Consider the following 55,801-nt stretch of genomic DNA (forward strand, 5'->3'; position numbering starts at 1 on the left):
TCCTGCCAGTCGCCTTCGACGCGCTCGATCGACTTCGCGCCGGTCGCGCGCAGCACGTCTTCCGCGGTCGTCGCGGTATCGGGCGTCACGCGCGCGGCGAGGATCACGCCGGTTTCGCTCTGCGCGAGCGTGCCCTTGCCTTCGGCCTGCTCGCCGCGCATCCGGCCGAGCGCGCCGCCGAACGCGCCGAGATACGCGCCGGCCAGCGCGCCCGCGGCCGGCACGAACCAGTAGCGCACGCCGAGCGCATACACGATCAATCCGACGACGACGCCGATCAGCAAGCCGCGAATCGCGCCGACCATCGCGCCGCGGCCGCCCGGTTTCGCCGCCGTATCGGCATACACGTCGCCGCCGATCGGGAAGCGCGCGTGCTGGCCGCCGGGGTTCAGGAAGAAGATCGACACGTCGTCGCGCCCGAACGCGCGCTCGTAAAGGTGACGCGCCCCACCTTCCGCTTCATCGAACGTCGTGAAACGGCCTGCGACGATCATCGCCATGGTCGTGCTCCTCGTGATGGGTGCGCCGCGCGCTCGCGCACGCGGCGCGACGGGGCGGCGCCTACATCAGCCGCCCGAGTTCCTTCGATACCGACGCCGGCGTGTCGTACTCGCGCTCGGGAATCTTGCGCAGCATGTCGAGCACCTCGCGGTCGGCATGCGCGCGTTCCGCGCACTGCACGACGTCCGACTTGCTGGCCGGATAATCCATCCCCTTCAGCGCCTTCTGCACGTCGACCGGGCTCGGCGGTTTGCCGTGCCCCGTCTGGTGTCCGCCCTTGTCGTGGTCCTGCTGCGTGCGCTCGCCTTCGTGCGCGCGCGAGTGGCTGTATTCGTGGCCCGTATGTTGTCGGGATGTCATGAAAGCCTCCTTGGAAAATCGATGAAATCACGCGGACGAGCGGCGCGAGCGCGCGTACGCGGCAAACACCACCGCCGCCGCGCCCAGCGCGACCGCGCCGGCCACCTTCGGCCGCTGCACCACCGTGTTGTACGCACAGCTGCGCAGCACCGGCCCTTCCATGCCCTCGCGCTCGTGCAGCGCGTGGCGCGAGTCGTACAGCGCGTTGTCGTCGCGCGGCCGCGCGGGGCGCACCGTGCGCTGGCCGCGCGAGAACAGCGTGGCCGCGACGCGATCGAACAGGCGCGGCGCGTGGTACGCGCTCGCCGACGTGAACTTCGCGGCGCCGCCGACGAACAGCGTGCGGCGCGCGTGCGCGGCCGCGAACAGGATCGCGTCGGCCACCAGGTCGGGGTCGTAGATCGGCGGCGGCAGTTTCGCCTCGACGTTCATGTAGTTCTTCGCGTGCATCACGAACATCGTGTCGATCGCGGCCGGCTTGATCAGCGTGACGGACACCGGCAGGTGGTCCGCTTCCATCTCGAGCCGCAGCGAATCGGTGAAGCCTTTCACCGCGTGCTTCGACGCGACGTATGCGCTTTGCAGCGGCACGGGCGCGTCGGACGCCTCGCTGCCCATGTTGATGATCGCGCCGCCGTGGAAATCGCTTTTGCGCCGGAAATGGTCGGCCGCGACGAGCGAGCCGTGCACGACGCCCCAGTAGTTGGTGTCGAACAGCCGGCGCTGATCCTCGAGCGGTACCGCGGCCGCCGTGCCGAAGATCGACACGCCCGCGTTGTTGACCCAGGTGTCGAAGCCACCGTACGTGTCGGCCGCCGCCGCGGCCGCGCGCTGCAGATCCTCGATATTGCCGACGTCGCCGGCGACCGGCACCGCGAGGCCGCCGTGCTGGCGGATTTCCTCGCACAGCGTGTTCAGCGCTTCCTCGTTGCGCGCGAACAGCACGAGCTTCGCGCCGCGCCGTGCCGCCTTGCGCGCGGTGACGAGACCGATGCCGCTGGTCGCACCGGTGATGACGATCGTCTGTTCGCCGACGGGTTTGAGCATGCAGTTCATCGCTGGACTCCTTTGCGGCCGCGCGGTTATTTGGGCCGGATGGTCAACTGGTCGCGCACGCTCTGCACGCCGTCCACCTGCTTCACGACGCCGACGGCCTGCGTGCGCTGCTGCTCGTCGGGCACGCTGCCGGTCAGCGTCACGGTGCCGTGCCGCGTCTTCACGTGGATGTCGCCGGCCGACAGGCCGCTCGTGCCGACGAGTTCCGCTTTCGCCTTGGTCGTGATCGTCGCGTCGCGGATCTTCGTGCCGGTACTCGAATGCGACGACGACGACGACGTCGACGACGATGCGGCGCCGTCGTCGCCGGCGGCGACCGCGTTCGGCGCGACGACCATGCACGCGGCGACCGCGGCGGCCGCGACCGCCATGCCGGTGCGCATCGCGCGCTGACGACGGATGCGCGGGGAGCGGGCTTGCAGCTGGAATACCTTCATCGTGACCTCCTTTTCATCGGGCCGGGCGAGCCGGCAGGTGAACAGAGGTCGCGCAAATCGCGTGCCGCGGCGTGCGCGCCGCATGCCGGCGGGAAACCGCGATCAGACGCCCTTTCATCCAACGCGTTGTAATTTTTTCGGCACAGCGGGAAGCGGTTTTCCCCGCAATCCGGCGGGCATGCCGATTGCCGATGTACCGACGACGGCGGCCCGTGAGCGCGGCCCCGATATCGGGAGCAAGACCATGCAAAGAATCGCGTTGATCAGTGAACATGCATCGCCGCTGGGCGTGATCGGCGGCGTCGACGCCGGCGGTCAGAACATCTATGTCGCGAACGTCGCGAAGCAGCTCGCGGAGCGCGGCCTCGACGTCGACGTCTACACGCGCTGCGACAATCCGCATTTGCCGGAAGTCGTGCCGATCGGCTCGCACATGCGCGTGATCCACGTGCCGGCCGGGCCGCCGACCGACGTGCCCAAGGAGCGGCTGTTGCCGTACATGGGCGCGTTCGCGCAATACATGATCGCGCGCATGCGGCGCGAGCCCGACCCGGTCGACGTGATGCACGCGAACTTCTTCATGTCGGGCGACGCGGCGCTGCGCGTGAAAAAAGCGCTCGGCATCCCGCTCGTCACGACGTTCCATGCGCTCGGCCGCGTGCGGCGGCTGCACCAGGGCACGGCCGACGGCTTCCCCGATGCGCGCTTCGCGATCGAGGACACGCTCGCCCGCCGCTCGGACCGCCTGATCGCCGAATGCCCTCAGGATGCGCTCGATCTGACCACGCACTATCGCGCCGACACCGCGCGCATCGAGATCGTGCCGTGCGGCTTCGACGAGCGGGAATTCCGGCCGGTGCCGCGCGTCGATGCGCGCGCGCGGCTGGGCTGGCCGCAGGACGCGTTCGTCGTGCTGCAACTGGGCCGCCTGGTGCCGCGCAAGGGCATCGATACCGTGATCGACGCGCTCGCGCGCATGCCGCGCGATCCGCGGCGGCCGACGCACCTGTACGTCGTCGGCGGCAGCCAGGCGACGCCCGACCCCGCCCGCGACCCGGAACTCGCGCGGCTCGCCGCATTCGCGCACGAACTCGGGATTGCCAACCGCGTGACCTTCGTCGGCCGGCGCGATCGCGACGCGCTGCACCTGTACTACAGCGCGGCCGACGTGTTCGTGACGACGCCGTGGTACGAGCCGTTCGGCATCACGCCGGTCGAGGCGATGGCGTGCGCGGCGGCGGTGATCGGCAGCGACGTCGGCGGCATCCGCACGACGGTCGACGACGGCACGACCGGCTATCTCGTGCCGCCGCGCGACCCGGCCGCGCTGGCCGCGCGCCTCCTGCAACTGCGTGCGAAGCCCGAGCTGTGCGCGGCGCTCGGCCGCGCCGGCTACCTGCGCGCGCATCGCTTCTACACCTGGCAAGGCGTAGCCGACCGGCTCGTCGACATCTACCGCGACGTCGCGCACGCGCAGCGCGCCGGCACGTCGGCCGGCACCGGCCGGCGCACGCCCGTCGGCACCGCGACGGCCATGCTCGCACACCGCAAGGAGAATACGTAATGAAGGGCTACGATCGAAAACGCGTCCTCGTCACCGGCGGCGCCGGCTTCCTGGGTTCGCATTTGTGCGAACGGCTCGTGACGGCCGGCCACGACGTGCTGTGCGTCGACAATTTCTACACGGGCACGAAGGACAACATCGCGCACCTGCTCGATGCGCCGAACTTCGAGCTGATGCGCCACGACGTGACGTTTCCGCTCTACGTCGAAGTCGACGAGATCTACAACCTCGCGTGCCCGGCGTCGCCCGTTCACTATCAACGCGACCCCGTGCAGACGACGAAGACCAGCGTGCACGGCGCGATCAACCTGCTCGGCCTCGCGAAACGCGTGAAGGCGCGCATCCTGCAGGCATCGACGAGCGAGGTGTACGGCGACCCCGACGTCCATCCGCAGGACGAGCACTATTGCGGCCGCGTCAATCCGACCGGCGTCCGCGCGTGCTACGACGAAGGCAAGCGCTGCGCGGAAACGCTGTTCGCGGACTATCACCGCCAGTACGGCGTCGACGTGCGGATCGCGCGGATCTTCAATACGTACGGCCCGCGCATGCACCCGGCCGACGGGCGCGTGGTGTCGAACTTCGTCACGCAGGCGCTCGCGGAGCAGCCGTTGACCGTCTACGGCGACGGCAAGCAGACGCGCTCGTTCTGCTACGTGGACGACATGGTCGATGCGCTGATCCGGCTGATGGACGAACCGGGCGATGCGAGCGAGCCGGTCAATCTCGGCAGCGACGTCGAGATCGCGATGATCGACGTCGCGCGGGAGGTCGTGCGCATCGTCGGCGCGACCGTGCCGATCGAATTCCGGCCGCTGCCGTCCGACGATCCGCGCCAGCGGCGGCCGAATCTGGCCGCCGCGCAGAAGCGGCTCGGCTGGCGCGCGACGACGACGCTCGCGAACGGGCTCGCGCACACCGCGCGCTACTTCATTCAACGCCAGGTCACGCACCACACGCCCGGCGACCTCGTGCGCAGCACGCGCATCGCGTCGCATCTGCTCGCGCAGGTCCACACGCAGAACCGGCCGGCGCCGACCACCTGACGCGGCCGGTGCGCAAAGCGCGTCAGCCGTCGCGCTTCGTCACGTGCACGATCTTGTGCGCCAGTTCGCGCACGTCGACCGGCTTGCACAAGTAGCCGTCGAAGCCGGCCTCCAGCGCGCGGCGTTCGTCGGCGAGGCCCGCGTGCGCGGTGACGGCCAGCACGCGCACGTCGGGCGGGCCGCTGTCGCCGTTCGTCGTGCCGCGCCGCAATGCGTCCAGCAGCCAGAAGCCGTCGCCGTCGGGCATCGCGAGATCGGACAGCACGACCGTCGGCCGCATGTCGGCCGCCATCGCGAGCGCCTCGCGCCCCGACGACGCGATCGCGACGGCCGCGCCGAACGTGGTCAGCGCGGCCGTGAGGCTGGCACGCGTGGTCGGATCGTCGTCGACGATCAGGATGCGCTGCGTATCGAGCACGAGCGCGTCGCGACGGCTGCCCGCCTGCACGATTCCCCACGCTATCGCGCCGCCCGGCTGCCACCCGGCCGGCAGCGTCACCGTGAACGTCGTGCCGCGATCGCGGCCCGCGCTCGCGACGGTCACCCGGCCGCCGTGCAGCTGCGCGATGTGCCGCACGATCGACAGGCCGAGACCGAGCCCCCGCCGCGGCGACGCGGGCGAATCGTCCGCACGGCGGAACATGTCGAACACGTACGGCACGAACTCCGGCGCGACGCCCTGCCCCGTATCGGCGACGGTCAGCACCGCATGCGCGTCGTCACGCGCAAGCCCGACCCTCACGCTGCCGCCGGCCGGCGTGAATTTCAGCGCATTCGAAATGAGGTTCGACAGCATCTGCCGCAACCGCTCGGCGTCGCCCGACACGATGCACGCCGACGCGTCGCAGTCGAATTCGAGCATGATGCCGGCCGACGATGCGGCGGTCTGGAACGTGCCGACCTGGTCGGAGAACAGCCGGACGATGTCGACCGGCGTCGTGTCGAGCCGCAGCTTGCCGGTCGCGAGCGACGACGCATCGAGGATGTCGCCGACCATCCGCGTGAGCGAACGCGCGCTGCGGTCGATCGCATCGATCGCCTGATGCTGCAGCGCGTGGTCGCCGGTATTGCGCAGCACCTCGATCCACCCGTAGATCACGTTCAGCGGCGTGCGCAATTCGTGCGACACCGTGGCCAGCAGCTCGTCCTTCAGCCGGTTCGACGTGTCGGCCTGCTCGCGCGCATGGCGCGCGCCCTGCAACGAGCGCTGCGCCCCGAGGTCGTGCCGGCGCTGCGCGCCGGTTTCGCGCAGCGTCAGCGACAGCGCGACGCAGGCCCGCGCGTCGCCCTGCACAGGGCACGCCGATACCGTCGCCCGAAACCGCCGGCCGTCGCGCCGCACGCACAGCAGTTCGAGCGGCCCGACAGGCTCGCGCATCGCGTCGAACGATTGGGCGAGCGGATGGCGCCGCAACCAGCGCGGCGCGATCAGCGTGTCGAACCGGCGGCCGCGCGCATCGGCGTCGTCGTACCCGAAGATCCGCTGCGCGGTCGGGTTCCAGCTCGCGATGCGGCCGTCGGCGTCGATCCCGACGATCGCATCCGGCGATGCATCGACGACCGCATGCAGCAGCCGCGACGCGTCGACGCGCGCACGATCCGCGCCGGCATCGCGCAGCAACAGCACCGCGCCGTCGAGATTGCCGTCCGTATCGCCCATCGGCGACGCGACCGCGACGATCGGCACCGGATCGCCGTTGCCGGCCTGCAGCCAGTGCCGGTCGGACGTCGCGTCGGCGCCGCCGAGCGCGCGATCGAGCGGCGTGGTCGGCACGCGGCGGCCTTCGTGATCGACGATCCGCAGCACGTCGCGCACCGGCCGCCCCATCGCGTCGTCCGGCCGGCAGCCGACGAGTTCGGCCGCGGCCGCGTTGAGATAGGTGAGCCGGCCTGTCGCATCGGTCGCGATCACGCCGTGCGGCAGCGCGCCCAGCACGGCTTCGAGCTGCCGGCGCGCGGCCGCCTCGCGCCGGCCGGCGCGATCGTTCGTGACGCGCGTGTGATGCAGCATCGACGCGATCGCGCACACCAGCGCGCCGATCAGCATGAACGTGCCGAGCTGCACGAGCCGCTCGGGCAGCGGCGCCGTATAAGCGGCCGGGTCGGACAGGAACAGCGTCCACACGAGCAGCCCGCTGACCACGGTCGACACGATGCCGAACAGGAAAGATGTCACCCACGCGGCGCCGGCGAGCAGCGGGTAATACAGCACCAACGGCAAATTCACGCCGCCGAACCGGATCGCGAGCGTCTGCAGCACGGTCGCGATCGCGACCAGCATCACGGCCGTTGCGTAATTTCCGGCCTGCGGCCGTGCAATTTCGGTCATTGAACACGCTCCTGCGGGAACAGTCGACAGCGGGCGCCGGGGGCGCCGCCGGCGGGCACGGCGCATGCTGGCCGATCGGCACCGGCGGCCCGGCCGCTCACGATGGAGATCCTCACGCCATGCCCGACCCGACACGCTGGCTCGTCGTCTCGCCGCATCTCGACGATGCAGTCTTCAGTTGCGGACAACTGCTCGCGCAGGCGCCCGGCTCGATCGTCGTCACCGTATTCGCGGGGATCCCGCCGCACGGCACGCCCGCGCCGCCGTGGGATCGCCGCGCAGGGTTTCGCGACGCCGACGAAGCGGTGCGCGCGCGCCGCGACGAAGACCGCCGCGCGCTCGCGCTGCTCGACGCACGCCCCGTGTGGCTCGACTTCCTCGACGATCAGTACGGCATGCCGGCCACGTCGACCGCGATCGCGGCGCGCGTGGCCGCGACGATCGACGCGCACCCGGGCTTCGACGTGCTCGCGCCGGCCGGCCTGTTCCACCGCGATCACCTGCAGGTGCAGGAAGCCATGCTGTCGCTGCTGCGCGAAGACGATCCGGCGCGCATCTGGCGCTTCTACGAGGACGTGCCGTATCGCCGCATCGACGGGCTGATGGCCAGGCGCCTGATCGGCTGGCGCGAGCGCGGCTGGATCGCGCACCCGGTCGCGCCGCCCGCCGGCCGCGATGCGACGGGCGCCGCCGCGAAAGCCGCCGCCGTCGATGCCTATGCGAGCCAGGTAACGCTGTTCGAACCTCATATGCGCGCCGCTCTCCACGAACCCGAAACGATCTGGCGGCTCGAATGCGACGTCACGTCCGCGTAACGCCCGCGCGCATCGCGCTGCCGCCGGGCGAACCGCGCATGACCGCCATCGTGCTGACCTGCCGGCGCGCCGCCGAACTCACGCGCACGCTCGACCATCTTTCCGCGCTGCCCGACCGGCCGGCGATCGTCGTCGTCGACAACGCGGCGGACGCCGAGACGGCCGCGCTGATCCGCGAGCGCTTCGCGCATGTCGCGCTCGTGCATGCGCCGGGCAACCTCGGCGCGGCCGGCCGCAATCTCGGCGTCGCCGTGGCGCGCACGCGCCATGTCGCGTTTTGCGACGACGACACGTGGTGGGCGCCCGGTTCGATCGCCGAAGCCGCGAACCTGCTCGACGCGTATCCGCACGTCGCGGCCGTCACCGCACGCGTGCTCGTCGGCCCCGACCGACGCGAGGACCCGACCTGCCGGCTGATGGCCGACAGCCCGCTGGACGCGCCCGTCGCGCTGCCGGGCCGCCCGATCCTCGGGCTGCTGGCCGGCGCGACCGCGTTCCGGCGCGACGCGTTCGTACGCGCGGGCGGCTACCATCCGCGCTACTTTCTCGGCGGCGAGGAAGCGCTGCTCGCGCTCGATCTGTGTCGCGCCGGCCACTGGCTCGTGTATGCGCCGCACCTGACGGTCCATCACTACCCGTCGGCGCAGCGCGACCGGCCCACGCGCGCGCGCACCGCCGCCCGCAACGCGGTATGGACGGCGTGGCTCAGATGGCCGGCCGCGGCCGCGTGGCTGCATACGGTGCGCATGTTGCCGCTGCTGCGCCGCGAACGGGCGATCGTGCGCACGTTCGCCGGCCTGCCGTGGATCGTGCGCGAACGACGCGCGATTCCGCCGCATGTCGAACGCATGCGGCGGAGGCTCGAGCGCGACGCGCACCGCGAGGCCGAAACGGGACCATGAACGGAACCCTGAGCGCGAGCGGGGCCACATCAGGAGTCCGGTTTTTCCGTTTCGTCTTCCAGTTGCGCGAGCCGGTTGTAGATCGTCTTCAGGCTGACGTCGAGCACCTCGGCCGCCTGCGCCTTCACGCCGCCGCATTGCGCGATCGTGCCGAGGATCAGCTTGCGGTCGACCTCCTCGAGCGGCGTGCCGAACGGCACCGTCACGCGATCTTCATGCGAATCGACCATGCTCGACAACTCGTCCATGATCGGCGGAGGCAGCGTCTCGATCACGTCGGCATCGGTGAAGATGCTCGCGCGCTGCACGAAGTTGCGCAGCTCGCGCACGTTGCCGGGCCATTCGTAGCCCTTCAGCGCTTCGCGGGCAGCGGGCGAGAAACGCAGGTTGCGGCCGCTCTCCTCGTTGTAGCGCTGCAGGAACGCATCGGCGAGCATCGGGATGTCGTCGCCGCGCTCGCGCAGCGACGGCAGCGGAATCGGGAACACGTTGATCCGGTGGAACAGGTCGGGCCGCAGCTTGCCTTCCGCCATCGCCGCTTCCGGATCGCGGTTCGTCGCGGCGACGATGCGTACGTCGACGTCGATCTCGCGCGTCGAGCCGAGCCGCGTGACGCGCCCGGTCTCCAGCACGCGCAACAGCTTGACCTGCGATTCGACCGGCATCTCGGTGATTTCGTCGAGAAAGAGCGTGCCGCCGTCCGCGCGTTCGAAGAAGCCCTTGTGCTGGCGTTCCGCGCCGGTGAAGCTGCCGCGATCGTGGCCGAACATCTCGCTCTCGACGAGATTCGCGGCGATCGCGCCGCAGTTCACCGCGAGGAACGGGCCGCGGCGACGCAGGCTGAGGTCGTGCACGGTCTGCGCGGCGAGCTCCTTGCCGGTGCCCGATTCGCCGGTGAGCAGCACCGACGCTTCGGTGCGCGCGACCCGGCCGATCGCGTCGTAGACGGCCTGCATCGCCGGCGAGCTGCCGAGCATGCGGCCGAACCGGCCGAGCCGCTGCAGCTCCGAGCGCAGCTCCGCGATTTCCTCGTGCAGCGCGGTCGTGCGCGGCACGCGCGCGAAGATGCTGTTCAGCCGCTGCATGTTGAGCGGCTTCACCAGATAGTCGGTCGCGCCGCGCCGCAACGCGTCGATCGCGGTTTCGAGGCTCGCGTGGCCGGTGGTCAACACCATTTCGCAATGCCCGCGCTTGGGCAATGCGTCGAACAGATCCATCCCGTTGCCGTCGGGCAGCACGAGGTCGCACAGCACGAGATCGGGGGTATGCGTCGAGACGAGCGTGCGCGCTTCTTCAAGCGTCGCGGCCGTATCGCACGAAAGCTGCTGCGTACGCGCGAGCGTGGCCAGCATCGTTCGCGTATCGGCATCGTCTTCGACGATCAGGACGTAAGGCATCGAGGCTCCTTTTAATGCGGCCCGGCGCATGCGTGGGCCGGCACCGCGACACGTGCAGCGTCATGCACGCATCGGGCACACGACGCATCTTCAACGCTGCACACGATCGGGCAGACAAGCGGTCCTGCACTGAAAACGAGTGCTTAGCAGTATAGAAGAACGGTGTCGTGCATTCGCCGCTCATCGAATAAATCTATCTATCGACGCCAGCCGCATTGCCAGATTCAATGTCGACGAATCGGTATAAAAGGTATCCTGCATACGTGAATGACGACGTGTGCCACGTCGTTTTTTACCTGATCACGACACCTTCGGTCAAAACTTCCCAACTCGGTCTTACTCCATGTCGAAATCCGACGATGACGGCACGCGACTGTTCGGGCGTTCGCGAACAATTCAGGATTTGCTGCTGAAAGTGTCGCGCGTCGCCGCCACCCGCGTGAGTGTGCTGGTGGTCGGCGAAAGCGGGGCGGGCAAGGATATCGTCGCCCGGCTCATTCACGACATGAGCCCGCGCCGGCGCGGGCCGTTCGTGCCCGTCAACTGCGGCGCGATTCCGAAGGACATCGCGGAGTCGCAGTTGTTCGGTCACGAAAAAGGCAGCTTCACGGGCGCCGTCGCGCAACATGTGGGCATGTTCGAGGCCGCGCGCGGCGGCACGCTGTTTCTCGACGAGATCGCCGAGATGCCCGCCGAGCTTCAGGTCAAGCTGCTGCGCACGCTCGAAACCAACACGATCGTGCGCGTGGGCGGCCACGAACCGATTCCGCTCGACGTGCGGATCGTCGCGGCCACTCACCACGATCCGGTCGAGGCACTGCGCAGCGGCCGGCTGCGCGAGGACCTGTTCTACCGGATCGCGCCGATCGCGCTGCACGTGCCCGCGCTCAGGCAGCGCGAGGACGACGTCGGCGACATCGCGCTGCAGATCGTCGAACGGCTAAACGCGCGGCACCGCACGAGGAAGCGCCTGTCGACGCAGGCGATGAAGGCGCTGCGTGCGTACACGTGGCCCGGCAACGTGCGCGAACTGCGCAACGCGCTGGAGCGCGCGTTCATCCTCGCCGACGAGCAGATCGAACTGCAGTTGCCGCGCCGCCAGCCGCCGCGCGAAGAAGTGCGCCACAACGCGATGACGCTGCATATCGGCACGACGCTCGCGCATACGCAGCAGCGCTTCATCGTCGCGTCGCTACACCATTTCAACGGCGACAAGCCGCGCACCGCGAAGGCGCTCGGCATCAGCCTGAAGACGCTGTACAACCGCCTCGCGCTGCTGCCCGAAAGCGAGCGCAATGCAGCCAGCGGCGGCGCGCCGGCGGCGCCGAATGCCGCGAACGGCGGTAGTCCGCCCGCTTCGCCGCCCGCGACGACGCAATGAAGGCGGCGGGTGATGCCGCCTTCGTCACGTCGCCTTCGTCACGCCGTCACGTCGCGCAGCGCGGCGTCCCAGTCGCGCGCGAAGCGTTCGATGCCGAATCGCTCGCAGGCGTCGCGCCTCGCCGCCGCGCCCCACTCGCGCGCCAGTTCCTGATCGCGAATCAGCATCCGCATCGCGTCGATCAGCAAGGCCGGCCGCGTGTCGGCCACGCCGTTGCTGCCGGTCTTCACGAGTTGCGCCATCTCGGTCGTCGCGAGCGCGACGATCGGCAGCCCGATCATCATCGCCTCGATCACCGCGAGCCCGAGGCTCGTGTACCGGATCGGATTGAAGAAGAACCGGTAGTGCGACAGGAATTGCGGCAGCGCCGGATTCGGCACTTCGCCGATCCCGCCGAGTTCGGTCGAGCCCATCCCGACCAGATCGATCGGCACGCTATGCCGCACGACCTCGAACAGGTCCGCGCCGAGGCGTCGGCCGCGCCGCGCGAGGTTGTTCACGACGGCGACGCCCTTCGGCAGCGTGCCGTGATACTCGACGCCTTCCGGCAGCAGCACGCCGTGCTCGATCACGCGCGTCGGCGTCACGCCGTTGTCCCACATCAGCGCGTTGAACGGCGTCACGTGCACCAGCAACACGTTCGGGTCCTGCACCGGATGCAGCGTGTCGGTCGGATGCTCGCGCGGCGGATCGTGCTCGACGAACAGCGTCGGCAGCGCGCGCTGCGCGTCGCTCAGCAGCCGCAGGCGGTCGTTCCGGTAATGATTCACGTGCTGGTACAGCACGCAGTCGAATGCGGTGTCGCGCACGCACTCGGCCGGCACCTCGTGCACGTTGTCGCCCCACGGCAGGTGCCCGACGCGGCCCGCATAGCCGGGCGGATGCTGCGGCTTCGTCACGATGTAGAAATCGTGCGGCGCCTGCGACAGGTAATACAGGTAGTTGCCATGCACGTGCCAGGTCAGCACGCGCAATCGCTTACGTGACATGACGTCTCTCCTCGGCGAGCAGCTCGCCCGCGCGATCGATCACTTCGCCGACGCCGATCGCCGTCGCGCACTCGTGCCCGTACGGGCACGTATCGAACATGCACGGCCGGCACGCCGGGTAGTTCGCGAGCACGCGATGACGTTCGGCGTCGAGCGGCGCCCAGCGGGCCGTATCGCTGCCGCATGCGACGACGATGCTCGGCGTGCCGAGCGCCGCCGCGACGTGCGACACGCCCGTGTCGTTGCACAGCAGCAGCCGCGCGCGGGCGATCAGCGCGGCCAGCGCGCCGAGCGGCGTGCGGCCGCACAGGTTCACGCACGGCCGCCCGAGGTGCTCGGCGAACGCGCTCGCGAGCGCCAGTTCCGCGCGCGTGCCGGTCAGCACGATCTGCCAACCGTCGTCGGCGAGCTGCCGCGCGGCGAGCGCGAAGCGTTCGACCGGCCAGCGCCGCGACGCCATCCGCGCGCCGGGATGGACGATCACGTAGCGGCCGGGATCGAGCGCGTGTTCGTCGCAGAGCACGTGCCACAGCGCGTAGTCGAGCCCGCCGAGCGGGAATTCGAGGTAGTCGCCCCAGTCCGCGTAACCGAGCTTGCGCGTGAGCGCCAGATAGCGCGCCACTTCCGGTTCGCCGTCGCGCCACACGACCGTGCAGTCGAGCGCGGTCGTGCCGCCGTCGGCCGGCACGAAGCCGGCCGTGCGCGTCGCGCCGAGCGACGCGACGATCGCATTCGTGTGCGCGCCGCTGCCGTGCAGCTGGATCGCGAGGTCGAAGTCGCGCGAGCGGCATTCGGCGATGAACGCCTCGCGCGTGGCCGCGTCGGGTTCGGGCTGTTCGCCGAGCCCCGCCGCGCCGGGGAAGGCGATGAAACCGTCGATGTAGTCCGAAAAGCGCGACGCGAACTCGCGCGCCCACGGCAGGCCGATCAACGTGATGCGCGCATCCGGTTCGCCGCGCCGCAGCGCACGCAGCGCGGGCACCGCGCACAGCATGTCGCCGAGCTGCAGCGCGCGGAACACTGCGATCCGCTTCGGGCCGCTCGGGCCGCCGGAATCGACGCTGGGGTCGAGTTTCATAAAAACAGCACCCTGAAGTGAAGCGCGCCGCGCATGCGCCAGTACAGCGACACGGGCGGAATCGCGATGGACGTGACGATCATTTCGGCCACGTGCGACGCCGTGAGCTGCGTGCCGCGCAACCGTTTCGCGCAGAACGCCGCGGTAATCGCGGCCCACACCGCCGCGCACACGATGGCGGGCGCCGGCCAGCCGGCGGCGAAAAATCCGAGCGCACCGAGCGCGGCCAGCACGGCCGCGTAGTAATGCCACGGCGGCATCGGCCGGATATGACGCCGGTAAGTCGTGCGATGCTTCTTGTACAGCAGCGCATCGAAATACACCTTCGACTGCGCGCCGATGCTCGATCCCCAGCGCGCGGGACGCACCGGGTGCACGATGCGCGCGGCGTCGGCCTCGACGATCGGCCCCGCATGCTCGCGCAGCGCGAACATCAGGTCGGCGTCCTCGCGCCACGCGCGCGTGAAGCGTTCGTCGAAGCCGCCGACGCGTTCGAGCGCCGCGCGTCGCACGAAGCAGTTCGCGGTCGCGAATTCCGCATGCGCGAGCCCCGCCGCATCGCGTTCGTAGTCGGTCGGGCACGGCCGCAGCGGCACGTCGATCCGGCCGGCCGCGGCCGCCGCCGACGGCTCGGCCAGCAGCGCGGCCGCGCCGTGGCGCAGCCAGGTCGGATCGGGAATCGTGTCGTCGTCGGTGAACGCGATCAGCGCGCCGCACGCGCTGCGCCAGCCGACGTTGCGCGCGCCGGCCGGGCCCTGCGTGTCGGGTGCGGTCATGTAGCGGATCGCCGGCACGTCGGTCACGCGCGTGCGGCACGCATCGACGACGGCGCGCGCACTGCCGGCCGGATCGTCGTCCACGACGACGATCTCGTAGGTGGTGGGATCGAACACCTGCACGCACAGCGCGTCGAGGCAGCGTGCGAGCAGGTCGGGCCGCCGGTAGGTGGGCACGACGACCGACACGACCGGCGGCAGTTGCGTGTCGCGCGCGTTCATCTTGGCTTCTCCAGCAGGAACGGCCCGATCACGAGCGCGTCGAGCGGCGACGTCCAGAAGCATTCGATCGCGTCGCGCGGCGAGCACACGATCGGTTCGCCGCGCGTGTTGAACGACGTGTTGACGAGCACCGGCACGCCGGTGAGCGCGTCGAACTCGGTCAGCAGCGCATGCAGCAGCGGGTGCTGCGTTTCGTCGACGGTCTGCACGCGCGCGGTGCCGTCGATGTGGCGCACCGCCGGAATCCTCTCGGCGCGCTCGGGCACGACGTCGTACACGAACAGCATGAACGGCGCGCGCAGCGGCGTACGCCGGCCGCCGCTGAACCAGTGATGCGCACGGTCTTCGAGCACGACCGGCGCGACCGGCCGGAAATCCTCGCGATCCTTGATCCGGTTCAGCTTGCGCTGCATGTCCGGGTCGATCGGCGACGCGAGGATCGACCGTGCGCCGAGCGCGCGCGGGCCGAATTCCATGCGCCCCTGGAACCAGCCGATCACGCGATTCGCCGCGAGCAGCGCGGCCGTCTGCGCGGCGACGTCGGCGAGCCGCCGGTACGGCAGCTGCGCTTCCTTCAGGAACGCCTCGATCGCATCGTCGTCGTAAGCCGGCCCGAGATACGCGTGATCCATCCGCCAGCCGCCGCGCTCGCCGCGCATCCGGAAGTCGGTCCACAGCGCGGCGCCGAGCGCCGTGCCCGCGTCGCCGGCGGCCGGCTGCACCCACACGTCGTCGAACGGGCCGCGATCGCGAATCTTCGCGTTCATCACGCAGTTCAGCGCGACGCCGCCCGCCATCGCGAGCTGCCGCTCGCCGGTTTCGGCGGCCAGCCAGTCGACCGCCTGCAGCGTCGTCTCTTCGAGCACCAGTTGCAACGCGTGCGCGATGTCGCAGTGATGCGGCTCGATCGGACCGCCGCGTTCGCGCGGCGGGCCGAATTGCGCGGCCAGATCGCCATCGACCACGTCGTAGCGCCCTGCGTCGCGATACCGCACGAGCTTGCGCATCTCGTCGGCGAACACCGGCTTGCCGTACGACGCGAGCGCCATCACCTTGTATTCGTCGGACGAGTGCAGGAAGCCGAGATAGCGGGTCACGCGCTCGTACAGCAGCCCGAGCGAATGCGGCAGGTTGACCTGCCCGAGCCGCCGATACGTGCGGCCGTCGAACACGCCGTAGCTGGTCGTCGCGCGCTCGCCGCGCCCGTCCATCGTCATCACCGCGCAGCGCTCGAACGGCGCCGCGAGAAACGCGCTCGCCTCGTGCGCGAGATGGTGCTCGATGAAATGCCAGCGGAACGGCCCGTCGTGCGTGACGCCGCGAAAGCGCCGCTGCAGATGATGCGGCGCGCCGCCCGCGAGCTGGCGCGGCGCGTTGACGATCGACGACAGGAACAGCGGATGCCACGGCGACGCGCCGTCGGCGCGCGGCGCATGCGCGGACGGCGACAGCGGCAAGGTCAGCGCCGGCTCCGTGCCTTCGCGGTCGAGTTCGAGCCACGGGTCGTACGAATACGCGACGTGGTCCACGTCGGCGAGCGTGATGCCGGCTTCCGCGAGGCAGTAGTCGATCGCGTGGAAGGGCAGCTCCCAGGTCGAGAACGGCACCGGGCGCTTCGCGTGCTTCACGTGCGTGAAGCGTTCGTCCTCGGCCGCCGCGATCACGACGCCGTCGCGCACGATGCACGCGGCGCTGTCGTGGAAAGCGGCGTTGATGCCGAGCGTATGGATCGGGTCAGGCATGCGTCAGTTCCTCGTGATGACGTGCGCGAACGGCAGCACGTTCGATGCGTGCGCCGCGACCGGCTCGCCGCCGTGCGCGGCAGCCCGCGCGGCAGCGCGTTGCGCATGGCGCGCGCGGCCGTGCAGCAACGCGTGCACGGCGGCGACCACATCGTCGACGCTCACGCCGCGCAGGCACGGATGGCCGGGCTGATTGCAGACGCTGCGGTAGCAGTTGCGGCACGGCACGTCGACGTTCAGCACACGGTGCGGCACACGCCACGGCGTGTGCTGCGGATTGGTCAGCGCGTACAGGTCGACCACCGGCGTGCCGAGCGCGGCCGCGAGATGCACGGGGCCGCTGTTGTTCGACAGCAGCAGATCGGCCGTCTCGATCAGCGCGCCGAGTTCGCCGAGCGGCAGCACGCCGGCGAGCGGCACCGCGCGCGGCCCGGCGCGTTCGCACACTGCGTCGATCAGCTCGCGTTCGCCCGCGCTGCCCGTCACCGCGATGCCGTCGAACAGCGGCGCGACCGCGGCGGCGGCTTCGCCGAAACGCTCGGCCGGCCAGCGCCGCGACGCCGCGCTCGCGCCCGGATGGACGACCAGCCAGCGCGCGCGCCGCGCGTCCGGCCCGCGTGCGCCGCCGATGCGTTGCAACGCGGCCTGCAAACGCGCGTGCAGCGCACGCCGCGCCGCGTCGCCCGGGTCGAACGCCATCCGCCAGTCCGACGTCGTCGCGCCGACGGTGCGCACCAGCGCGAGCTGACGCGCGACCTCGTGGCGCACGTGCGATTCCGGCTCGGTTTCGGGCACGCGGTCGGTCAGCAGTTCGTACGGGTTCTCGCGACAATGCGCGAGCCGCAGCGGAATGCCGGCGAGCCAACACATCATCGCGGCGGGCAACGGATTCTGGCTGTAGACGGTGAAGATCACGGCCGCGTCGAAGCGGGCCGCCAGCAGCCGGTCGATCATGTCGAGATCGGCCACCGGGTCGCCGCGCACGTCGGGATGCTTGACCCACGGCGCGTCGTAGCGCCACACGTCGTCGACCATCGGCAGATGCGTGGCGAGCGCGGCGCCCGTGCGCGACGTCAGCAGCGTCAGCCGGCGGTCGGCGCCGCTTTCCTTCAGCGCGCGCAGCGCGGGCGTCGTCATCAGCACGTCGCCCATGCTGTCGAGCCGCACGCACAGGATGCGGCGGGCGCGGCTCCAGGCCATGTTCATCGCCGCACTCCCGAGCCGTGCCGGCGCACGGCTTCGCGCACGACGATGTCGGCGGCCAGGTCGATGCGGTCGACGACGTGGAGCGGCGTGCGCGCGGCGTTGACGCGCCACTCGGTCTCGTGACCGCAGTCGACCAGGATCGTGCCGCAGCGCGCGGCGCGGCCTGCCTCGACGTCGTCGAGGATGTCGCCGATCATCCAGCTCCATTCGGGCACGGCGCCGAGCGCCGCCAGCGCGCGCCGCAGCATGCCGGGGCGCGGCTTGCGGCAGATGCAGTCACAGGTGTAGCGCGGCACGCTGCCCCGCGGGTGATGCGGGCAGTAAAAAAAATCCGCCAGCGTCGCACCGTTCGCTTCGAACAGTTCGGCGAGACGCTGGCGGACCGCGCCAAGCTCGTTTTCGGTAAAGCGGCCGAGCGCGACGCCCGACTGGTTCGACACGACCGCCAGCGGCATGCCGGTCGCGCCGAGCGTGCGCAGCGCGCGTGCCGCGCCAGGCGCGAGGCGCATCCGGGCGGGATCGACGTTGTACGGCACGTCGTCGAGCAGCGTGCCGTCCTTGTCGAGCAGCACCGCGCCGGGCAGCCGCCGTTCGCGCTTCAGGGCCATGACGTCTCCTTCATCGGCAGCACCATCAGTTCCGGCACGACCGTGCCCGGCGGCTGGGTCAGCACGAAACGCACGGCGGCCGCGACGTGCTCCGGCGGCTGCAGCGTGTCCTCGTCGATGTCCGGAAAACGGTCGAGCAGGAACGGCGTGCGCATCCCGCCCGCGACGATCGCCGACACGCGCACCCCGCTCGGCCGCAGTTCGGCATGCAGCGCGTGCGACAGGCCGAGCAACCCCCACTTCGTCGCGTGATACGCGGACGCGTTCGGCCACGCCCGCTTCGACGCGGTCGACGCGATGTTGACGATATGCCCGTCGCCGCGCGCCTTCATCATCGGCACGGCCGCGTGACACATCAGGTACGGGCCGAACAGGTTCGTCATCAGCACCTGCTGCCATGCTTCGACGCTCACGTCGTCGATCGGCGCGGTCACGTCGATCGCCGCGTTGTTGACGATCACGTCGAGGTCGCCGAGCGACTCGCGCGCATCGTGCACGACCTGCAGCACCGACGCTTCGTCGCGCACGTCGAGCGGCCGGCCCACCGCCTGCCCGCCGTGCCGTTCGAGCCGCTGCGCCACGGCCGCCGCGCGATCGCCGTCGAGATCGGCGACCACCACGTGCGCGCCATGGCGCGCAAGCTCTTCGCAAATGGCTTCGCCGAGACCGCGGCCGCCCCCGGTCACGAGGGCGGTCCGGCCGGCGAGCGGCGGTCTGGCTGGATCGTGAGTCGCGTTCACCTGCACCTCCTGTCGATGTCGGAAAGCAATCCGGCTGACGGCGACGCTTGTCGCGACAACCGTCCGTGGATGAGGTACAGCGAAAACCGTGCCGGCCTGCGCGCGCCCGCGCCGCATCGGGCCGTGCCGCGCGCGCGCTGGCTTTTTTATAACCGGCTGTAAAAACGGGTCCCGGGCGGCCGCGCCTGGGCGGCCTCCTCAGATCGCCAGCCCGTCGGGCGTCGCCTGCGCACGGTGCTTCGCGAGCGCGCGCAGGCAGTGCGCGATGCAGCCCGCGAACGCCTCGTCGAACCACGGCTGCGCGCCCGACACGCCGACCACGATGCCGCCGAGCGCGACGCCGCCCCACAGGTTCGTGTCGCCGGCGCGCAGCCGGTACGGCTCGAGCGCCTGCACGACGTGGCCGTCGCGGCCCGTTTCCCATGACAGCCGCGCCTTGGCCCGCGCATACGCGCGATAGTCGGCGTCCCAGTCCTTCGGGTCGGGCAGCGAAAATTCATACAGGATCGCGTCCTCGAACGCCGCGTCGTGCGGCCCGAGCGCCGGGTCCATGATCACGATGTGCAGGCAGCCGCTGTCGCCGACGAAGTCGCTCTGCAGCGCGGCGGCCAGGCTCGGCAGCAGCAGCTCGACGGCCGCCACCGCGGCCTGGCGGTCGGCGAACGCACTACCGCCGCGACGCGCGTTCAGGGCTTCGGGTGTCGTCGGATTCAGAAGGTTCGGCATGGATTTCTCCGGAGGAAAACGCGAGCGCACGCAACGCCGCGATCAGGTCGGCCGCTACCGCGGGCTTGGTCAGGTACGCATGGAAACCGGCTTCGACCGCGCGCGTGCGATCGCGATCGCGCGCATGGCCGGACAATGCCAGCGCCTCGAGCGGCGCGCGGCCGTCGCGATCGCGCGCGGCGTCGAGCTGACGCACGCGCGACATCACCGTATAGCCGTCCTCCTCGTCGTCGCCGAGGTCGATGTCGCAGACGAGCAGCGCCGGCCAGTCGGCCCGGCGCGCGCGCCACAGGTCGTCCAGCAACGCCTGGCCCGACGCATACGCGTGCACGTCGGCGCCGGCCACCTGCAGCAGTGCGGTGAGCGCGTCGCGCGCCTCGTCGTGGTCGTCCACGCACGCGATGCGCAGGCCGTCGAGCGGCCTGGCCGTCGCCGCCACGCCGGCGTCCGCGTTCGGCACGGCGCCGCCCGGCTGCATCGACGCCGGCGCCACCGCGCACATCGGCAGCGACAGGTGCAGCGTCACGCCGACATCGTCGCGTTCGCGCACGACGTAGCCGCCGGCCTCCTCGATCGTGTCCTGCAATCGTTCGAGATCGATCAGCGACAGTTCGGTGGCATCGACGCCCGCGCACGCGATCGTGATCCGCGCTTCCGGATCGTGGCGCGCCGTGCGCACCTCGAGTTGCCCGCCGCTGCTCGCGTCGATCGCGCCGCGGCACAGTTCCCACACGAAGCGCCGCAGCGCGGCCGGATCGGCCTTGACGACGAGATCCTCGTCGGACATGTGGCGGAACACCGGCACGCCGCGCTGCGCGGCCGCCTCCGCCAGCGCATCGAGCACCTGCGACACGAGCGGGTTGATCCGCACCGGCTGCCGCGCGAACTTCGCCTCCGTGCGTTCCAGTTCGCGCTGCTTCGCCTGCAGCGACCACATCTGCGCATACACGCCGCCGCTTTCGAGCAGCTCGTCGTGGGTGCCGTGCTCGACGAGCCGGCCATGCTCCATCACGAGGATGCGGTCGGCATCGACGATCGTCGACAGACGGTGCGCGATGATGAGGCTCGTGCGATGCTGCGCGACACGCATCAACTCCTGCTGGATTGCGCGCTCCGAGCGCGTGTCGAGCGCCGACGTCGCCTCGTCGAACACGACGATCGGCGGCGCCTTCAGCAACGCGCGCGCGATCGCGACACGTTGCCGCTCGCCGCCCGACAGCCGCACGCCGCGCTCGCCGACGCGCGTGTCGTACGCGTCGGGCAGCCGCTCGATGAACGCGTCGAGCTGCGCGCCGCGCGCGGCCGCGATCACTTCGCCGCGGGTCGCGTCGCGCTTGCCGTATGCGATGTTGTACGCGAGCGTGTCGTTGAACAGGATGGTGTCCTGCGGGACGATGCCGAGCGCGTCGCGCAGGCTGCGCTCGGTGACGAGCCGCAAGTCCTGGCCGTCGATCCGGATCGTGCCCGCGTCGGGCTGATACAGCCGGAACAGCAGCCGCGCGAGCGTCGACTTGCCCGAGCCGCTGCCGCCGACCACGGCGATCGTCAGCCCGGGCTCGATGCGGAACGACACGTCGAACAGGATCTGCCGGCTCGGCTCGTAGCCGAAGTCGACATGCTCGAACTCGATCGCGCCGCCGCGCACGACGAGCGGCTGCGCACCGGGCGCATCGCCATCCTCGCCGGGCTTGCCGCGCGCATCGAGCAGCCCGAACAGCCGCTCGACGTTCGTCATCGCATCGTTCGCCTCGCGAAACACGAAGCCGAGCGCGTTCAGCGGCAGGCTGATCTGGATGATGTATGCGTTGATCAGCACGAGATCGCCGATCGTCATCGCGCCGCGCGCGACCTGCTGCCCGGCGAGCAGCATCACGGCCGCGATCCCCGCGCCGATGCACGCGCTCTGCCCGATATGCAGCGTCGACAGCGCGTACTGGTTGTCGACGCCGGCTTCGCGCCACGCGTCGAGCACGCGATCGAGCCGGTCGCGCTCGACGTCCTCGCGCGCGAAGTACTTGACCGTATCGACGTTCAGCAGGCTGTCGACCACCCGCGAATTCGACTCGGCCTCGAGCGCGTTCACCCGCCGCTGGTAACGCATGCGGCGGCGCGTGAACACGACCGTATAGGCCGCGTAGACGGCGAACGTGACGAGAATGATCGCCGTAAAGCCGCCGCCGTACTTGCCGATCACGATCACGAGCACCGAGCCGATCTCGATGGCCGTCGGCACGATCGTGAACACGGCGACGCCGAGCAGGTAGCCGATGCCGGCCGTGCCTTTCTCGAGGTCGCGCACGACGGCGCCCGTCTCGCGCTGCGCATGAAAGCGCGCGCCCAGCCGGTGCAGGTGACCGAACGTGCGCACGGTAAACGACGCGACCGTATGCTGCGTGACCTGCACGAAGGTCATGTCGCGCACTTCGTTCAGCGCATTCGACGCGAAGCGCACGACCGCGTACGCGAACAGCAGCAGCACCGGCCACGCCAGCGGCTGGCCGGCCACGCGGCCGAAACCGTCGACGATGTCCTTGAGCAGCAGCGGCACCGACACGGCCGCCGCTTTCGCGAGCACCAGCAGCCCGATCGCTGCGAGCACGCGCGCGCGGTAACGCCAGATCGCGCGCCACAGTTCGCCCGCGATCCGCAGCCGCAAGCCGCGCGCGTCGCCGCGCGCGCGGGGTGCGGGGGCATCATGGTGCCTGGTCGGCGTGTCGTCGATTCCGGTCGTCATGCACGCGTTGCCCGCGATCGGGGTCGAGCCGTTTCACCCACGGCCGTCAGTGGCGCGATTCACGCTCGCGGCCGGGCACGACGGTGCCGGGCTCGGGGTCGCGCGCGGCAGGCTGGGTCGGCGTGACGGTCCGCTGATCCGGATGCAGCACCATGCCCGTATCGTGTTCGCCGTCGCGACGCACGCGCACGCGATTCTCGACGTCGCGCACGCCCATGCAGCCGTCGGCCAGATCCTCGATGTCGTGCCTCATCCAGCGTGCCGGCACCGTGCCGTCCAGCTCGACGCGCCCCTCCTTCACCTGCACGGTCACATCGCTCACGTCGATCTCGAGCGCGTGCGCGAGCCGCTCGCACACGTCCTCGCGAATCCGCTCGTCCGAGCGCGTATAGCCTTTCGGCCCGCGGCGATGGCGCAGCGCATCGCGTTCGGCTTCGCTGCCGAACCGCGACAGGTCCGGGGCGCGGCCGCCGTATCGCGGGTCGCCGCGAGGGTCGCCAACGTCGCGCTCGCCGCCGTACCAGCCCATCCGGTGCTGACCGCGGAATTCCCGGCGTTCGTCGCCGTACCGGCCTTCGCGGCCCTCCGCGCGACGACCCGTCCCGCCGTAGCCGCGCTCGGGGTCCCGCGCCGGCTGGCGCGCGCCGCCCGGCCAGTCCGGGCCGGCGCCGCCGCGCCGCTGGTCGGCCGGGCGCGCGGCGCGCTCGGTCCATTCGCTGCCCCAGTCTTCCGGGCCCACGTCCTCGCTCGCGAAGCGGCGGTAGGCCGATTCATCGTCTTCTTCCGGCCATCGCGCCGGGTCGTCCGGGATGCCGCGCTCGCCGGCGCCCCGGTACGCGCGTTCGTTGCGCTCCTGCCAGTCGGGCGGGCCGCCACGCGCGCCATGCCGTCCGGGATATCGTCGTTGCATCGTGTCTCTCCTTGATCGCGCCTGCGCCGCGCATGGCCCCATGCCGCGTCGCGGCGCGCATCGGTCGGGTCAATGCAAATCGCGTGCCGGGGCCGTTGCCGGGCCGCGACGGTTGGGCGCCGCAGCGCCGGGAAGCCGTCCGCGCCCCAATCTGCAACGCGATTGCAGTTTTTGCGCGCCGGGTGTCACGGCGCGCCGCCGGGGCCGCCCCCGTCGTCCGGTTCGTCCGTGCGACCGGGCTCGCTCAGCCGCTCGGTGCGGTCCGGCTCGATGTCGGCACCCTCCTCGAGCGTCGAGTCGCCGTCCGCCGACGCGCGCTCGCCGGTGCCCGCGCGGTCGGTATCGCTGTCGAGCGAGGCGTCGCCGCGTTCGAGCGCGTGATCGTCGAGCGGCGAATCGACGTCGAACGGATGGCGCCGCGCGCCCGCCGTGTCGCTGCCGCTGTCGGACGAGTCGCTCGGGCCGAGCGCACGGCCGTCGCGACCGCGGCTGGCGTTGTCGTCGTCCGGGCCGGCCGGTTCGTTGTCGGGATTCAGTGTGCTGTTCATGTCGATCTCCTTGCCTGGCTTGCCTGCCGTGCAGCCGGCCGGACGGCCGCGGCACGGCAGGGGGACCGAACCGTCGTGCAATCGGCATGCCGCGCCGGCCGTCGTCGGACGCGCCGGCGCGAATCCGGCTCGCGGTGCGGTGGACGGCACGGCCGATGCGCACCCATTGATCAGCCGAATCGAGTTCCCTTATTCTTTCGGACGTGCCAATCCGGTTCGCGTAGCCGCCCCCGGCGTGTCCGGCGGCGGGCGGACGGTATTCGGCCGCCCGCATTTTGGACCTGCCGCCCACCGATGACGAACGACGACGCCGACCTTCACCCGCCTCTGCCGCCTGGCTCGCACGACGCGCGGGACCTGCTGCACCGCTTCGCCGAATTCCGGTTCCAGACCGTGGTGGAGGCGATCACCGATTACGCGGTGTTCATGCTCGACCCGCAGGGCAACGTCGCGACCTGGAACGCCGGCGCGCAGCGCATCAAGGGTTACCGCGCCGCCGAGATCGTCGGCCGGCACTTCTCGCAGTTCTATCCGTCCGACGCGATCGCGGCCGGCCGGCCGGCGCACGGGCTCGCGCTGGCCGCCGCGCACGGCCACTTCGCGGACGAAGGGTGGCGCGTGCGCAAGGACGGCACGCAGTTCTGGGCGAGCGTGACGATCACGCCGGTGCGCGACGCGACGCACCAGCTGTGCGGCTTCATCAAGATCACGCGCGACATGACCGAGCGCAAGCGGCTCGAGGAACTCGAAGCATCGACGCACCGGCTCAGCGTGTTCATCGCGATGCTCGCGCACGAGCTGCGCAATCATCTCGCGCCGCTGCGCAATTCGGTCGGCGTGCTGCAGACCCTGCCCGATCCTGCACCCGAGCTCGCGCGATGCCGCGACGCCGTGCACCGTCAGGTGGGGCAACTGACGCGGCTCGTCGACGATCTGCTCGACGTCGGGCGCATCACGGCCGGCAAGGTCGAACTCGACGATCGCCCCGTCACCGTGCGCGACATCGTGTGCCGCGGCGTCGAGAGCATCCAGCCGAAACTGGCCGCGCGCGGGCAGTGGATCCGTGTCGACCTGCCCGACGATTCCGTGGTGCTGCACGGCGACGACGCACGGCTCGTCCAGGTGCTGCACAACCTGCTCGACAACGCATCGAAATTCTCGCCGCACGGCGGCCGGATCGACGTCGGCGCGCGTATCGACGGATCGTCGGTGGCGATCGACGTCGTCGATCACGGCGTGGGCATCGCACCCGGCGCGCTCGAAACGATCTTCGACCTGTTCCAGCAGGAAGGTGCGTCGGGCCGCTCTCCGTCCGGCGGGTTCGGGCTCGGTCTCGCGATCTGCCGGTCGTTCGTCGAGCTGCACGGCGGGCGAATCGTCGCGGCAAGCGACGGGCCCGGCCACGGCGCGACGTTTACGGTCTGGCTGCCGATCGTGCAAACGGCGCGCAACGAACGCAACGAGCGCGCCGAACCGCGCACGCCCGCCGCGCCCGCTCAGCCGGCCGTCGTGCCGCTGCGCGTCGTCATCGTCGACGACAACCGCGACTCGGCCGATACGCTCGCGGTGCTGCTGCAACTGAAAGGCCATGCGCCGCGCGTCGCGTACAACGCGGCCGACGCGCTGGCCCTCGCGCGCGACTATGCGCCGCAGTTGATGCTGCTCGACCTGACGATGCCGGACGTCGACGGCTTCGCGCTGCTGGAGGAACTGCGCGCGATCGATGCGCTGCGCGACACGATCTGTGTCGCGCTGTCCGGCCATGCACGCGCGTCGGATCTCGCGCGCACCGAACGCGCGGGCTTCGACGACCATCTCGTGAAGCCCGTCGAGATGGCCGTGCTCGATGCGTTGCTTCAGCGCGTCGCGCGCGACGTTCAGGGCACGCCGTAAGCGCCCGTGCTCAGGCCATCGCGCGGCACATCGCCGCGCAGGCCTCGCATGCGAGCGCGCAGCGGCGGCAATGTTCGTGCGCATGCCGCGAACACTCGGCCGCACACAGGTCGCACGCGTGCGCGCACAGCCCGCAAATGCGCGGGGCAAACGCGCTGCGGCGCGCCATCGCGCCCGACGCGAAGCGGCACAGCTGCGCGCATTCGATGTCGAGCGCGATGCAGCCGGCCAGCGCGTGCACGTCGCGCTCCGCGAGGCACGCGGCCGCACAGGTGTCGCACGCGTGCGCGCAGGCGTCGCACGCGGCCATGCAGTTGTCGTATCGATCCGTCATTGCAGTGCTCCCGGTTGAGGTTGGTGTCGTCACGGCGCCAGCTTCACCTTCATCCAGCCCGGTTCGCGCACGTCGAACGCGCGGTACGCGTCGATCGCGTTCGTCAGCGGCTCGCGGCGCGTGAGCACCGACAGCGGATCGAACGCGCCGCTGCGCACGAGCTCGACGAGCGGCGGCGTCACCGTCCGGTGATTGCAGTTGCCCATCTTGATCGTCAGGTTGCGGTTCATCGCCTCGCCGATCGGAAACACGCGAGCCGCCGGCGGATACACGCCGATCACCGCGACCGTGCCGGCCTTCGCGACCGCGCGCACCGCCCATTGCAGCACCTGCGACGGCCCGTCGCCCGGCACCCAGTTGCGGCCGTCCGGCTTGCGGTGCGGCGCGATCGCGTCGACTTCCGCATCGAACGCGCGCGCAGCCTCGCGATCGGCCGCCGCCGGCCCGTGCGTCGCGCGCATCGCGTCGACGCCCACCGCGTCGATCACGCGGTCGACGCCGATCCCGCCCGTCAGCCGCAGCACCGTATCGACCGGATCGTCCTCGGAAAAATCGACGATCTCGGCGCCCTGCGCGCACGCCATCTCGAGCCGCGACGCAATGCGGTCGATCGCGATCACGCGCCCGGCGGCCATCAGCTTCGCGCTCGCGATCGCGAACTGGCCGACCGGCCCCGCGCCGAACACGGCGACCGTGTCGCCCGGTTTCACTTCCGCGAGCTGCGCGCCGAAATAGCCGGTCGGGAAAATGTCCGACATCAGGATCGCGCGATCGTCGTCGATCGCGTCGGGCAGCCGGATCAGGCTCGCGTGCGCAAGCGGCGTGCGCGCGTATTCGGCTTGCAGCCCGTCGAACGGGCCCGTATCGGCCGGCCCGCCGAAGAACGCGGTGCCTGCCCGCGGCCCGCCCGGGTTCGCGGCGTCGCATTGCGCGGTGTAGCCCGCGCGACAGTAGGCGCAACTGCCGCACGCGATCGTCGACGGAATCAGCACGCGATCGCCGCGCCGCAGGTTGCGCACGTCGCGCCCGACCGCCTCGACGATGCCGACGCCTTCGTGGCCGAGAATCGTGCCCGGCTTCATGCCGCCGAGCGTGCCGCGCACCATGTGCAGATCGGTGCCGCAGATCGCGCTGGCGGTCAGGCGCACGACCGCGTCGGTCGCCTCGGAGACTTCCGGATCGGGCACCGTGTCGATGCGAATGTCGCCGATGCCGTGAAATACGACTGCTTTCATGTCTGGCCCTCCTTGTCGAAAGCGGAAACGGTGAATGTGACCGTCGAGCCGATCGAGCAAGGCATGCTCCTGTGCAGCGCGCGTGCGGCGCGCCGCGATGCACGGACAGGAAGCGCTTCGTTTTCGAGGAGCGGGGTCGGGCCGGCGTGTCGGTCGGTCGACGGGTCGCTGTCGCTGCTACACCGTCAGGCGCGTTCGAGATCGCTTCGACGAGCGTCGGTTCGGCGCCGATCGACGGTGTCGCGTCGGCTGCGTCGTCGCCCGGCGGCGCGCGGCGCGTCGATATCGGAACAGGACAACACGTCGCGCGTGGCTGATACGATCGACGCACCGCGTTCGCGCACGACGGAGGGCCCCGACCGATGCAAGCCACCGACACTTTCATGGATCACGAAATTCGCGTCGACGCGACGCGCAACGCGAACGGCGCGTGGGTCGCGCAGGTGCGGATCTTCCGCGACGGCGCGCCGGTCGATCTGCCCGCGCCCGAACTCGTCACGCCCGAATGGCTCACGTGCGACGAAGCGCTGCGCGGCGGCATCGACCAGGGGCGCGTGATGATCAGGACGCGCGACCGGTAACGACGCCCGGAACATCCGCGCGTCGCGATGCGCGGCGCGAACCCGGTTTCGAAACATGCACGGACGTCGGGGTTCGTCGCGCCTCCATCGACGGTTCGGCCGGTGCCGTCATGCCGCCGTCACGCGGCGGCCATCTGCCGCTCGAGCGCCGCTTCGGCCTTCAGGTTGTCGAGATCGCGGCCGATCGTCACGACCGCGAGCCGCGTGTTGCCGCGCCAGTAACCGATCGAGCAATCGTGCGCGCCGAGGTCGCCGTCGATCTCCACGCGATCCCATTGCTCCGCATGGCCGACATAGCGGATCGTCAGGTCGTACTGCTGACTCCAGAAAAACGGCGCCGCGTCGAACGGCCGCTGCTGGCCGAGCATGTTGCGCGCCGCGATGCCGCCCTGCCGCTCGGCGACGACCCAGTGCTCGACGCGAATCCGCTCGCCCGTCAGCGGATCGGGCCAGCGCGCGATGTCGCCGGCCGCGTAGATGTCGGGCGCGCTCGTCCGAAGGAAGCGGTCGACCGTCACGCCGCGTTCGACGGCGAGCCCCGCGTCCTGCGCGAGCCCGACGTTCGGATGCACGCCGATGCCGACCACGACGACGTCGGCCGGCAGCACGTCGCCGTTCGACAGCGTCACGCTGTCCGGCCCGATCCGCGCGGGCGTCGCGCCGAGATGAAACACGACGCCGTGCGCCTCGTGCAGCGCCTTGATCGTGTCGCCGAGCGCATCGCCGAGCACGCGGCCCATCGGATGCGCATCCGGCGCGACGACGTGCACGTCGAGCCCGCGCGTGCGCAGCGCGGCGGCCGCTTCGAGCCCGATGAAGCTCGCGCCGACCACCACGCAACGGCGCGCCGTTTCCAGCTTGCCGATCAGCGCATCGCAATCGGCGCGCGAGCGCAGCAAGCACACGTGCGGCAGATCGGCGCCGGGCACGTTCAATCGGTTCGGCTCGGCGCCGGTGGCGAGCAGCAGCGCACCGTATTCGACACGGCCGCCGTCGGCCAGCTCGACCGCCCGCTGCGCGGGATCGATGCGCACGACCCGCGTGTTGCAGCGCACGTCGATCCGCTGCTCCGCATAGAACGACGGCGCACGCAGCGGCAGCCAGTCGGCCTGCGCGGTGCCCGCGAGGTAATCCTTCGACAGGTTCGGCCGGTCGTACGGCGGATCGGCATCGGCGCTCAGCAGCGTGATCGAATGCGGATAGCCTTCCTGCCGCAGCGTCACCGCGGCCGCGATCGCAGCGGCGCCGCCGCCGACGATCACGACCGACGCGGGCAGCCCGGCTGCCTTCGGCGCAGCCGGTACGGCGGCCGGCCGCGCATCGAGTACGACGGCGCGACCGTCGCGCCGCTCGACGCGCCAGCACGGCAGCCCGTCGAGCGCCGGCGCGCGCTCCATCTCGCCGGTGCGCAGGCAGAACGCTGCGTGATGCCACGGGCAGCGAATCGTGTCGCCGACCAGCAGGCCCTGGACCAGCGGGCCGCCGTAGTGCGGGCATTGCGCGCCCACCGCGAACAGTTCGTCGGCGCGGCGCACGAGCAGCACCGCCGCGTCGCCGACATGGCCCTCGATCATCGCGCCGTCGGCGAGATCGTCGAGGGCGATCCCTTGCGTGAGATCGGGTGAGGACGCAGCATCGCTTCCAGTCATGACGTGACTCCCGGAAAGTCAGGTAACGATTCCATTATCGACATCCGTCCTGGAAAGAACAGGCACAGACGCCCCGCAGCGCACGCAAATGCCGACCGTAGCCTGGACGCGATCCATGGCCGGCGTAGCACGCGATCGACGTTGCGGCGCAACACGGCGGCCGCTCCGCGAGCGGCCGTCGCAAGCCGCGTGCCGACGCGCGCCCGCCCTCCGAGCACCGGCGCGCAGCCGTACCGGCCGCGATGACGGCGCACCACGCGGCGGTGCGTTCAGCCGACGCAGGCTGCGGCGAGCTTGCCGACGACGACGACCGCGTGCTCGATCTCCGGCGACCAGGGGCTGCTGTAGTTCAGCCGGATGAAATTCCGGTAGCTGTCCGCAATCGAGAACATGTAGCCCGGCCCGATCGTGATCCCCTGCTCCAGCGCGAGCTGATACAACCGCATCGCATCGACCTGCGCGGGCAGTTCGACCCACAGCACGTAGCCGCCCGCCGGGCTCGACATGCGCGTGCCCTCCGGAAAGAACCGCGACACCATCGCGCGCATCAGGTTCGCCTGCTGCGCATACGCCTTGCGCAAGCGCCGCAGGTGATGCTCGTAGCCGTCGCGCTCGAGAAACTCCGCGATCGCGAGCTGCGGCAACGACGGCGTCGCGAGCGTATTCAGGAATTTGAGTTTTTCGACCTGTTCGCGATAGCGCCCCGGCAGCGCCCAGCCGATCCGGTACGCGGCCGTCAGGCTCTTCGAGAACGACGAACAATGCAGCACGATCCCGCTACGGTCGTACGACTTCAGCGAACTCGGATGCGTGTCGCCGAAATACAGTTCGTTGTACACACCGTTCTCGATGATCGGCATTCCGGCCTTGGTTGCGAACTCAACCAGTTCGCGCTTGCGCTCGTCCGGCATCTGGAAGCCCAGCGGATTCTGGAAGTTCGGTATCACCATGCACGCGGCGATCGGCTGCGATTTCGCGATCGCGGCCAGCGCCGCGATGTCGATCCCGTATTCCGGATGCGTGGCCACTTCGATCGCCTTCATCCCCATCCGCTCGATCGCGTGCAGCATCGCGTAGAACGTCGGCGACTCCACCGCGATCGTGTCGCCCGGCTTCGCGACCGCCTGCAGGCACAGGTTGATCGCCTCCGTCGCACCGACCGTCACGATGATCTCGTTCGGATCCACCGACATCCCGTTTTCCAGGTAGCGGCGCGCGATCTGCCGGATCAGCCGCGGGTGGCCCGGCGGCAATCCGTCGGTCACGCCCCACAGCGATTTGTCGCGGCCGGCCGCGTACGCGTAGCGATTCAGCTTCTCGAACGGAAACAGGCTCGGGTCCGGATACGGCGAGCCGAGCGGCACCGCGTCGTCCGTGCCGATCGAGCGCAGCGTCGACAGCACGAGCCGGCTCACGTCGACCGACGACGAGATCGCGATCGGCTTCGACGGTCGCAGCTCGCGAACCGGCGCATGGCTGTCGTCGCGCCGCAGGTTCACGAAATAGCCCGACTGCGGCCGGCTTTCGAGCAGCCCGCGGCTCTCCAGCAGCAGATACGCGTGCAGCACGGTCGTGATGCTGATCCGGTGCTGCTGGCTCGCCTGCCGCACCGACGGCACACGATCGCCGTGTCGATATACCCCTTGCCGAATGAGTCGCTCTACGTCGTTTGCAAATTTCTCGTAGAGCTTCATCCGCCTCGCCCCGCCAGCGATGAACCGGCCTGCCCCGCACGAGCGGTACGGCCACGCCGACGCATGAAGCCGGATAGCCGTCGCCGGGCGCGGGTGTCCCGGTGCGGACCTCGTCCGTTACCGAAATTGAAGGCGGATAGCAATGCGAATCTCATCAAGACAAGGTTCGGCATCCTACTGCGTCATTTCGGCGAATGTAAGTGACAGTTTGGCGAGGAAACCGCAAATCCGGCCGGTGTGGTGAACAGATGCGAACGCGACGGCGCGGCCGCGCCGCGGCCGTTCGCCGCGCACGTCATGTCATGAAGTACCGCGGGTGCCGAAGGCGCCGGCGGTAATGCGAGGCCCGGCCACGCGCGGGCTCGCTCGCGCTCACGCGTCGTCGACGTTGTCCGCGTAGTGGTCGATCGCGACCTTGCACTCGTCGAACACCGCCGTCAGCAGCGCGACGTCGTTCGACTCGATCCACTTGCGGATCTGCAGGAACTGGCCGGTGCCGAGATCGGCGATGCGGTCCGGATCGTCGGTCGTCACGTCGACGACCGCGATCGCGCGGTTGCCGGGCAGCGGCGACAGCGTCGCCGCGATGTCGAAGCGCCGGTACGATTGATCGATACGCATGCCATGCCCCCGAATCGGTTCGAAAGGAACGCGCTCAATCGAGCGCCTGGCGAAAGACCTTGCCGCCGAATCCCGTCACGACGTTGTCGACCGAGAACGGCGTGTCCTCCTTCGCTTCGAGAATGACCGCGACGCTGCCGGGCACGAGCCGCGCCGCGACCGTCTCGACGAACGCACCGTCGAGCAGCGCTTTGCCGGCCGCGTGCGCGAGCATGCCGGCGCCCGCGCCGGCCGCCATGCCGGTCGCCACGCCGAGCGGCCCGGCGAGCAGGCCGAGCAACCCGCCCGCGATCGCGCCGATCACGCCGCCCTTGAACGGCCGCGATTCGGCGTCGAGTACCGCGAGCTTGCCGTTCGCGTCCTTCTCGACGACGACGCCGTTCTCGATGTGGAATCCTTCGTTCTTCTCCGACAGCGCGTCGAAATCGTTCGCGGCCTGCCGAGCCGTGTCGACGCCGCCGAACACGGCGACGATCAGTTGCCTGGTCATGCGACACCTCGTGTGGTGGGATGAAGGTAGGGCCGCCGCACCTCGCGCGGCGCGCCGGGGTTCGCTCCGCATGCCGCCCGCGCGTTACTTGCGGGCATGCACGTCGTCCTCGACATCGTCGACGTCCGCCGGAAAGCGGTGCTGCCCGAAACTCAGGATCAGCACGCCCACCGCGAGCAGCACGATTCCGAAGGTCGTCATCAGCATCCGCTCGGGACTGTCGGTCGCGCCGCGCAGGATCAGGTCGCGCGCGAGCGACGTCATCGCGATGAACAGCGGAAACCGCACCGGCAGCCGGCCGAGCCGCAGATAGCGCAGGTCCATCGCGAGCACTTCCAGATACAGGAACATCAGCAGCAGGTCGGTCAGCGACACTTCGCCCGCGAGCACGACCTTCCACGCTTCCTGCGTCATCGCGAACGCGGTCGCCAGCCCGATCACGACCAGCCCGGCCAGCTCGGCCGCGTGCAGGAAATGACCGAAGCGGCGGCGAATGCGCTCGGCGGTCGTATCGGCGGATGCAGTGGACGTATTCAACGCGTTGACCGGTGCAGTGTCGTAGAGGGTGCGATCGATGCCGCGTCGCCGCGGCGGGTGGTGTCGGGTAACGGAAAGCCTGCGACGGGCGAACCGGAAACCGTTGCGCACGCATCGGCTGCGCTCGCGCCGGTCGCCTGCGCGACCGCGGACAGCGTCCGCCGGCAACACGCGTAAAACGCGACGCCGGCATCGGTGCACACGACATCGTCGCCCGCGCGATCCAGCAGCAACCGGCAGCCGAGATAGCGTTCGAGGCCATCGAGCCGCGCATCGACCTGCGCGATGTCGAGCTTCAGATCGGACGCCGCGCCGCGCAGCCCGCCGTGCTCGACGATTGCACCGAAAATACGCATCGCTTCCAAAAGGTTCATCATGATGGCCGTCGTCGGGCGGAGCGGAACCTAATCTACTGCACGCGACACGCACGCTCAAGAGCACAGCGCCGCGGGCGTCAGGAGTACAGCTGCGCCGCCGCCGCACAAAACCCGGCCCGGTTTGATCCATTCGAATGACAGATCGTCGATACGTGTTCCAAAGACCCGCCGAAGCTGCTAGATTGCATGCTCGACGACGTTACGCGGTGCGGCAGTTCACGCGCCGGGCGAACGCGCGGCGCCACCGTCCGCCTTCCCTTCGCGCCGGGGGGCGGCCGCCGCCGCTGCGGCCCGTTGCGCGATGCCCGCGCAACGTCCTTCATCCGCATGTCACACAGAGCACAGAGAACCGTCGCATGACACAGTTCAACCGTTCGCCTTCGCGCGCCGCGGCTGCCGCGGCCCGTCCGTCCCGACCCGACTGACCGGCAGGCCGCGATGCAGACGCCCCCTCCCCCGATCTCCCAGGCCGTTCACAGCACGATCACGCGCAGCGCGATCTTTCTCGTGGCGACGATCAATCCCGGCGCCGATCACGCCGACACGATCCGTTCGTGGTGCGGCGACATCGCCGCGCTCGTGCGCTCGGTCGGCAAGCGCGTACCGGGCGGCAACCTCACGTGCGTATGCGGCTTCGGCTCCGATGCATGGGATGCGCTGTTCGGCGAGCCGCGTCCGGCGTCGCTGCATCCGTTCCGCGAATTCGGCGCCGGCCAGCGCGTCGCGGTCGCGACGCCCGGCGACATCCTGCTGCACATCCGCGCCGAAGCGATGGACCTGTGCTTCGAGCTCGCGACGCAACTGCTCGGCGCGCTCGGCGACGCGGTCACGGTCGTCGACGAAGTGCACGGCTTCCGCAATTTCGACCAGCGCGCGATGATCGGCTTCGTCGACGGCACCGAGAATCCGGAAGGCCGCGCAGCGGTCGACTTCACGGTGATCGGCGACGAGGATGCCGAATTCGCGGGCGGCAGCTACGTGCTCGTGCAGAAGTACCTGCACGACATGGCCGGCTGGAACGCGCTCGCGGTCGAGACGCAGGAGCGCATCATCGGCCGCACCAAGCTGTCCGACATCGAGCTCGCGCCGGACGTGAAGCCGTCGTGCTCGCACAGCTCGCTGACCACGCTCGACGAGGGCGGCCGGGAAGTGAAGATCCTGCGCGACAACATGCCGTTCGGGCGCCCGGGCGCCGGCGAATTCGGCACCTATTTCATCGGCTATGCGCGCTCGCCGGCGCCGATCGAGCAGATGCTCGAGAACATGTTCGTCGGTCGTCCGCCCGGCAACTACGACCGCCTGCTCGACTACAGCCGCGCGGTCACCGGCTCGCTGTTCTTCGTGCCGTCGGCCGACCTGCTCGAAGCGCTCGCCGATCGCGCGGCGCCGGCCGCCGGCGCCGCCCAACCGGAATCCGCGCCGTCCGCGCCGCAGCGCGACGGCTCGCTGAACATCGGCTCGCTGAAAGGAATCCCGACCTATGAATAACCTGCACCGCGAACTCGCCCCGATCTCGTCCGCCGCCTGGGAACAAATCGAGGAGGAAGTGGCGCGCACCTTCAAACGCTCGGTGGCCGGCCGCCGCGTCGTCGACGTCGACGGCCCCGCGGGGCCCGAGCTGTCGGCCGTCGGCACCGGGCACCTGCTCGACGTCGCCGCGCCGCGCGAGCACGTGAACGCGCGGCTGCGCGAGGTGCGCACGATCGTCGAGCTGACGGTGCCGTTCGAGTTGAGCCGCGACGCGATCGACAGCGTCGAGCGCGGCGCGCGCGACGCCGACTGGCAGCCGGCGAAGGAAGCCGCGCAGCGGCTCGCGTTCGCCGAAGACAACGCGATTTTCGACGGCTACCGCGCGGCCGGCATCGTCGGCATCCGCGAAGGCACGTCGAACCGCCGGCTCACGCTGCCGGCGGACGTGAGCGCGTACCCGGATGCGATCAGCGACGCGCTGGAGGCGCTGCGCCTCGCCGGCGTCGACGGCCCGTACTCGGTCGTGCTCGGGTCGGACGCGTACACCGCGCTCAGCGAAGCGCGCGACCAGGGCTATCCGGTCCTTGGCCATATCAAACGCATCGTCAGCGGCGAGATCATCTGGGCGCCGGCGATCAGCGGCGGCTGCGTGCTGTCCACGCGCGGCGGCGATTACGAGCTGCACCTCGGGGAAGACGTGTCGATCGGCTACACGAGCCACACCGACAAGGGCGTCCGCCTGTACCTGCGCGAAACGTTCACGTTCCTGATGCTGACGAGCGAGGCATCGGTGGCCGTGGCGCCGCAGGACGGCGCGGCCACCTGAGCGCGGTTGCCGGCGCGCGATGCCCGCCCGGGCGTCGCGCGCGACAGCCGCGCTGCCGGCCGCAGGTTCGTCGCCGATCCAGCCCATCTCGCATGGAGGATGTCATGAGCGAATCGAATGACGCATTACAGGCGCTGCAAGCGTCCGTCGCCACCCTGCAGCAGAAGGTCGATGCCAACGCGGGCAGCCAGGCCGGCGATACCGCCGTGCTGTTTACCGTCGTGTCGCTGATGCTGGCCGAGCTGCCGCCCGACACGCGCAACCTGATCGAGGATTCGTTCTCCGTCTGGGCCAATGGTCTGTCGAATGCGGCGCTATCGGCAGACGTAAAGCAGATCGCACGGCAACGGCTCGCGATGACACTGTCGGACTGATCGCGGTCGACCGCGGTTGCGCGATGTCCCGCGCGTACCGTGCACCCCGCGCTCGCCTGCGCCGGCCCCACGGCGCGCACCGGCTGCGGTGCGCGCGGGGCCGGGCGTAGCCGGTTCGCGCCCGCGCTGCGTGTCGCACTCAGGTTCGCTCGCCGCTTCACTCCCTGCTTTTCTCCCCGCTTTTCTCCGCCTTTCGCTCCCCGTTTGCCGGCTACCGGCGCCCTGTGCGCCCATGTCGCACCGCGCCGTTCGCCCGCCGCCCTTTACCGCTTTCCCGCCCCCTTCCACCGCCGGCGGCCCGTGCCGCCGTGCGCGCGCCCGTCTGTACTCCTTGCCGCCGAATCGCGCGCCGATGTGAGGGTGCAATTCACGGCCGGTCCGGCACGGAACTGTGTCTTGGAGGGCCCGCGCCGATTCGCTATTTTGAACGCAGTCGAAGCGATGCCGTGGGCTCCTCTCGGCACGCGCGCTTTCCGCCCGGACCGCGACCGTGAGCCACGCCGGCGCGCGCTGCGCGATCGCACGAGTGCGGCCCGCGCGCCGCCGCGGTGCGTGCCGTGCCTGCGGTCGGCGCGCGTGAGCGCCGCACCGCATCGGGCTTCACCCTTCGTCCCATCTTCACCGACAGGAGCCAGACCACCATGCCCGCACTTTGCGATATCTGTCACGCCCGGCCGGCCGTCGCGCGCGCAACCGTGATGCAGGACGGCGAGCGCAAGACGATCTCGATCTGCGATTACCACTTCCGCCAGCTGATGCGGCATCAGAGCATGCTGAATCCGTTCGATGCGCTGTTGGGCGGCGGCGGACCGTCGTCGTTGTTCGGCGGCCTCGGCGACGAATCGCCGCTCGCCGCCGAGATCCCGCGCGAATCGGTCGACCCGACCGACGCATTCAGCGAACAGACGCTCGAACTGCTGCAGCGCGCGGCCGAGAAGGCGCACGAGCTGCGCCGCAGCGAGCTCGATTCCGAGCACCTGTTGTACGCGCTCGCCGACACCGACGTCTGCGCCGCGCTGCTGAAGGAATTGAAGCTGTCGCCGCAAGACATCCGGTCGTACATCGACGAACACGCGCACACCGGCGCGGCCGCGCCCGATGCGCCGCTCGACAAGCTGTCGATCTCGCCGCGCGTGAAGAAGGCCGTCCAATACGCGTTCCAGGCGTCGCGCGATCTCGGCCACTCGTACATCGGCCCCGAGCACCTGCTGATCGGGCTCGCGTCGGTGCCGGACAGCGTCGCCGGCACGCTGCTGAAGAAATACGGCGTGACGCCCGAGGCGCTGCGCCAGAAGGTCGTGAAGGTGGTCGGCAAGGGCGCCGAGGACGGCCGCGTCGACGCGCCGACCGGCACGCCGAACCTCGACAAGTTCGGCCGCGACCTCACCGCGATCGCACGCCAGGGCAAGCTCGATCCGGTGCTCGGCCGCGCGCAGGAAATCGAAAGCACGATCGAGGTGCTCGCGCGCCGCAAGAAGAACAATCCGGTGCTGATCGGCGAGCCGGGCGTCGGCAAGACGGCGATCGTCGAAGGGCTCGCGCAGCGGATCGTCAACGGCGACGTGCCCGAAGTGCTGCGCGACAAGCGGCTCGTCGAAGTCAACATCAACTCGATGGTGGCCGGCGCGAAGTATCGCGGCGAATTCGAGGAACGCGCGAAACAGCTGATCGACGAAGTGACGGCGAAGCAGGACGAACTGATCCTGTTCATCGACGAGCTGCATACGATCGTCGGCGCGGGCCAGGGCGGCGGCGAAGGCGGCCTCGATATCGCGAACGTGCTGAAGCCCGCGCTCGCGCGCGGCGAGCTGAGCCTGATCGGCGCGACGACGCTCAATGAATACCAGAAGTACATCGAGAAGGACGCCGCGCTCGAACGCCGCTTCCAGCCCGTGTTCGTGCCGGAGCCGAGCGTCGAGCAGACGATCGTGATCCTGCGCGGGCTGCGCGACAGCCTCGAGGCGCATCACCAGGTGACGTTCGCCGACGACGCGTTCGTCGCGGCCGCCGAGTTCGCCGACCGCTACATCACGTCGCGCTTCCTGCCCGACAAGGCGATCGACCTGATCGACCAGGCCGCCGCGCGCGTGCGGATCGGCGCGACGTCGCGTCCGGTCGACATTCAGGAAGGCGAAGCGCAGATCGCGCAACTGAAGCGCGAGCAGGACTATGCGACCTCGCGCAAGCGCTTCGACGAAGCGAAACAGTTCGAAGAGCAGATCAACGCGAAGCAGAAGGCCGTCGACGAGAAGATGGAGGCGTGGCAGCGCAAGACCGGCTCGGAGACGCTCGAAGTGACCGTCGAATCGGTGGCCGAGGTCGTGTCGCGACTGACCGGCATCCCCGTGTCCGAACTCACGCAGGAAGAACGCCAGAAGCTGCTGAAGATGGAAGAGCAGTTGCGCGAGCGCGTGGTCGGCCAGAGCGATGCGGTGGTCGCCGTCAGCGATGCCGTGCGGCTGTCGCGCGCGGGGCTCGGCCAGACGCACCGGCCGATCGCGACGTTCCTGTTCCTCGGGCCGACGGGCGTCGGCAAGACCGAGCTCGCGAAGGCGCTGGCCGAGACCGTGTTCGGCGACGAGCAGGCGATCATCCGCATCGACATGTCGGAATACATGGAGCGCCACGCGGTCGCGCGGCTGATCGGCGCGCCGCCCGGCTACGTCGGCTACGACGAAGGCGGCCAGCTCACCGAGCGCGTGCGGCGCCGCCCGTACAGCGTGATCCTGCTCGACGAGATCGAGAAGGCGCACCCGGACGTCTACAACGTGCTGCTGCAGGTGTTCGACGACGGCCGCCTGACCGACGGCAAGGGCCGCGTGGTCGATTTCAGCAACACGATCATCATCGCGACCAGCAACCTCGGCGCGGCGATCATCATGGACAACCTCACGCAGCCGGAAGCCGCGCGCAAGACCGACAAGGCAATCCGCGACGAACTCATGCAGGTGCTGAAGGGGCATTTCCGGCCCGAGTTCCTGAACCGGATCGACGAGGTGATCGTCTTCCACGCGCTGTCGAAGGACGACATCCGCGCGATCGTGCAGATCCAGCTCGACCGCGTGGTGCGCACGGCCGCCGCGCAGGACATCACGCTCGTGATGGGCGACTCGCTCGTCGCGCACCTGACCGAAGCCGGCTACCAGCCGGAGTTCGGCGCGCGCGAGCTGAAGCGCCAGATCCGGCAGACCATCGAGACGCGACTCGCGAAAGAGATCCTCGCCGACCGGCTGAAGTCGGGCGACCGGTGCGAAGTCGACTACGACAAGGACAGCGACGAAGTGAAGTTCAACAAGCTCGCCGCGTCCGAAGCGAAGGACACCAAGGCAGCAAAAGGCACGAAGAACGCGAAGCAGGACGCCGACGGCAAGCCTGAAGCGAACGGCAAGGCCGGCAAGGCTGCCAACGCAACCGGCGACGCGAAGCCGGACGACACGCCCGCCGACGCCCCCCCGCCCACGGCGAAGCCCGGCAAGAAGTCGTCCGGCGCGAAGAAGGACGCCCGCTAGAAAAACGCATGCCCCGCCACCCGGGGCACGCATGACCGGCTCCGTCCGCCGGACGGAGCCGCCCCACGCCGCGACACGGCGCAACCGAGCCGCCCGCACCGGGCCCGGCTATTGGAGATTCACATGACAAATCGACGCGAAGTGCCAGGCATCAGGAAATACGACGGGCCCGCCGGCGGTTGGGGCGCGCTTCGCGCGACAGCCGATGCGGTGCGCACGCAGATGGAAACCATCGAGGCGCCGATCGTGCTGATGCGGACCAACCAGCCCGACGGCTTCGACTGCCCCGGCTGCGCGTGGCCCGACAAGGAGCACAAGTCGACGTTCCAGTTCTGCGAGAACGGCGCGAAGGCCGTCACGTGGGAAGCGACGACCAAGCGCGTGACGCCCGAGTTCTTCGCGGCGAACACCGTGTCGTCGCTGCTGCGCATGTCGGACTACGAACTGGAGAACATGGGCCGGCTCACCCATCCGCTCGTCTACGACCGCGCGACCGACACGTTCCGCGCGATCGAATGGGACGACGCATTCGCGCGCATCGGCGAAGTGCTGCGCGCGCTGCCGCCCGAGCAGGTCGAATTCTACACGTCAGGCCGCGCGTCGAACGAAGCCGCATACCTGTACCAGCTGTTCGCGCGCGAGCTCGGCACCAACAACTTCCCCGACTGCTCGAACATGTGCCACGAGCCGACCAGCGTCGGCCTGCCGCAATCGATCGGCATCGGCAAGGGCACCGTGTCGCTGGAGGATTTCGACCACTGCGAGCTGATCATCTCGATCGGCCACAACCCCGGCACGAACCATCCGCGGATGATGGGCACGCTGCACGAGTGCGCGCGCCGCAACGTGCCGATCATCGTGTTCAACCCGCTGCGCGAACGCGCGCTCGAACGCTTCGCCGATCCGCAGGACATGATCGAGATGGCGTCGTTCGGCTCGACGCGAATCGCGTCGACGTACTACCAGGTCGATGCGGGCGGCGATGCGGCCGCGCTGAAGGGCATCATGAAGGCGCTGCTGCGGCTCGAGGCCGAGCAAGGCAACGTGCTCGACCGCGACTTCATCGCGCAGCACACCAGCGGCTTCGAGGCGTTCTCGGCCGATCTCGACGCCACGTCGTGGGACGACATCGAACGCGCGAGCGGCCTGAGCCAGGCGCAACTCGAACAGGTCGCGCTCGCATATGCGAAGTCGAACGCGACGATCGTCACGTACGGGATGGGCGTCACGCAGCACAACAAGGGCACGGCCACCGTGCGCCTGATCGCCGACCTGCTGCTGATGCGCGGCAACATCGGCAAGCCCGGCGCCGGCGTGTGCCCGCTGCGCGGTCATTCGAACGTGCAGGGCAACCGCACGGTCGGCATCACCGAGAAGCCGTCGGCCGAATTCCTGAAGAAGATCGAGGACGTGTGCGGCTTCACGCCGCCCGCGCAGCACGGGCACGACGCGGTGCAGGCGATGCAGGCGATGATCGACGGCACCGCGAAGGCGCTGCTGTGCCTCGGCGGCAACTTCGCGGTCGCGCTGCCCGATCCGGAACAGTCGTTCCCGGCGATGGCGAAGCTCGACCTGAGCGTGCATCTCGGCACGAAGCTCAACCGTTCGCACCTGCTGGTCGGCAAGGAAACCTTCATCCTGCCGGTGCTCGGCCGCACCGAGCTCGACATGCAGGCCACCGGCCGGCAGTCGATCACCGTCGAGGATTCGATGTCGATGGTCCATGCGTCGGCCGGCAAGCTCAAGCCAGCATCGAACCAGTTGCGCTCGGAGCCCGCGATCGTGGCCGGCATCGCACACGCGACGCTGCCGAACAGCAAGGTCGCATGGCTCGACCTGATCGCCGACTACGATCGCATCCGCGACCTGATCGACAAGACGGTATCCGGCTTCGAGGCGTTCAACGAGCGCATTCGCACGCCGGGCGGCTTCCGCCTGCCGCTGCCGCCCACCGAGCGCGTGTGGCCGACGCCGACCGGCAAGGCGATGTTCTCGGTCTACAAGGGCGTGAAGGAGGACGCGGACGTGCTCGGCGCCGAACAGGTGCTGCGCCTGATCACGCTGCGCAGCCACGACCAGTACAACACGACGATCTACGGGCTCGATGATCGCTATCGCGGCGTGTTCGGGCGGCGCGACGTGCTGTTCATGAACGCGGCCGATCTCGAGAAGTACGGGCTCGAACACGGCGACCTCGTCGACATCGAGACGGTCACCGCATCGGGCCGTACGCTGCGCCTCGAGAAGATCACCGCGATCGAGTACGACATCGCGCCGGGCTCGGTCGGGGCATACTACCCGGAAGCGAACGTGCTCGTGCCGCTCGACTACATCGACAAGGAAAGCGGCACGCCGTCGTACAAGTCGGTGCCGGTGCGCGTCGTGCGCTCCGCCGTCGTGTGATGCCGCGGCAGGCGCGCGCCACGTAGCCCGCTGCGTGCCTGCCCGACTCCCGCCACCGCTCGCCGCCGCGGCGCGAGCGACGCGGCGGCCCCTTCTTCATCGTGCCGCCGTCGGCGGCATCGTCGCGCCCGTCTGCCGGCGCCGATACGCGCTGTCGCGCGTCGCGAGCCAGTAGTACAGCGGCGACGTCAGCAGCAGGCCCACGAGCCACGACAGGTCCGCGCCGCCCAGATGGGCGGGAATCGGGCCGGCGTACATCGGCGTGTTCATGAACGGAATCTGCACGACGATGCCGATCGCATACGCGAGCAGCGCCTGCGGATTGAAGCGGCCGTAGATCCCGCCGTCCGCCATGAAGATCGACTGGATGTCGTACTTGCCCTTGTGGATCACGTAGAAGTCGATCAGGTTGATTGCCGTCCACGGCACCAGCACGACCAGCAGCGCGAGCACCAGATCGACGAGGTTGCCGACGAAGTTCGTCGACGCGCCGATCGCCGCATAGCAGCAGGTGACGAAGATCGCGACCGACACCACCGCGCGCGTCTTCGCGGTCGGAATCCACTTGTATGCGAACGTCTGTACCGACGTGATCACCGCGAGCACCGCGCCGTACAGGTTCAGCGCGTTGTGGCTGATCACGCTCAGCAGGAACAGCACCAGCATCAACGGGCCGAGCGGGCCGGTCGCCTGCTTGACCGCATCCATCGTGTCCGCGCCGGCCGGCACCGCGAGCACCGCGACCGCGCCGAAGACGAACGCGAGCGTCGAGCCGATCGTGCAGCCGAGATAGGTTGCCCAGAACGTCGACGCGACGCCGACGTTTTCCGGCAGATAGCGCGAATAGTCCGACACGTACGGCGCGAACGCGATCTGCCACAGCGCCGACAGCGATACCGTCGCGAGCCAGCCCGCGAAGTCGAAGCCGCCGCGCGTCAGGAAATCGGCGGTGCTCACGTGCGACAGGATCATCCAGAAACCGACGGCGATGCCGATGCCGAGCACCCATGTGCCGATCCGGTTCAGGATGTGGATGAACCGGTAGCCGACGATCCCGATCAGCCCGGAGCCCACCGCGCCGATCACGATGCCGACGGGAACCGGCACCGACGACGCGATGCCGTGCACCGACTTGCCGGCGAGCACGATGTTCGACGCGAAAAAGCCGACGTACATCACGGCCGCGATCACCGTGACGAGCAGCGCGCCCCACGAGCCGAACTGCGCGCGGCTCTGGATCATCTGCGGAATCCCCATCTGCGGCCCCTGCGCCGAATGCAGCGCCATCAGCACGCCGCCGACCGCCTGGCCGACGACGATCGCGACGATGCCCCACATCAGGTTCAGGTGGAACATCTGCACGCCGAGCGCGCCGGTCACGATCGGCAGCGGCGCGATGTTGCCGCCGAACCAGAGCGTGAACAGGTCGCGCACCTTGCCGTGGCGTTCCGAGGGCGGCACATAGCCGATCGTGTGCTTTTCTATCATCGGGGACGCATTGCGTTCCGCGTTCGTCATGGTGATGTCTCCAGTCCTGCGCGGCGATGCGCGCGTGCCGTGTGCGCCGGCGCGCGTCGGGGGGCGCGCCGGCAATCGGTCCGGATACGCGAGCGCCGCCGCGCTGCATGCACGCGGCGGCGCCGAACGAAGCGTCGCGTGCGCCGCCAGGCGGGGACGGATGACGTGTCCTGCCGGCACCCACGCGGCCTCGTCGCGATCCAGGCTGGAGACGATGGTGCGCCATGCGCATCGGGACCGGAAAATACTAAAAATATTTCCGCGACATACGAAAAAGCTCTGCAGCGGAAATTTCGGCGCCGAACGACTTCAGGTAAGGTGCTACGCGAATCCAACAGCATGCGCCCGCGGCGGCACGCCGGGGCCGGGCATCAGGGGTGCTTGTGGCTCACTACACTTTGCGGCAACTGAAATACTTCGTCACGACGGTCGAATCCGGCAGCGTCGCCGAGGCATCGCGTCAGCTCTTCATCGCGCAGCCGTCGATTTCCAGCGCGATCAAAGGGCTCGAAGAGAGCTTCGGCGTGAAGCTGTTCATTCGCCACCACGCGCAGGGCGTGTCGCTGACGCCGAGCGGCACGCGCTTCTACCGGAAAGCGCAGGAACTGCTGCGCATCGCGCACGAGTTCGAACAGAACGCGCTCGCCGACAACGACGTGATCACCGGGCAGATCGACATCGGCTGCTTCGAGACGGTCGCGCCGCTGTATCTGCCGCAACTGATCGCGGGTTTTCGCGAGCGCTACCCGGGCGTGAACATCCGGCTGCGCGACGGCGACCAGCAGGAACTCGTGCAGGGGCTGACGTCCGGCACGTTCGATCTCGCGCTGATGTACGACCACGATCTCGACGGCACGATCGAAACCGAGCCGCTGATGCCGCCGCAGCAGCCGTACGTGCTGCTGCCGGAGCACCACCGGTTCGCGGGCCAGACGCACGTGTCGCTGCGCGACCTGTGCATCGAGCCGATGATCCTGCTCGACGTGCAGCCGAGCCGCACGTATTTCGTCAGCCTGTTTCACGAGCTCGGGCTCACGCCGAACATCGTGTTCGGCTCGCCGTCGATCGAGATGGTGCGCGGGATGGTCGGCCGCGGCTTCGGTTTCTCGCTGCTCGTCACGCGCCCGCATTCCGACTATACGTACGACGGCCAGCGCGTCGTGACGATCGGCCTCAGTGAAACGGTCAGCCCGTCCGGGCTCGTGAGCGCACGGCTGAAGCGCGGTCAGCTCACGAAACAGGCGCAGTCGTTCGTCGATTTCTGCCGCGAGCGGCTCGCGCAGATCGTCGCACAGCCGGTGCAATCGCCCCCATCGGCTCGATAGCGGCGGCAAGGTCGACGATCGGGAACGGGACGAGGACGACACGCGCGGCGCTGGGGCCGGCGCATGCGTGCCGGCCGCCCGTTCAGGCGGCGGACGAGAGATACGCGACCAGACGGCCCAGCATCGCGTCGCATCCATGCAGTTGTTCGAGCGTGACGAACTCGTCGGGCTTGTGTCCCTGATCCATGCTGCCCGGCCCGCACACGACGGTCGGAATGCCGGCCTGCCCGAACAACCCGCCCTCGGTGCCGAACGCCACCGTGCCGAACGCGTCGGACCCGCTCAGCAGCGCTAGCAGGCGCGCGGCCTCGCTGTCCGGCGCGGTCGCCAGCCCCGGATACGCGCCGAGCGGCTGCAGCCGGATATCGGTATCGGGCTGCACCGCGCGCATCCTCGGCAACAGTTCGGATTCCGCATAGTCCTGCAGCGTTCTCGGCACGTCGTGCGCATCGAAATCCGGCAGCGCACGCACCTCGAAATCGAATTCGCATTCGGCCGGCACGATGTTCAGCGCGCGGCCGCCCTTGATCAGCCCCGTCTGCACGGTCGAGAACGGCGGATCGAAGCGGCCGTCGTGCCGTTCCGGCCGCGCGAGCGCCGCGCCGATCTCGCCGAGCCTGCCGATCAGCTTCGCCGCATAGTCGATCGCGTTGACGCCCGACGGCGCGTAAGCCGAGTGACACGCGGCGCCCTTCACGTGACAGCGCATCGCGAGCTTGCCCTTGTGACCGAGCACCGGCTTCAGTTCGGTCGGCTCGCCGATCAGGCACATCCGCGGACGATGTTCGCGCGCGGCGAGTCGTTCAAGCATCGGCCGCACACCGAGACAGCCGACTTCCTCGTCATACGAGAACGCGAGATGCACCGGCAGGCTCAGCGGCCGCGCGACGAACGCCGGAACGGCCGCGAGCACCGACGCGATGAAGCCCTTCATGTCGGCCGTGCCGCGGCCGTACAGCCGGCCGTCGCGCTCGGTCAGCCGGAACGGCTCGACCGTCCACGCCTGCCCGTCGACCGGCACCACGTCGGTGTGCCCCGACAGCGCGACGCCGCCGCGATCGCGCGGGCCGATCGTCGCATACAGGCTCGCCTTCGTGCGTTCCGCGTTGTAGAACAGTTCGCTCGGCACCCCCCACCCGGCGAGATAGTCGTGGATGAAGCCGATCATCTCGAGATTCGAATCGCGGCTGACCGTCGCGAAGCCGATCAGCCGTTCGAGCAACGCGCGGCTCGACGGATCACTCATCGCCCGGCACTCCGTAGCTCGGCGCGGCGGTCGGGTTCAGCGCGCGTGTCTGGTAGTCCTGCATCTGCGGTCGATACGCGCGCCACAGCGCATCGAGCTGCCCGATCGGATCGGCGTCGGCCCAGTCGATGCGCAGGTCGACGATCGGCCAGGTCACGTCGCCGGCCACCTTCAACGCGGCCGAATGCACCGGGCCGGCCTCGCCGCCGGCCGTCATGGCCGCGTGCATCGCGGCCAGCAGCCTGTCGGCGAGCAGGCCGGACGCCTGCTCGAAGGCCCGCACCATCGCGTCGATCACGGCCGGCGCGGCCAGCAGGTTGCCGGCCGCCACGCATTGTTCGCCCTGCACCGCGTGATGCGTGCCGAGCGCCTCCTTGCCGGTGAAGCATGCCGTCTGCCCCTGCCCGTCGATCGCCGTGACCTGCCTGTACTGGCTCCAGCCGTTCGCGCTCAACGCGCGGTCGAGCGCCGCGGCAGGCGCGAGCAGGTCGTGTTCGATCAGGTCGAGAACCTGAGGGCCGAGCGCCGGCAGCGTGATGTTCTGCGTCGCGACGGCGCCGACGCCCGCGCGCACCCACGGGCAGCGCGCGCCCACCGCGATGCTCGACGAGCTGATCGCGATCCCGAGCTGGCCCGTCTCCGGGCAGCGCCCGACGATGGAGAAAGTCATGTCGCCCCCTATGCGCGGCTCGGCTGCCAGTTGTCGGGAATCACCGCGATCACGTCGATTTCCATCAGCCACTGCGGCTGCCCGAGCGCGGAGACGACGAGCCCCGTCGAGATCGGGTAGACGCCTTTCAGCCACTTGCCGACTTCCCGGTACACGGGTTCGCGATAACGCGGATCGATCAGGTAGGTCGTCGTCTTCACGACATGCGTGATGTCGCTGCCGGCTTCCTCGAGCAACTGCTTGACGTTCTTCATCGCCTGCTCGGCCTGCGCGCGCGCGTCGCCGAGGCCGATCAGGTTGCCGTCGAAATCGGTGCCGACCTGGCCGCGCACGTAGACGGTGTTGCCGGCGCGCACGGCCTGGCACAGGTCGTTGTCGAGCGTCTGGTTCGGATAGGTATCCTTCGTGTTGAACATCCGGATACGCGTATGGGTAGGCTGGCTCATCGAGGTCCTTCGAGTGTCGGTGGGGTCGCCCGCCGCGCCGGAAGCCGTCGCGACGCGGCTGGATGGGTCTGTTCGTCAGGCGATCAGTTCGCCGCTTCGGCGAGCAGGAGCGTGTCGGGCCGCGCCGCTTGCGGGGCCGCGCGGCGCTGCGACGCGTCGTGATACGCGAGGTACTTGCGCTGCGTGACGATGTGATCGGCGATGTGCTTCGCGTCGTGCCACACGCCCCAGATGAAGCTGGAGCCGCGTCGCGACAGCCAAGGCAGCCCGAGGAAATAGATGCCCGGCTCCTTCGACACGCCGCGCTGGTGCTGCGGCTTGCCGTTCGATCCGAACGCGTCGACGTTCAGCCAGCCGTAGTCGGCCGCGTAGCCCGTGGCCCAGACGATCGACGTGATGCCTGCGCCGGCGAGATCGAGCGTGAGGATCGGATGCGTCACGCAGTCGGGATCCGGCAGGATGCGCCGTGCGTCCGGCTCTTCCGGCAAGTCGAGGCCGTTGCGGGCCGCATACGCGTCGGCCGCGTCGAGCAGCGACAGGTAGTTCTCGTCGCCGCGCGCGAGATTGATCGCGAGATCGCGTTCGAACACGGCCACGCCGCCGTCGAACGACTTCGTCAGTCCGACCAGCGTCACGCCCTGGTTCGCGAGCGCGCGGAAATCGACCGTATGGCCGCCGCGTGCACCGCTCACCGCGATCGTCACGTGTTCGCGGCCGGGTGTCGCGACTTCCTTGTCCCATTCGCCGAGCACGCCGAGCCACCAGCAGAAGTCGCGGCCGCGATATGCACGCGGCGGGCGATCGTGCGGCCCGACCGACAGGTAAACCTGCCGGCCCGCACGCTGCAGCTCGTCGGCGATCTGCACGCCCGACGAACCCGCGCCGACCACCAGCACCGCGCCGGCCGGAAGCTGGCCCGGGTTGCGATAGTCGGCGGAGTGAATCTGCACGATGCGCGCGTCGTCCGGCGCGATCGGCGGAATCACCGGGCGCTGGAACGGCCCCGTCGCGACCACCACGCGGTTCGCCTCGATCGTACCGTCGGACGTCTCGACGACGAAGCCCGGCTTGCCCGTGTTGCGCACCACGTTCTTCACTTCGACGCCGGTGCGGATCGGCGCATCGAACTTGCGCGCATACGCTTCGAAGTAGTCCGCGACCTGGTCCTTCGATGCGAACGCGTCGGGATCGAGACCGTCGAATTCGAGGCCCGGGAACCGGTCGTGCCAGGCGGGGCCGTTCGCGACCAGCGAATCCCAGCGCCCGGTGCGCCAGCGTTCGGCGATACGGTCGCGCTCCAGCACGAGGTGGGGCACGCCCAGCTTGCCCAGATGCTCGCTCATGGCCACGCCGGCCTGCCCGGCGCCGACGACGAGCGTATCGATTGCGGTTGTTTCGACTGCCACGGCTGTCTCCTTCTGAAGTGCGGCTCATGCGACGCGCGTGGTCGCGTGAGCGGGAATGGAGACATTCTGCTGACAGGCTGCGTGGGGCGAAACGAGGTTTTTTGTTGGTGTTGACGAGCAAAAAGCTGGGGCGTGGGCCGGTGGCGAGCGACGTGCCTGCACGCAGTCCGAAGCGGCAAGCCGGCAGGGAGCAGTCCGACACCCAAGTATCGGAGCCGAAAAAACGGATGCGTCGACGCGAGCGACTCGATAGTCGGCACCATCGAACGATATGTCGCCGGCGCCCGCGCGCATCGCGGGCGCCGGTTTGCACGGACGGTGCCGGCTACACGTTGGTCCAGGCGTCGGTGCCCTTTTGATACTGCATCACGCCGCCGTGGATCCGCACCCGCAGGTTGCCGTCCGGCACCTGCACCCAGTCGATCATGTCGAGGCTCATCATCAACGCGACGAAGAAATCCTGCACCTTTTGCGACGTGCTGGCCTGCCAGAGGTCGATGCGCCCGACGCACGCTCGCATGTCGCCGCTTTGCTGCATGATCGTCTCGACCTGCCCGGCGACATCCGCGGCCGTGTCGTAGACGTTCGTGCCGCCGTCTCCGACGATAGACAGATGGATCCCGCGCACCAGCGTCGGCTGGCCCGGCGTCTGCTCGACGAGCGCGATGCAGCTCGTCATCGCGCCGAAATCGATCTCCGTCGCATCGCCCCATTTGCGCTCGCCAACCCGCAGCGGCGCGGGACCGTGTACGTTCTCAATGATGTAGGACATGGGTTCCCCTCATGACTGGACAGGACTGCCGGTAGCAGGCCGCGACGCGTTCAACCGGAACGTGCGTCGTGCCCGCCGCTCACATCCCGCATCGGCCCGGACGGCCCGGCGGGTCGTGTCGATCGATACTGTGTCGCTGCACGCACGGCAGGCGATCGCCCCGCGGTTCGCACGACGCGATTGCCCGCGGCGTTCGTCATCGGCGCCGCGCGCTGCGTGCGGCCAGGTGCGCTACGTGCCCTTCTTGTCCAGCAGCGCCTGATACTTCTGCAGGCTCTCGTCGATCCTGTCGAGCGCGACGCTCGCGGCCTCGCCTTCGATCGCCTCCGCGGCGCCCGCGACGACCGCCGCGGTCGCGACGAACAGGTCCGTCAACAGCAGACCCACCGCATCCATCGCCATGCCTTTCACGTCCTCGTCGATGGTCTTCTGCGCCAGATCCTTCATCAGCACGCTCTTGCCCGCGATCGCCAGCGACGTCGACGCTTCGAAGTAGTTGGCCGCGGCCTGCGCGACCATGCCGCCTGCCTGCGTGATCATCATGTTCGGGCCGACGGATATCTGCGTCGTCGCGTAGGACGCCGCCTCCGCGTTGATCGCCTGCACGGTCTTCAGCGCCGACGGGGCGCCCCCGGTCGCACCCGCGATCTGGTCCGGCGCCTTCAGCGCATCGGTGAACCTGCGCAGCCGGTTGATCGGCCATGCACGCTTGCCGGCTGCCGAAGCAGCGGCGTGCGGCGCGGCATCGGCCTGCGTCGTCGCTTCGGCTGCGGCGTTAGCGACGTCATCCGGCGCTTGCGTCGCGCCTGTTCCGCGTCCATCCAAAAGACCTTTCATGTTCATGACTTAGGTGTCCCGATAGTCGTCGCGTCCTAATGCGTGGGGCCCGTCTGCGGCCCGGCCGCCGTGGGTAGCGCCGCGCCGCCCGATGGCGGCTTCGGCGACGCCTCGACGGACAGGATCATGGCCACCGCCTTCGACACGACGGCGTTCGAAATCTGGTTCAGCGCCGCCTGCTGCTGCGTCATGTTCTGCGCCGAGATGCCGACGGCCTGGCTGAACATCTGGTAAAGCATGCCCAGCGCCTGGGCCGGCGATCCCGCGACGACGTTCACGTTGGTCTGCGTCAGCGCGTCGGTAATCTGCTCATTGACTTTGTCTGCCACGAGGCCTCCTCGGATCTCGGCTCCGGCATGCGATTGAAGGAACGGGCGGGCCGGCAGGCCATCGACGCCGTGCATGCAGTCAGGAACGCTGGCTACCGGCATTCGTGAACGCGCTCACGCGAGTTCCTCGCGCAGCTTCTTGCGCAACAGCTCGACGCGCTTTCTGGCAAGCGGCTCGTTGATCCCGAGCGTCGCGGCGATGTGCAGATAAGGCCGGTCCTCCTCGAACTTCAGCGTGAACAGCATTTGCTGCTGCGGGGAGAGCATCGACAGCGCCTGCTCGAGGCGCAGCAGCTGTTGCCGAAGCAGCAGTTGCTGCTCCACCGACGGCGCGTGGCCGGCCAGCTCGACGGCGTGATCGTCGTCCCAGGCCGGGTCGAATTCGAGCATGCCGCTTTCGCGCAGACGGCGGCGCGCGCCATCGAGAAATGCGTGATTCAGCGCCAGAAAGAGAAAGCCCGCGAGGTTGCGAACGCGTTCGGGCGAGCGCTGCAGGTAAATGTGGACCTTGAGTGCGGTATCGGAAAGCAGTTCGTCGGCACGGTGAATATCGCCCTTGCACAACAGGCGCGCGCGGCGCCGCAATTTCCCCTGCATTTCCCGCCACGTGCGATCGAGCTGCTGCGCCGAAGACTCGGGCGTCGGGGCAGCGTGCTGGTTCGAGGTTGTCATCCCGTGTCTTCCTTTTTTTATGGAAAACACAGAATCGATTCGACACCGGGAATGGCGCTGTTACCCGCGTAACACCGATATAACGATAATCGGTTTCGGTAAATTTTCTTGATTATTATGAACGGAAATTTTAATTCACCGGCATAGCCCGATCCGTCGTTTCAGATACGCCGCCGGGCCTGACCGAATAACGGCATTGCGATGAAAAAGAACGACTACCGCCGCGATGCGTCCGTGCGTCGGCATGCTGCTTTCCATGTCGGTCGATCCAGCGCGCTTGCCGCCGAAATGCCGCCCTGTCCGGACTGCCTGCCGATTATTTCAATTCTTTCGTTATTCATTTTTCACGTCATGCCGAAGGCAGCGTTTTTCGCTAGGTGGCCGCATCGTCAAACAACCTCGCGCGGAAAACATGCCTGCCCTTGCTGACGCTCAAACGCTGCGCAATATACCGATACTGACCGATCTCCCGGACAGTCTGCTCACCCACATCGAGCGGCACGTCACGCCCTGGCCCGAACACGGCAATCGCCTGTTGTTCTTCAAGGGCGATCCGGAGGATTTCGTCGCGTTCGTGCGCCATGGCCGCGTCTACAAGACGCTGCACGAACCCGGCGGCCGCGAGATCATTCTCGGCCACGCCATACCGGGTGACCTCATCGGCGAAAACACGCTGATTCGCGCGCACCGGCGCAGCTTCACCGCCCAGTTGAGCTCCGACTGCCGCGTTTTGCTGCTGCATCGCCAGCACTTCGCGCCGCTGCAGGCCAACGCGGAATTCATGGCGCGCGTCCACGACCAGCTGTGCCGGCACATTCATCAGTTGAGCGACTTCGTCGAGTCGGCGTGCCTGTACCGGCTCGAAGCACGGCTCGCGCGCCATCTGCTGAACCGCATGCAAGGGAATGGTCTCGAGGTGCCGCTGCCGGAGAGCCAGAGCATCCTCGCCGCAATGCTCAACGTCAGCCGGCCGCGGCTGAACAGCAGCCTGCAGAAGATGCAGCGCGACGGCCTGATCCGGCTACACGAACACGGCGTGACGATCGAGAAACCGGAGCGGCTCCGGACCATCGCCGACGCCAATTGACACCCGCCCCGGCAAGCGCATGCGCAATGCAGCGCCGCCGTGCGGGCAGGTGGCGCGCGCCGGGTTGCGCGGCGCGCCGTAACGGTCAGCCGCGGGTCAGCCGCGCCCGTGGCCGATGGCGTTCATCAACTGCGCGACGGCGGCCAGTTGCGATACGAAGTTGTCGTTCGCCGACCGCGCCGCGCTGGCCAGCGCCACCGGCGAGCCGGCATAGAGTTGCATGATGCCGACGGTCGTGGCGGCAAGATTGGACGCCGCCTGGTTCGCCTGCATCTGCACCGCGTTGTGAAGCAGGATCGCGGACGCATGGCTGTTCGACTGCATGAGCGTGCCCAAGGCCACGGCGGGCGCTTCGCCCACCACCTTGACGTTGGCTTGCGTGACTGCATCGGTCATCGCAGGGGAAACCTGTTCCGGCATGTCGTTGCTCCTGGTGTGCGCGCCGCCGAGGCGCAGTCATGAAGGCGTCGGTGGGTCGGTCGGCGCCGTCGATGCGCGGCAGGGCGCCCCGCCGCCACGGGCGTCGACACGACGTCGGGCGCCGGGCGACGGCCACCGCGATCGGGGCCGCTGCCCGGCGCCGACGCCGGCTTACGCGTCAGGCCAGCGCCTGGCCGAGCGCGAGCACGTCGGCCAGTACGGACAGCACGCCGTTCGAGCCGATTTCCGTCGCGGCGGCGCCGGCGCTCGCCGGCCCGAGCGTGTACAGCTGCATCGTGCCCACGTTCGTCGAGGTCGGCAGTTGCACCGCGGACTGCGACTGCTGCTGCACGGCGTTCTCGAAGAGCACGCTGAGCGAATGGCTCTGGGCCTGGTACAGCGAGCCCGTTGCCATCGCCGGCGCTTCGCCGACCACCTTGACGTTGGTCTGCGTGACCGCGTCGGTGATCGCGGCGTTGACCGTACAAGTCTTGCAGGGGTCCTTCTGGTCGTTTGCGTCATTCGGCATCGTATTTCTCCTGGTTGTCGAGCGGACACCGCATCGAATCGGCTCTGCCCGCTCCGTCGTTTGCTCCGGAACACCGCACGGCACCGTGGGTCAGGCACCGGCGGTCATGCTGCGACTCCGCGGCGCGGCGGCGGTATCGGCGGCGCGTGCCGCCTGCGCCGCCGCTCGACCGCGGCGCTGCGATGAGGCCTTACTGCTTGGTCACTGCCTTCCCGATCGCGATCACGTCGGCCAGAATGGAAATGATCCCGTTCGCGCCGATCTCCGTGGCGGCCGCGCCCGCGCTTTCCGGCCCGATCGTGTAGAGCTGCATCGTCCCCACGTTCGTCGACGTTTGCGACTGGATCGCGGCCTGCGACTGCTGCTGCACCGCGTTCTCGAACAGGATGCTGAGCGAGTGGCTCTGGGCCTGGTACAGCGAGCCCATCGCCATTGCCGGCGCTTCCGCGACCACCTTGACGTTGACCTGTGTGACCGCGTCGGTAATCGCGGGATTGACCTGGCACACTTGACACGTATCAGCCATTTGTAGCTCCTTGGTTCACGTAGTTGAGAGGTCGCACATGGGGCCGGCCGGTTCCGCGTTCGGCCGCATGACCCGCGTGCTACTCCATGGACGCTGGGCCGGGCGTATCGTGAACGGCGGCGGCGGGTTCGGACGGTTCGGCCGGATCGGCGCCGATGGTTCGCAACCTGTCCTCCATCGCGTCGAGCCTGACGGCGAGCCGTTCGGCAAGCCCTTCGGCAAGCCGTTCGGCGAGCGCATCGCCGTATTGGCGGAAGCAGGTTTCGATTTCCTGCCGAATCAGGCCCGTTAGCTGTTCCCCGATCATCATCAGCGCCTCGCGCGTGCTGTCCTGGATCTCCGCCGCGCCGGAGGCCTGCGCGTCGTCGTTCGGTGTGTGGGCATCGAGTACGCCCGACACCTTCTGCTGTTCCGATGCCAGCATGCCGAGGGTCGTCTCGTTCTGCATGTCGATCGTCTGCAGGATGCCGCGCATCTTCTCGTACGCCTTTTGCTGGTTGAGCTGCAGAAAATGCTTGATCTGTTCGCGCGCTTCGCGCCGGGTTTTCAACTGCGGCAAGGGTGGCTTCGCGGCGCTCGCCTGCGTGGCCGGACCAGCGGCGGGCGCCGACGGGTTCCCCTGCCCGCTCGACAGCCGCGCGAGCAATGCCTGTTCATCGCCCGGCTCGAGCGACCGGCCCAGGCGCTTCTCCGCGATCTGGCGCAGCAGGGGGGCGAGTGTGTCGTTGCTCATGGCTCATACCTCCTCGAGATTCGCCCGCGGCGCGGGTGCGTGAGGTTCCGGTTCGGATGGGCGCCGCGCGACGACGGGCTGGTCGGTATGCTGCAAGGGATATCGCATGGGGTTCTCCGGGAAAGGGATGTGCGACGGCCCGGCCGGAAATTTCGGCGGGACCGTTGCAGGGACGAACCGTGCGAGGGGGCTGTGAAGTCGGTCGGCACCGCGGGCGGGCGGCGTGCGCGAGGATTCCGAGGTCGCCGGCGTCCGGACGCGCGAGAAGGCGCGCATTGGTCGAACTACATGCCGTTCGAGCGGGCGGGCAGCACACGCGCGGCCGCGACTGTTCCCGACAATTCTTTCAAGTATCAGGAACCCAAATCAGTCCACCTGCCCCCTTAGCGACATTGAACGGACACCTTTGGTACGCACAAGCGCGTTGCGGCGGGCGATCGGCGGGCGGCTGCACCCGATCGCTGGCATGCTTCTTTACGCGGAATGATGTTTTTTTCTGGTATCGACGAGCCGAGATCGGGCGGTTTGGGGATGGTGCCAAGCATGCGCGCACGCTGATCCGACGGAGCGCCATTTTCAGTAGCGCTGCGGTACGCGACCGAGTACGCAGAGAGTAACCATCGCGGGCCGACTTGCCGCTACGTCGACGAAACCCGCAACGAAGGCAATCTCGACTCAATGCCCGCCGTTGATTTCCGTATCCTCGAAGGCCAGATGCTCGAAATAGCTTCCGGTGAAGTCGACGTCGAGCCCCTTGAGGCCGTGAGCTTCAATCGTGGTGCCGGTACAGTTCAGTACCTGCACCGAATGCCACGTGTTGCCGTCGAACCTGACACCGTTCCACTTGCATCCGAGAAATTTCACGTCGTTGAAAGCGCTGCCCTGAAAAGCAGCGTCGTTGAAGCTGCAATCAACGAATGTGCATCCGGAAATCGCAATCTCCGCAAAATCGCAACCGGTGAACGTGCACGCCGAGAACCGGCAACCCGTCCAGCCGGCCTGCCGGAATGACGTTCCGGTGAAACTGCTGCCGCTGAAACTGCTACCGACAAATTGCGCGAGACCCAGATCGAGGCCGGCATAGGCAGAGCTGTCCGCCTGACCAGACAGTCCCGCAGGCATGCCGCCCACGCCCTTGCGCCACTGATCGTGCTTGTGGATTATTTCGGCACTGCTCATTGGCCTGCGTCCCGGTGCGCGGGAGCAGCCGGATTGCGCTCATCCT

55 protein-coding genes (2 of these 55 cut by a window edge) are annotated in these 55,801 nt (G+C 69.0%); 15 read left to right on the plus strand and 40 right to left on the minus strand.

Features of this window, described 5'->3' with window-relative positions; genetic code table 11:
• The 4 genes from WS95_RS00275 to WS95_RS00290 form a co-directional block, all read right to left on the minus strand.
• Nucleotides 1–500, minus strand: the 5' portion of a protein-coding gene (locus tag WS95_RS00275) for a hypothetical protein (RefSeq protein ID WP_034209261.1). 67 nt of this gene lie to the left of the window's left edge; the window shows 500 of its 567 coding nt (coding positions 1–500); its start codon is at nt 498–500; the stop codon falls past the left edge of the window.
• Nucleotides 501–561: 61 nt separating this feature from the next.
• Entirely contained in the window at nt 562–861 is a 300-nt protein-coding gene (locus WS95_RS00280; protein WP_034209262.1) for a DUF2795 domain-containing protein, read from the minus strand.
• Nucleotides 862–888: 27 nt separating this feature from the next.
• On the minus strand, nt 889–1,917 hold the full coding sequence (locus WS95_RS00285; protein WP_059779978.1) for an SDR family oxidoreductase: 1,029 nt from the start codon (nt 1,915–1,917) through the stop codon (nt 889–891).
• Nucleotides 1,918–1,943: 26 nt separating this feature from the next.
• Nucleotides 1,944–2,354, minus strand: a complete 411-nt coding sequence (locus WS95_RS00290) for a BON domain-containing protein (RefSeq protein ID WP_059821767.1) — start codon at nt 2,352–2,354, stop codon at nt 1,944–1,946.
• Nucleotides 2,355–2,598: 244 nt separating this feature from the next.
• Here WS95_RS00290 and WS95_RS00295 point away from each other — a divergent pair, with 244 nt between their 5' ends.
• Both WS95_RS00295 and WS95_RS00300 read left to right on the plus strand, forming a co-directional pair.
• Nucleotides 2,599–3,918, plus strand: a complete 1,320-nt coding sequence (locus WS95_RS00295) for a glycosyltransferase family 4 protein (protein ID WP_034209494.1) — start codon at nt 2,599–2,601, stop codon at nt 3,916–3,918.
• The gene (locus tag WS95_RS00300; protein WP_059821649.1) at nt 3,918–4,964 is read left to right on the plus strand and encodes a UDP-glucuronic acid decarboxylase family protein; all 1,047 of its coding nucleotides are present in this window, start codon (nt 3,918–3,920) and stop codon (nt 4,962–4,964) included. The genes WS95_RS00295 and WS95_RS00300 overlap by 1 nt, the downstream gene beginning before the upstream one ends.
• Before the next feature lie 22 nt (nt 4,965–4,986).
• Here WS95_RS00300 and WS95_RS00305 read toward each other — a convergent pair whose 3' ends face one another.
• A complete protein-coding gene (locus tag WS95_RS00305; protein ID WP_059821651.1) occupies nt 4,987–7,293 on the minus strand; it encodes a hybrid sensor histidine kinase/response regulator in 2,307 nt (768 codons plus the stop codon).
• 119 nt (nt 7,294–7,412) lie between these two features.
• Between WS95_RS00305 and WS95_RS00310 the strand changes: the two genes are divergently transcribed.
• Nucleotides 7,413–8,108: a PIG-L family deacetylase gene (locus tag WS95_RS00310; RefSeq protein WP_059821652.1), complete on the plus strand. Its 696-nt coding sequence runs from the start codon at nt 7,413–7,415 to the stop codon at nt 8,106–8,108.
• Nucleotides 8,087–9,010, plus strand: coding sequence for a glycosyltransferase family 2 protein (locus tag WS95_RS00315; RefSeq protein WP_059821654.1), 924 nt, complete (start codon nt 8,087–8,089; stop codon nt 9,008–9,010). The genes WS95_RS00310 and WS95_RS00315 overlap by 22 nt, the downstream gene beginning before the upstream one ends.
• A gap of 29 nt (nt 9,011–9,039) precedes the next feature.
• Here the strand turns inward: WS95_RS00315 and WS95_RS00320 are convergent, their stop codons facing one another.
• On the minus strand, nt 9,040–10,407 hold the full coding sequence (locus WS95_RS00320; protein ID WP_034209269.1) for a sigma-54-dependent transcriptional regulator: 1,368 nt from the start codon (nt 10,405–10,407) through the stop codon (nt 9,040–9,042).
• Nucleotides 10,408–10,750: 343 nt separating this feature from the next.
• Here WS95_RS00320 and WS95_RS00325 point away from each other — a divergent pair, with 343 nt between their 5' ends.
• Nucleotides 10,751–11,788: a sigma-54 interaction domain-containing protein gene (locus WS95_RS00325; RefSeq protein WP_059821656.1), complete on the plus strand. Its 1,038-nt coding sequence runs from the start codon at nt 10,751–10,753 to the stop codon at nt 11,786–11,788.
• A 38-nt stretch (nt 11,789–11,826) separates the two neighbouring features.
• Here the strand turns inward: WS95_RS00325 and WS95_RS00330 are convergent, their stop codons facing one another.
• The 7 genes from WS95_RS00330 to WS95_RS00360 are packed head-to-tail and all read right to left on the minus strand — an operon-like array spanning nt 11,827 to nt 19,149.
• Nucleotides 11,827–12,777 carry a glycosyltransferase family 4 protein gene (locus tag WS95_RS00330; RefSeq protein ID WP_059821657.1) on the minus strand — a complete coding sequence of 317 codons (951 nt, stop codon included), beginning with the start codon at nt 12,775–12,777 and terminating at the stop codon, nt 11,827–11,829.
• The gene (locus tag WS95_RS00335) at nt 12,767–13,855 is read right to left on the minus strand and encodes a glycosyltransferase family 9 protein (RefSeq protein ID WP_059821659.1); all 1,089 of its coding nucleotides are present in this window, start codon (nt 13,853–13,855) and stop codon (nt 12,767–12,769) included. Before WS95_RS00335 ends, WS95_RS00330 begins: the two co-directional genes overlap by 11 nt.
• Complete coding sequence (locus tag WS95_RS00340; RefSeq protein WP_059821660.1) at nt 13,852–14,853, minus strand: glycosyltransferase family 2 protein; 1,002 nt, start codon at nt 14,851–14,853, stop codon at nt 13,852–13,854. The genes WS95_RS00335 and WS95_RS00340 overlap by 4 nt, the downstream gene beginning before the upstream one ends.
• Complete coding sequence (locus WS95_RS00345) at nt 14,850–16,595, minus strand: carbamoyltransferase family protein (protein WP_059779985.1); 1,746 nt, start codon at nt 16,593–16,595, stop codon at nt 14,850–14,852. Before WS95_RS00345 ends, WS95_RS00340 begins: the two co-directional genes overlap by 4 nt.
• A 3-nt stretch (nt 16,596–16,598) precedes the next feature.
• Nucleotides 16,599–17,801, minus strand: a complete 1,203-nt coding sequence (locus WS95_RS00350) for a glycosyltransferase family 9 protein (protein WP_059821662.1) — start codon at nt 17,799–17,801, stop codon at nt 16,599–16,601.
• The gene (locus WS95_RS00355) at nt 17,798–18,409 is read right to left on the minus strand and encodes a D-glycero-alpha-D-manno-heptose-1,7-bisphosphate 7-phosphatase (RefSeq protein ID WP_034209276.1); all 612 of its coding nucleotides are present in this window, start codon (nt 18,407–18,409) and stop codon (nt 17,798–17,800) included. The genes WS95_RS00350 and WS95_RS00355 overlap by 4 nt, the downstream gene beginning before the upstream one ends.
• Complete coding sequence (locus tag WS95_RS00360; RefSeq protein WP_059821768.1) at nt 18,400–19,149, minus strand: SDR family oxidoreductase; 750 nt, start codon at nt 19,147–19,149, stop codon at nt 18,400–18,402. The genes WS95_RS00355 and WS95_RS00360 overlap by 10 nt, the downstream gene beginning before the upstream one ends.
• On the opposite strand from WS95_RS00360, the gene WS95_RS35250 reads away from it, so the two are divergent.
• A complete protein-coding gene (locus WS95_RS35250; RefSeq protein ID WP_162499611.1) occupies nt 19,039–19,311 on the plus strand; it encodes a hypothetical protein in 273 nt (90 codons plus the stop codon). The two genes, WS95_RS00360 and WS95_RS35250, sit on opposite strands and share 111 nt — an antisense overlap.
• Nucleotides 19,312–19,347: 36 nt before the next feature.
• On the opposite strand, the gene WS95_RS00365 is transcribed toward WS95_RS35250, so the two are convergent.
• The 4 genes from WS95_RS00365 to WS95_RS00380 form a co-directional block, all read right to left on the minus strand.
• Nucleotides 19,348–19,875, minus strand: coding sequence for a hypothetical protein (locus WS95_RS00365; protein WP_034185503.1), 528 nt, complete (start codon nt 19,873–19,875; stop codon nt 19,348–19,350).
• On the minus strand, nt 19,817–22,609 hold the full coding sequence (locus WS95_RS00370) for an ABC transporter transmembrane domain-containing protein (RefSeq protein ID WP_059821663.1): 2,793 nt from the start codon (nt 22,607–22,609) through the stop codon (nt 19,817–19,819). Before WS95_RS00370 ends, WS95_RS00365 begins: the two co-directional genes overlap by 59 nt.
• Nucleotides 22,610–22,655: 46 nt before the next feature.
• The gene (locus tag WS95_RS00375) at nt 22,656–23,519 is read right to left on the minus strand and encodes a BON domain-containing protein (protein WP_059821665.1); all 864 of its coding nucleotides are present in this window, start codon (nt 23,517–23,519) and stop codon (nt 22,656–22,658) included.
• Between the two features lie 185 nt (nt 23,520–23,704).
• Nucleotides 23,705–24,067, minus strand: a complete 363-nt coding sequence (locus tag WS95_RS00380; protein ID WP_059821667.1) for a hypothetical protein — start codon at nt 24,065–24,067, stop codon at nt 23,705–23,707.
• Between the two features lie 294 nt (nt 24,068–24,361).
• Between WS95_RS00380 and WS95_RS00385 the strand changes: the two genes are divergently transcribed.
• Nucleotides 24,362–25,960, plus strand: a complete 1,599-nt coding sequence (locus WS95_RS00385) for a PAS domain-containing hybrid sensor histidine kinase/response regulator (RefSeq protein ID WP_059821668.1) — start codon at nt 24,362–24,364, stop codon at nt 25,958–25,960.
• 10 nt (nt 25,961–25,970) lie between these two features.
• Here WS95_RS00385 and WS95_RS00390 read toward each other — a convergent pair whose 3' ends face one another.
• Nucleotides 25,971–26,294 (minus strand): four-helix bundle copper-binding protein, encoded by a 324-nt coding sequence (locus WS95_RS00390; protein WP_034209281.1) that lies wholly within the window; start codon nt 26,292–26,294, stop codon nt 25,971–25,973.
• A gap of 29 nt (nt 26,295–26,323) precedes the next feature.
• Nucleotides 26,324–27,529 carry a zinc-dependent alcohol dehydrogenase gene (locus WS95_RS00395; RefSeq protein ID WP_059821670.1) on the minus strand — a complete coding sequence of 402 codons (1,206 nt, stop codon included), beginning with the start codon at nt 27,527–27,529 and terminating at the stop codon, nt 26,324–26,326.
• Between the two features lie 362 nt (nt 27,530–27,891).
• Here WS95_RS00395 and WS95_RS00400 point away from each other — a divergent pair, with 362 nt between their 5' ends.
• Nucleotides 27,892–28,110 carry a DUF6566 family protein gene (locus WS95_RS00400; protein ID WP_034209283.1) on the plus strand — a complete coding sequence of 73 codons (219 nt, stop codon included), beginning with the start codon at nt 27,892–27,894 and terminating at the stop codon, nt 28,108–28,110.
• Between the two features lie 119 nt (nt 28,111–28,229).
• Here the strand turns inward: WS95_RS00400 and WS95_RS00405 are convergent, their stop codons facing one another.
• The 6 genes from WS95_RS00405 to WS95_RS00430 all read right to left on the minus strand — a co-directional run bounded on the left by WS95_RS00405 (nt 28,230) and on the right by WS95_RS00430 (nt 33,475).
• The gene (locus WS95_RS00405) at nt 28,230–29,759 is read right to left on the minus strand and encodes an FAD-dependent oxidoreductase (RefSeq protein ID WP_059821672.1); all 1,530 of its coding nucleotides are present in this window, start codon (nt 29,757–29,759) and stop codon (nt 28,230–28,232) included.
• A gap of 269 nt (nt 29,760–30,028) precedes the next feature.
• Nucleotides 30,029–31,453, minus strand: a complete 1,425-nt coding sequence (locus WS95_RS00410; RefSeq protein WP_059821674.1) for an aminotransferase-like domain-containing protein — start codon at nt 31,451–31,453, stop codon at nt 30,029–30,031.
• Between the two features lie 372 nt (nt 31,454–31,825).
• Nucleotides 31,826–32,074, minus strand: a complete 249-nt coding sequence (locus WS95_RS00415) for a hypothetical protein (protein ID WP_059502908.1) — start codon at nt 32,072–32,074, stop codon at nt 31,826–31,828.
• A gap of 34 nt (nt 32,075–32,108) precedes the next feature.
• Nucleotides 32,109–32,564, minus strand: a complete 456-nt coding sequence (locus tag WS95_RS00420; RefSeq protein ID WP_059821676.1) for a DUF1269 domain-containing protein — start codon at nt 32,562–32,564, stop codon at nt 32,109–32,111.
• 84 nt (nt 32,565–32,648) lie between these two features.
• Nucleotides 32,649–33,101, minus strand: coding sequence for a phosphate-starvation-inducible protein PsiE (locus tag WS95_RS00425; protein WP_034209288.1), 453 nt, complete (start codon nt 33,099–33,101; stop codon nt 32,649–32,651).
• Complete coding sequence (locus tag WS95_RS00430; protein WP_059821770.1) at nt 33,098–33,475, minus strand: LysR family transcriptional regulator; 378 nt, start codon at nt 33,473–33,475, stop codon at nt 33,098–33,100. The genes WS95_RS00425 and WS95_RS00430 overlap by 4 nt, the downstream gene beginning before the upstream one ends.
• Before the next feature lie 441 nt (nt 33,476–33,916).
• Between WS95_RS00430 and WS95_RS00435 the strand changes: the two genes are divergently transcribed.
• The 5 genes from WS95_RS00435 (at nt 33,917) to WS95_RS00455 (ending at nt 42,060) form a co-directional block, all read left to right on the plus strand.
• Nucleotides 33,917–34,966, plus strand: a complete 1,050-nt coding sequence (locus WS95_RS00435; protein WP_059785173.1) for a Dyp-type peroxidase — start codon at nt 33,917–33,919, stop codon at nt 34,964–34,966.
• Nucleotides 34,959–35,774, plus strand: a complete 816-nt coding sequence (locus WS95_RS00440) for a family 1 encapsulin nanocompartment shell protein (protein WP_059821677.1) — start codon at nt 34,959–34,961, stop codon at nt 35,772–35,774. Before WS95_RS00435 ends, WS95_RS00440 begins: the two co-directional genes overlap by 8 nt.
• A 104-nt stretch (nt 35,775–35,878) precedes the next feature.
• Nucleotides 35,879–36,148: a hypothetical protein gene (locus WS95_RS00445; RefSeq protein ID WP_059821772.1), complete on the plus strand. Its 270-nt coding sequence runs from the start codon at nt 35,879–35,881 to the stop codon at nt 36,146–36,148.
• A gap of 641 nt (nt 36,149–36,789) precedes the next feature.
• Nucleotides 36,790–39,657 carry an AAA family ATPase gene (locus WS95_RS00450; protein ID WP_059821679.1) on the plus strand — a complete coding sequence of 956 codons (2,868 nt, stop codon included), beginning with the start codon at nt 36,790–36,792 and terminating at the stop codon, nt 39,655–39,657.
• A gap of 123 nt (nt 39,658–39,780) precedes the next feature.
• Complete coding sequence (locus WS95_RS00455) at nt 39,781–42,060, plus strand: FdhF/YdeP family oxidoreductase (protein ID WP_059821681.1); 2,280 nt, start codon at nt 39,781–39,783, stop codon at nt 42,058–42,060.
• 96 nt (nt 42,061–42,156) lie between these two features.
• Here WS95_RS00455 and WS95_RS00460 read toward each other — a convergent pair whose 3' ends face one another.
• The gene (locus WS95_RS00460) at nt 42,157–43,578 is read right to left on the minus strand and encodes a purine-cytosine permease family protein (RefSeq protein ID WP_059821683.1); all 1,422 of its coding nucleotides are present in this window, start codon (nt 43,576–43,578) and stop codon (nt 42,157–42,159) included.
• A gap of 383 nt (nt 43,579–43,961) precedes the next feature.
• Here WS95_RS00460 and WS95_RS00465 point away from each other — a divergent pair, with 383 nt between their 5' ends.
• Nucleotides 43,962–44,903: a LysR substrate-binding domain-containing protein gene (locus WS95_RS00465; RefSeq protein ID WP_059821684.1), complete on the plus strand. Its 942-nt coding sequence runs from the start codon at nt 43,962–43,964 to the stop codon at nt 44,901–44,903.
• A gap of 82 nt (nt 44,904–44,985) precedes the next feature.
• Here WS95_RS00465 and argE read toward each other — a convergent pair whose 3' ends face one another.
• The 8 genes from argE to WS95_RS00505 form a co-directional block, all read right to left on the minus strand.
• The gene (argE, locus tag WS95_RS00470; RefSeq protein ID WP_059821686.1) at nt 44,986–46,149 is read right to left on the minus strand and encodes an acetylornithine deacetylase; all 1,164 of its coding nucleotides are present in this window, start codon (nt 46,147–46,149) and stop codon (nt 44,986–44,988) included.
• A complete protein-coding gene (locus WS95_RS00475) occupies nt 46,142–46,819 on the minus strand; it encodes a DUF1028 domain-containing protein (protein WP_034209297.1) in 678 nt (225 codons plus the stop codon). Before WS95_RS00475 ends, argE begins: the two co-directional genes overlap by 8 nt.
• Nucleotides 46,820–46,827: 8 nt before the next feature.
• Entirely contained in the window at nt 46,828–47,265 is a 438-nt protein-coding gene (locus tag WS95_RS00480) for a RidA family protein (RefSeq protein WP_059785193.1), read from the minus strand.
• A gap of 83 nt (nt 47,266–47,348) precedes the next feature.
• Complete coding sequence (locus tag WS95_RS00485) at nt 47,349–48,671, minus strand: flavin-containing monooxygenase (protein WP_059821688.1); 1,323 nt, start codon at nt 48,669–48,671, stop codon at nt 47,349–47,351.
• Between the two features lie 325 nt (nt 48,672–48,996).
• Entirely contained in the window at nt 48,997–49,443 is a 447-nt protein-coding gene (locus tag WS95_RS00490) for a hypothetical protein (RefSeq protein WP_059821690.1), read from the minus strand.
• A 231-nt stretch (nt 49,444–49,674) separates the two neighbouring features.
• Nucleotides 49,675–50,286, minus strand: a complete 612-nt coding sequence (locus tag WS95_RS00495; RefSeq protein WP_034209301.1) for a hypothetical protein — start codon at nt 50,284–50,286, stop codon at nt 49,675–49,677.
• A 29-nt stretch (nt 50,287–50,315) separates the two neighbouring features.
• The gene (locus WS95_RS00500; RefSeq protein WP_059821692.1) at nt 50,316–50,609 is read right to left on the minus strand and encodes a RebB family R body protein; all 294 of its coding nucleotides are present in this window, start codon (nt 50,607–50,609) and stop codon (nt 50,316–50,318) included.
• 114 nt (nt 50,610–50,723) lie between these two features.
• The gene (locus tag WS95_RS00505; RefSeq protein ID WP_059502937.1) at nt 50,724–51,281 is read right to left on the minus strand and encodes an RNA polymerase sigma factor; all 558 of its coding nucleotides are present in this window, start codon (nt 51,279–51,281) and stop codon (nt 50,724–50,726) included.
• 244 nt (nt 51,282–51,525) lie between these two features.
• On the opposite strand from WS95_RS00505, the gene WS95_RS00510 reads away from it, so the two are divergent.
• Complete coding sequence (locus tag WS95_RS00510; protein WP_257139519.1) at nt 51,526–52,368, plus strand: Crp/Fnr family transcriptional regulator; 843 nt, start codon at nt 51,526–51,528, stop codon at nt 52,366–52,368.
• A gap of 96 nt (nt 52,369–52,464) precedes the next feature.
• Here the strand turns inward: WS95_RS00510 and WS95_RS00515 are convergent, their stop codons facing one another.
• From WS95_RS00515 to WS95_RS00540, 6 genes are all read right to left on the minus strand, one after another.
• On the minus strand, nt 52,465–52,788 hold the full coding sequence (locus WS95_RS00515) for a RebB family R body protein (RefSeq protein WP_034209304.1): 324 nt from the start codon (nt 52,786–52,788) through the stop codon (nt 52,465–52,467).
• Nucleotides 52,789–52,966: 178 nt separating this feature from the next.
• Nucleotides 52,967–53,317 (minus strand): RebB family R body protein, encoded by a 351-nt coding sequence (locus tag WS95_RS00520; protein WP_059785207.1) that lies wholly within the window; start codon nt 53,315–53,317, stop codon nt 52,967–52,969.
• Nucleotides 53,318–53,507: 190 nt separating this feature from the next.
• Nucleotides 53,508–53,843: a RebB family R body protein gene (locus WS95_RS00525; RefSeq protein WP_034209306.1), complete on the minus strand. Its 336-nt coding sequence runs from the start codon at nt 53,841–53,843 to the stop codon at nt 53,508–53,510.
• Nucleotides 53,844–53,922: 79 nt separating this feature from the next.
• Entirely contained in the window at nt 53,923–54,576 is a 654-nt protein-coding gene (locus tag WS95_RS00530) for a hypothetical protein (protein WP_059821697.1), read from the minus strand.
• Between the two features lie 675 nt (nt 54,577–55,251).
• Nucleotides 55,252–55,755, minus strand: a complete 504-nt coding sequence (locus WS95_RS00535; protein WP_059785214.1) for a pentapeptide repeat-containing protein — start codon at nt 55,753–55,755, stop codon at nt 55,252–55,254.
• A protein-coding gene (locus WS95_RS00540; RefSeq protein ID WP_034209309.1) for a hypothetical protein crosses the window boundary here: on the minus strand, nt 55,752–55,801 show its final stretch. 253 nt of this gene lie beyond the right edge of the window; only the last 50 of its 303 coding nucleotides appear in the window; its start codon lies off the right edge, out of view; its stop codon occupies nt 55,752–55,754. Before WS95_RS00540 ends, WS95_RS00535 begins: the two co-directional genes overlap by 4 nt.

It is taken from the genome of Burkholderia sp. MSMB1826 (assembly GCF_001526325.1).
Classification (GTDB): Bacteria; Pseudomonadota; Gammaproteobacteria; order Burkholderiales; family Burkholderiaceae; genus Burkholderia.

What these genes read in the sequence shown, in the direction of transcription:
- WS95_RS00525 (WP_034209306.1), bottom strand. Translation starts at nt 53,843, where the DNA reads ATGGCTGATACGTGTCAAGTGTGCCAGGTCAATCCCGCGATTACCGAC.
- WS95_RS00445 (WP_059821772.1), top strand. Translation starts at nt 35,879, where the DNA reads ATGAGCGAATCGAATGACGCATTACAGGCGCTGCAAGCGTCCGTCGCC.
- WS95_RS00345 (WP_059779985.1), bottom strand. Translation starts at nt 16,595, where the DNA reads ATGCCTGACCCGATCCATACGCTCGGCATCAACGCCGCTTTCCACGAC.
- WS95_RS00320 (WP_034209269.1), bottom strand. Translation starts at nt 10,407, where the DNA reads ATGCCTTACGTCCTGATCGTCGAAGACGATGCCGATACGCGAACGATG.
- WS95_RS00460 (WP_059821683.1), bottom strand. Translation starts at nt 43,578, where the DNA reads ATGACGAACGCGGAACGCAATGCGTCCCCGATGATAGAAAAGCACACG.
- WS95_RS00340 (WP_059821660.1), bottom strand. Translation starts at nt 14,853, where the DNA reads ATGAACGCGCGCGACACGCAACTGCCGCCGGTCGTGTCGGTCGTCGTG.
- WS95_RS00495 (WP_034209301.1), bottom strand. Translation starts at nt 50,286, where the DNA reads ATGAACATGAAAGGTCTTTTGGATGGACGCGGAACAGGCGCGACGCAA.
- WS95_RS35250 (WP_162499611.1), top strand. Translation starts at nt 19,039, where the DNA reads ATGGCGCGCAAGCTCTTCGCAAATGGCTTCGCCGAGACCGCGGCCGCC.
- WS95_RS00535 (WP_059785214.1), bottom strand. Translation starts at nt 55,755, where the DNA reads ATGAGCAGTGCCGAAATAATCCACAAGCACGATCAGTGGCGCAAGGGC.
- WS95_RS00490 (WP_059821690.1), bottom strand. Translation starts at nt 49,443, where the DNA reads ATGTCCTACATCATTGAGAACGTACACGGTCCCGCGCCGCTGCGGGTT.
- WS95_RS00440 (WP_059821677.1), top strand. Translation starts at nt 34,959, where the DNA reads ATGAATAACCTGCACCGCGAACTCGCCCCGATCTCGTCCGCCGCCTGG.
- WS95_RS00365 (WP_034185503.1), bottom strand. Translation starts at nt 19,875, where the DNA reads ATGCCGAACCTTCTGAATCCGACGACACCCGAAGCCCTGAACGCGCGT.
- WS95_RS00430 (WP_059821770.1), bottom strand. Translation starts at nt 33,475, where the DNA reads ATGAACCTTTTGGAAGCGATGCGTATTTTCGGTGCAATCGTCGAGCAC.
- WS95_RS00380 (WP_059821667.1), bottom strand. Translation starts at nt 24,067, where the DNA reads ATGAACAGCACACTGAATCCCGACAACGAACCGGCCGGCCCGGACGAC.
- WS95_RS00300 (WP_059821649.1), top strand. Translation starts at nt 3,918, where the DNA reads ATGAAGGGCTACGATCGAAAACGCGTCCTCGTCACCGGCGGCGCCGGC.
- WS95_RS00435 (WP_059785173.1), top strand. Translation starts at nt 33,917, where the DNA reads ATGCAGACGCCCCCTCCCCCGATCTCCCAGGCCGTTCACAGCACGATC.
- WS95_RS00310 (WP_059821652.1), top strand. Translation starts at nt 7,413, where the DNA reads ATGCCCGACCCGACACGCTGGCTCGTCGTCTCGCCGCATCTCGACGAT.
- WS95_RS00410 (WP_059821674.1), bottom strand. Translation starts at nt 31,453, where the DNA reads ATGAAGCTCTACGAGAAATTTGCAAACGACGTAGAGCGACTCATTCGG.
- argE (WP_059821686.1), bottom strand. Translation starts at nt 46,149, where the DNA reads ATGAGTGATCCGTCGAGCCGCGCGTTGCTCGAACGGCTGATCGGCTTC.
- WS95_RS00530 (WP_059821697.1), bottom strand. Translation starts at nt 54,576, where the DNA reads ATGAGCAACGACACACTCGCCCCCCTGCTGCGCCAGATCGCGGAGAAG.
- WS95_RS00395 (WP_059821670.1), bottom strand. Translation starts at nt 27,529, where the DNA reads ATGAAAGCAGTCGTATTTCACGGCATCGGCGACATTCGCATCGACACG.
- WS95_RS00475 (WP_034209297.1), bottom strand. Translation starts at nt 46,819, where the DNA reads ATGACTTTCTCCATCGTCGGGCGCTGCCCGGAGACGGGCCAGCTCGGG.
- WS95_RS00415 (WP_059502908.1), bottom strand. Translation starts at nt 32,074, where the DNA reads ATGCGTATCGATCAATCGTACCGGCGCTTCGACATCGCGGCGACGCTG.
- WS95_RS00375 (WP_059821665.1), bottom strand. Translation starts at nt 23,519, where the DNA reads ATGCAACGACGATATCCCGGACGGCATGGCGCGCGTGGCGGCCCGCCC.
- WS95_RS00315 (WP_059821654.1), top strand. Translation starts at nt 8,087, where the DNA reads ATGCGACGTCACGTCCGCGTAACGCCCGCGCGCATCGCGCTGCCGCCG.
- WS95_RS00385 (WP_059821668.1), top strand. Translation starts at nt 24,362, where the DNA reads ATGACGAACGACGACGCCGACCTTCACCCGCCTCTGCCGCCTGGCTCG.
- WS95_RS00325 (WP_059821656.1), top strand. Translation starts at nt 10,751, where the DNA reads ATGTCGAAATCCGACGATGACGGCACGCGACTGTTCGGGCGTTCGCGA.
- WS95_RS00350 (WP_059821662.1), bottom strand. Translation starts at nt 17,801, where the DNA reads ATGAACATGGCCTGGAGCCGCGCCCGCCGCATCCTGTGCGTGCGGCTC.
- WS95_RS00455 (WP_059821681.1), top strand. Translation starts at nt 39,781, where the DNA reads ATGACAAATCGACGCGAAGTGCCAGGCATCAGGAAATACGACGGGCCC.
- WS95_RS00290 (WP_059821767.1), bottom strand. Translation starts at nt 2,354, where the DNA reads ATGAAGGTATTCCAGCTGCAAGCCCGCTCCCCGCGCATCCGTCGTCAG.
- WS95_RS00335 (WP_059821659.1), bottom strand. Translation starts at nt 13,855, where the DNA reads ATGAAACTCGACCCCAGCGTCGATTCCGGCGGCCCGAGCGGCCCGAAG.
- WS95_RS00390 (WP_034209281.1), bottom strand. Translation starts at nt 26,294, where the DNA reads ATGACGGATCGATACGACAACTGCATGGCCGCGTGCGACGCCTGCGCG.
- WS95_RS00400 (WP_034209283.1), top strand. Translation starts at nt 27,892, where the DNA reads ATGCAAGCCACCGACACTTTCATGGATCACGAAATTCGCGTCGACGCG.
- WS95_RS00330 (WP_059821657.1), bottom strand. Translation starts at nt 12,777, where the DNA reads ATGTCACGTAAGCGATTGCGCGTGCTGACCTGGCACGTGCATGGCAAC.
- WS95_RS00420 (WP_059821676.1), bottom strand. Translation starts at nt 32,564, where the DNA reads ATGACCAGGCAACTGATCGTCGCCGTGTTCGGCGGCGTCGACACGGCT.
- WS95_RS00355 (WP_034209276.1), bottom strand. Translation starts at nt 18,409, where the DNA reads ATGGCCCTGAAGCGCGAACGGCGGCTGCCCGGCGCGGTGCTGCTCGAC.
- WS95_RS00480 (WP_059785193.1), bottom strand. Translation starts at nt 47,265, where the DNA reads ATGAGCCAGCCTACCCATACGCGTATCCGGATGTTCAACACGAAGGAT.
- WS95_RS00295 (WP_034209494.1), top strand. Translation starts at nt 2,599, where the DNA reads ATGCAAAGAATCGCGTTGATCAGTGAACATGCATCGCCGCTGGGCGTG.
- WS95_RS00285 (WP_059779978.1), bottom strand. Translation starts at nt 1,917, where the DNA reads ATGAACTGCATGCTCAAACCCGTCGGCGAACAGACGATCGTCATCACC.
- WS95_RS00450 (WP_059821679.1), top strand. Translation starts at nt 36,790, where the DNA reads ATGCCCGCACTTTGCGATATCTGTCACGCCCGGCCGGCCGTCGCGCGC.
- WS95_RS00520 (WP_059785207.1), bottom strand. Translation starts at nt 53,317, where the DNA reads ATGCCGAATGACGCAAACGACCAGAAGGACCCCTGCAAGACTTGTACG.
- WS95_RS00515 (WP_034209304.1), bottom strand. Translation starts at nt 52,788, where the DNA reads ATGCCGGAACAGGTTTCCCCTGCGATGACCGATGCAGTCACGCAAGCC.
- WS95_RS00280 (WP_034209262.1), bottom strand. Translation starts at nt 861, where the DNA reads ATGACATCCCGACAACATACGGGCCACGAATACAGCCACTCGCGCGCG.
- WS95_RS00405 (WP_059821672.1), bottom strand. Translation starts at nt 29,759, where the DNA reads ATGACTGGAAGCGATGCTGCGTCCTCACCCGATCTCACGCAAGGGATC.
- WS95_RS00510 (WP_257139519.1), top strand. Translation starts at nt 51,526, where the DNA reads ATGCTGCTTTCCATGTCGGTCGATCCAGCGCGCTTGCCGCCGAAATGC.
- WS95_RS00370 (WP_059821663.1), bottom strand. Translation starts at nt 22,609, where the DNA reads ATGACGACCGGAATCGACGACACGCCGACCAGGCACCATGATGCCCCC.
- WS95_RS00505 (WP_059502937.1), bottom strand. Translation starts at nt 51,281, where the DNA reads ATGACAACCTCGAACCAGCACGCTGCCCCGACGCCCGAGTCTTCGGCG.
- WS95_RS00305 (WP_059821651.1), bottom strand. Translation starts at nt 7,293, where the DNA reads ATGACCGAAATTGCACGGCCGCAGGCCGGAAATTACGCAACGGCCGTG.